This is a genomic window from Enterococcus italicus (assembly GCF_023743875.1).
Lineage (GTDB): Bacteria > Bacillota > Bacilli > Lactobacillales > Enterococcaceae > Enterococcus_G > Enterococcus_G italicus.
In genome coordinates this window covers 1215455-1272611 of the sequence record NZ_JAMRVB010000001.1, presented here as the reverse complement: position 1 = coordinate 1272611, position 57157 = coordinate 1215455, and the positions used below count along the sequence as shown (strand labels likewise).

General features: G+C 39.7%; 55 protein-coding genes, 1 pseudogene and 1 other annotated feature. Of the genes and pseudogenes, 48 read left to right on the top strand and 8 right to left on the bottom strand.

All coding sequences use genetic code 11. From position 1 onward, the window contains the following. The 11 genes from NE257_RS06135 to NE257_RS06085 all read left to right on the top strand — a co-directional run. A partial coding sequence (locus NE257_RS06135; protein WP_251886014.1) for a DUF3427 domain-containing protein occupies positions 1 to 2628 on the top strand: 2628 nt, incomplete at its 5' end. A gap of 146 nt (positions 2629 to 2774) precedes the next feature. Next, positions 2775 to 3695, top strand: a complete 921-nt coding sequence (locus NE257_RS06130) for an aldo/keto reductase (protein ID WP_251886013.1) — start codon at positions 2775 to 2777, stop codon at positions 3693 to 3695. A 24-nt stretch (positions 3696 to 3719) separates the two neighbouring features. Further along, entirely contained in the window at positions 3720 to 4451 is a 732-nt protein-coding gene (locus tag NE257_RS06125; protein ID WP_251869255.1) for a MurR/RpiR family transcriptional regulator, read from the top strand. A gap of 142 nt (positions 4452 to 4593) precedes the next feature. Continuing rightward, positions 4594 to 6033 (top strand): 6-phospho-beta-glucosidase, encoded by a 1440-nt coding sequence (locus NE257_RS06120; protein WP_251886012.1) that lies wholly within the window; start codon positions 4594 to 4596, stop codon positions 6031 to 6033. Continuing rightward, positions 6030 to 8156 carry a glycoside hydrolase family 3 N-terminal domain-containing protein gene (locus NE257_RS06115; protein WP_251886011.1) on the top strand — a complete coding sequence of 709 codons (2127 nt, stop codon included), beginning with the start codon at positions 6030 to 6032 and terminating at the stop codon, positions 8154 to 8156. Before NE257_RS06120 ends, NE257_RS06115 begins: the two co-directional genes overlap by 4 nt. Before the next feature lie 172 nt (positions 8157 to 8328). Next, a complete protein-coding gene (locus NE257_RS06110; protein ID WP_040366408.1) occupies positions 8329 to 9333 on the top strand; it encodes a LacI family DNA-binding transcriptional regulator in 1005 nt (334 codons plus the stop codon). A 48-nt stretch (positions 9334 to 9381) separates the two neighbouring features. Continuing rightward, positions 9382 to 10323 (top strand): ABC transporter permease, encoded by a 942-nt coding sequence (locus NE257_RS06105; protein WP_420871115.1) that lies wholly within the window; start codon positions 9382 to 9384, stop codon positions 10321 to 10323. Between the two features lie 20 nt (positions 10324 to 10343). Then, the gene (locus NE257_RS06100) at positions 10344 to 11243 is read left to right on the top strand and encodes a carbohydrate ABC transporter permease (RefSeq protein ID WP_251869251.1); all 900 of its coding nucleotides are present in this window, start codon (positions 10344 to 10346) and stop codon (positions 11241 to 11243) included. Positions 11244 to 11257: 14 nt separating this feature from the next. Beyond that, complete coding sequence (locus NE257_RS06095) at positions 11258 to 12904, top strand: sugar ABC transporter substrate-binding protein (RefSeq protein WP_071859036.1); 1647 nt, start codon at positions 11258 to 11260, stop codon at positions 12902 to 12904. A gap of 30 nt (positions 12905 to 12934) precedes the next feature. Continuing rightward, the gene (locus tag NE257_RS06090) at positions 12935 to 13543 is read left to right on the top strand and encodes a DUF624 domain-containing protein (RefSeq protein WP_007207947.1); all 609 of its coding nucleotides are present in this window, start codon (positions 12935 to 12937) and stop codon (positions 13541 to 13543) included. A 5-nt stretch (positions 13544 to 13548) separates the two neighbouring features. Continuing rightward, positions 13549 to 14472 carry an ROK family protein gene (locus tag NE257_RS06085; protein ID WP_007207948.1) on the top strand — a complete coding sequence of 308 codons (924 nt, stop codon included), beginning with the start codon at positions 13549 to 13551 and terminating at the stop codon, positions 14470 to 14472. A 55-nt stretch (positions 14473 to 14527) separates the two neighbouring features. On the opposite strand, the gene NE257_RS06080 is transcribed toward NE257_RS06085, so the two are convergent. Then, entirely contained in the window at positions 14528 to 15130 is a 603-nt protein-coding gene (locus tag NE257_RS06080; RefSeq protein ID WP_251886010.1) for a helix-turn-helix domain-containing protein, read from the bottom strand. Between the two features lie 206 nt (positions 15131 to 15336). On the opposite strand from NE257_RS06080, the gene NE257_RS11650 reads away from it, so the two are divergent. From NE257_RS11650 to NE257_RS06065, 3 genes are all read left to right on the top strand, one after another. Then, positions 15337 to 15849: a YehS family protein gene (locus tag NE257_RS11650; RefSeq protein ID WP_251886009.1), complete on the top strand. Its 513-nt coding sequence runs from the start codon at positions 15337 to 15339 to the stop codon at positions 15847 to 15849. Positions 15850 to 16046: 197 nt separating this feature from the next. Beyond that, a complete protein-coding gene (locus NE257_RS06070) occupies positions 16047 to 17183 on the top strand; it encodes a hypothetical protein (RefSeq protein ID WP_251886008.1) in 1137 nt (378 codons plus the stop codon). Between the two features lie 18 nt (positions 17184 to 17201). Further along, the gene (locus NE257_RS06065) at positions 17202 to 18395 is read left to right on the top strand and encodes a metal-dependent hydrolase family protein (RefSeq protein WP_251886007.1); all 1194 of its coding nucleotides are present in this window, start codon (positions 17202 to 17204) and stop codon (positions 18393 to 18395) included. Between the two features lie 160 nt (positions 18396 to 18555). On the opposite strand, the gene NE257_RS06060 is transcribed toward NE257_RS06065, so the two are convergent. Continuing rightward, complete coding sequence (locus tag NE257_RS06060) at positions 18556 to 19464, bottom strand: magnesium transporter CorA family protein (RefSeq protein ID WP_251886006.1); 909 nt, start codon at positions 19462 to 19464, stop codon at positions 18556 to 18558. A 100-nt stretch (positions 19465 to 19564) separates the two neighbouring features. Further along, on the bottom strand, positions 19565 to 20455 hold the full coding sequence (locus NE257_RS06055; protein WP_251886005.1) for an SDR family oxidoreductase: 891 nt from the start codon (positions 20453 to 20455) through the stop codon (positions 19565 to 19567). A 179-nt stretch (positions 20456 to 20634) separates the two neighbouring features. Between NE257_RS06055 and NE257_RS06050 the strand changes: the two genes are divergently transcribed. The 5 genes from NE257_RS06050 to NE257_RS06030 all read left to right on the top strand — a co-directional run bounded on the left by NE257_RS06050 (position 20635) and on the right by NE257_RS06030 (position 25257). Beyond that, positions 20635 to 21630 (top strand): tRNA dihydrouridine synthase, encoded by a 996-nt coding sequence (locus tag NE257_RS06050; protein WP_251886004.1) that lies wholly within the window; start codon positions 20635 to 20637, stop codon positions 21628 to 21630. 16 nt (positions 21631 to 21646) lie between these two features. Further along, on the top strand, positions 21647 to 22045 hold the full coding sequence (locus tag NE257_RS06045) for a VOC family protein (RefSeq protein WP_251886003.1): 399 nt from the start codon (positions 21647 to 21649) through the stop codon (positions 22043 to 22045). 315 nt (positions 22046 to 22360) lie between these two features. Continuing rightward, positions 22361 to 23977 carry an ABC transporter substrate-binding protein/permease gene (locus NE257_RS06040; protein ID WP_251886002.1) on the top strand — a complete coding sequence of 539 codons (1617 nt, stop codon included), beginning with the start codon at positions 22361 to 22363 and terminating at the stop codon, positions 23975 to 23977. 13 nt (positions 23978 to 23990) lie between these two features. After that, positions 23991 to 24725, top strand: a complete 735-nt coding sequence (locus tag NE257_RS06035; RefSeq protein WP_251886001.1) for an amino acid ABC transporter ATP-binding protein — start codon at positions 23991 to 23993, stop codon at positions 24723 to 24725. Between the two features lie 112 nt (positions 24726 to 24837). Next, positions 24838 to 25257 (top strand): helix-turn-helix domain-containing protein, encoded by a 420-nt coding sequence (locus NE257_RS06030; RefSeq protein ID WP_007207957.1) that lies wholly within the window; start codon positions 24838 to 24840, stop codon positions 25255 to 25257. Positions 25258 to 25329: 72 nt separating this feature from the next. On the opposite strand, the gene NE257_RS06025 is transcribed toward NE257_RS06030, so the two are convergent. Beyond that, positions 25330 to 26673 (bottom strand): amino acid permease, encoded by a 1344-nt coding sequence (locus tag NE257_RS06025; protein ID WP_251886000.1) that lies wholly within the window; start codon positions 26671 to 26673, stop codon positions 25330 to 25332. Between the two features lie 183 nt (positions 26674 to 26856). Between NE257_RS06025 and nfsA the strand changes: the two genes are divergently transcribed. From nfsA to NE257_RS05955, 14 genes and pseudogenes are all read left to right on the top strand, one after another. Further along, positions 26857 to 27594: an oxygen-insensitive NADPH nitroreductase gene (gene nfsA, locus NE257_RS06020; RefSeq protein ID WP_251885999.1), complete on the top strand. Its 738-nt coding sequence runs from the start codon at positions 26857 to 26859 to the stop codon at positions 27592 to 27594. Between the two features lie 76 nt (positions 27595 to 27670). Continuing rightward, positions 27671 to 28633: an L-lactate dehydrogenase gene (locus NE257_RS06015; protein ID WP_251885998.1), complete on the top strand. Its 963-nt coding sequence runs from the start codon at positions 27671 to 27673 to the stop codon at positions 28631 to 28633. Between the two features lie 128 nt (positions 28634 to 28761). After that, positions 28762 to 29202, top strand: coding sequence for a hypothetical protein (locus NE257_RS06010; RefSeq protein WP_251885997.1), 441 nt, complete (start codon positions 28762 to 28764; stop codon positions 29200 to 29202). Further along, positions 29199 to 29948 (top strand): DUF6681 family protein, encoded by a 750-nt coding sequence (locus tag NE257_RS06005; protein ID WP_251885996.1) that lies wholly within the window; start codon positions 29199 to 29201, stop codon positions 29946 to 29948. The genes NE257_RS06010 and NE257_RS06005 overlap by 4 nt, the downstream gene beginning before the upstream one ends. A gap of 215 nt (positions 29949 to 30163) precedes the next feature. Continuing rightward, positions 30164 to 30433: a 30S ribosomal protein S14 gene (gene rpsN, locus NE257_RS06000; RefSeq protein WP_251869290.1), complete on the top strand. Its 270-nt coding sequence runs from the start codon at positions 30164 to 30166 to the stop codon at positions 30431 to 30433. 18 nt (positions 30434 to 30451) lie between these two features. Continuing rightward, on the top strand, positions 30452 to 30625 hold the full coding sequence (rpmF, locus tag NE257_RS05995; protein WP_251869243.1) for a 50S ribosomal protein L32: 174 nt from the start codon (positions 30452 to 30454) through the stop codon (positions 30623 to 30625). A gap of 6 nt (positions 30626 to 30631) precedes the next feature. Beyond that, entirely contained in the window at positions 30632 to 31012 is a 381-nt protein-coding gene (locus NE257_RS05990; RefSeq protein WP_251869242.1) for a hypothetical protein, read from the top strand. Positions 31013 to 31027: 15 nt separating this feature from the next. Next, positions 31028 to 31177 (top strand): annotated as a pseudogene (rpmG, locus tag NE257_RS05985) (50S ribosomal protein L33). A gap of 10 nt (positions 31178 to 31187) precedes the next feature. Further along, positions 31188 to 31307 (top strand): putative metal homeostasis protein, encoded by a 120-nt coding sequence (locus NE257_RS05980; protein ID WP_007207967.1) that lies wholly within the window; start codon positions 31188 to 31190, stop codon positions 31305 to 31307. Between the two features lie 14 nt (positions 31308 to 31321). After that, on the top strand, positions 31322 to 32851 hold the full coding sequence (locus NE257_RS05975) for a metal ABC transporter solute-binding protein, Zn/Mn family (protein WP_251885995.1): 1530 nt from the start codon (positions 31322 to 31324) through the stop codon (positions 32849 to 32851). Between the two features lie 93 nt (positions 32852 to 32944). Continuing rightward, on the top strand, positions 32945 to 33769 hold the full coding sequence (locus NE257_RS05970) for a MurR/RpiR family transcriptional regulator (protein WP_251885994.1): 825 nt from the start codon (positions 32945 to 32947) through the stop codon (positions 33767 to 33769). Between the two features lie 129 nt (positions 33770 to 33898). Further along, on the top strand, positions 33899 to 34567 hold the full coding sequence (gene rpiA / locus NE257_RS05965) for a ribose 5-phosphate isomerase A (protein WP_251885993.1): 669 nt from the start codon (positions 33899 to 33901) through the stop codon (positions 34565 to 34567). Further along, the gene (locus tag NE257_RS05960; protein ID WP_251885992.1) at positions 34564 to 35532 is read left to right on the top strand and encodes a Gfo/Idh/MocA family protein; all 969 of its coding nucleotides are present in this window, start codon (positions 34564 to 34566) and stop codon (positions 35530 to 35532) included. The genes rpiA and NE257_RS05960 overlap by 4 nt, the downstream gene beginning before the upstream one ends. Before the next feature lie 79 nt (positions 35533 to 35611). Next, positions 35612 to 35841 (top strand) — a binding site (T-box leader). A 59-nt stretch (positions 35842 to 35900) separates the two neighbouring features. Next, on the top strand, positions 35901 to 37031 hold the full coding sequence (locus tag NE257_RS05955) for a 5-methyltetrahydropteroyltriglutamate--homocysteine S-methyltransferase (protein ID WP_251885991.1): 1131 nt from the start codon (positions 35901 to 35903) through the stop codon (positions 37029 to 37031). Positions 37032 to 37153: 122 nt separating this feature from the next. Here the strand turns inward: NE257_RS05955 and NE257_RS05950 are convergent, their stop codons facing one another. From NE257_RS05950 to NE257_RS05935, 4 genes are all read right to left on the bottom strand, one after another. Continuing rightward, entirely contained in the window at positions 37154 to 37792 is a 639-nt protein-coding gene (locus tag NE257_RS05950; RefSeq protein ID WP_251885990.1) for a helix-turn-helix domain-containing protein, read from the bottom strand. 198 nt (positions 37793 to 37990) lie between these two features. Beyond that, positions 37991 to 38572 carry a nitroreductase family protein gene (locus NE257_RS05945; protein WP_251854678.1) on the bottom strand — a complete coding sequence of 194 codons (582 nt, stop codon included), beginning with the start codon at positions 38570 to 38572 and terminating at the stop codon, positions 37991 to 37993. 87 nt (positions 38573 to 38659) lie between these two features. Continuing rightward, a complete protein-coding gene (locus NE257_RS05940; RefSeq protein ID WP_251885989.1) occupies positions 38660 to 38986 on the bottom strand; it encodes an AzlD domain-containing protein in 327 nt (108 codons plus the stop codon). Next, the gene (locus NE257_RS05935; protein ID WP_007207976.1) at positions 38973 to 39680 is read right to left on the bottom strand and encodes an AzlC family ABC transporter permease; all 708 of its coding nucleotides are present in this window, start codon (positions 39678 to 39680) and stop codon (positions 38973 to 38975) included. Before NE257_RS05935 ends, NE257_RS05940 begins: the two co-directional genes overlap by 14 nt. A 202-nt stretch (positions 39681 to 39882) precedes the next feature. Between NE257_RS05935 and NE257_RS05930 the strand changes: the two genes are divergently transcribed. The 15 genes from NE257_RS05930 (at position 39883) to cydC (ending at position 57152) form a co-directional block, all read left to right on the top strand. After that, the gene (locus NE257_RS05930; RefSeq protein ID WP_276532349.1) at positions 39883 to 41973 is read left to right on the top strand and encodes a heavy metal translocating P-type ATPase; all 2091 of its coding nucleotides are present in this window, start codon (positions 39883 to 39885) and stop codon (positions 41971 to 41973) included. A gap of 164 nt (positions 41974 to 42137) precedes the next feature. Continuing rightward, positions 42138 to 42404 carry a hypothetical protein gene (locus NE257_RS05925; RefSeq protein WP_007207978.1) on the top strand — a complete coding sequence of 89 codons (267 nt, stop codon included), beginning with the start codon at positions 42138 to 42140 and terminating at the stop codon, positions 42402 to 42404. A 102-nt stretch (positions 42405 to 42506) separates the two neighbouring features. Then, positions 42507 to 42974: an RpiB/LacA/LacB family sugar-phosphate isomerase gene (locus NE257_RS05920; protein ID WP_251885988.1), complete on the top strand. Its 468-nt coding sequence runs from the start codon at positions 42507 to 42509 to the stop codon at positions 42972 to 42974. A 10-nt stretch (positions 42975 to 42984) separates the two neighbouring features. Further along, entirely contained in the window at positions 42985 to 43920 is a 936-nt protein-coding gene (locus tag NE257_RS05915; RefSeq protein WP_251854680.1) for a cation diffusion facilitator family transporter, read from the top strand. Positions 43921 to 44511: 591 nt separating this feature from the next. Continuing rightward, positions 44512 to 45444, top strand: coding sequence for a phosphate/phosphite/phosphonate ABC transporter substrate-binding protein (locus NE257_RS05910; protein WP_251851784.1), 933 nt, complete (start codon positions 44512 to 44514; stop codon positions 45442 to 45444). 98 nt (positions 45445 to 45542) lie between these two features. Continuing rightward, positions 45543 to 46334, top strand: a complete 792-nt coding sequence (gene phnC, locus NE257_RS05905) for a phosphonate ABC transporter ATP-binding protein (protein ID WP_251851783.1) — start codon at positions 45543 to 45545, stop codon at positions 46332 to 46334. Continuing rightward, positions 46334 to 47116 (top strand): phosphonate ABC transporter, permease protein PhnE, encoded by a 783-nt coding sequence (phnE, locus tag NE257_RS05900; RefSeq protein WP_251885987.1) that lies wholly within the window; start codon positions 46334 to 46336, stop codon positions 47114 to 47116. The genes phnC and phnE (NE257_RS05900) overlap by 1 nt, the downstream gene beginning before the upstream one ends. Beyond that, entirely contained in the window at positions 47113 to 47901 is a 789-nt protein-coding gene (gene phnE / locus NE257_RS05895) for a phosphonate ABC transporter, permease protein PhnE (RefSeq protein ID WP_251885986.1), read from the top strand. Before phnE (NE257_RS05900) ends, phnE (NE257_RS05895) begins: the two co-directional genes overlap by 4 nt. A gap of 150 nt (positions 47902 to 48051) precedes the next feature. After that, entirely contained in the window at positions 48052 to 48810 is a 759-nt protein-coding gene (locus tag NE257_RS05890) for a (Fe-S)-binding protein (protein ID WP_251885985.1), read from the top strand. Positions 48811 to 48822: 12 nt separating this feature from the next. Further along, positions 48823 to 50301, top strand: a complete 1479-nt coding sequence (locus tag NE257_RS05885) for a LutB/LldF family L-lactate oxidation iron-sulfur protein (protein ID WP_251851780.1) — start codon at positions 48823 to 48825, stop codon at positions 50299 to 50301. A gap of 1 nt (position 50302) precedes the next feature. Further along, a complete protein-coding gene (locus tag NE257_RS05880) occupies positions 50303 to 51013 on the top strand; it encodes a LutC/YkgG family protein (protein ID WP_251885984.1) in 711 nt (236 codons plus the stop codon). A 246-nt stretch (positions 51014 to 51259) separates the two neighbouring features. Further along, positions 51260 to 52681, top strand: coding sequence for a cytochrome ubiquinol oxidase subunit I (locus NE257_RS05875; protein WP_251851778.1), 1422 nt, complete (start codon positions 51260 to 51262; stop codon positions 52679 to 52681). Next, positions 52681 to 53691 (top strand): cytochrome d ubiquinol oxidase subunit II, encoded by a 1011-nt coding sequence (cydB, locus tag NE257_RS05870; protein ID WP_251851777.1) that lies wholly within the window; start codon positions 52681 to 52683, stop codon positions 53689 to 53691. The genes NE257_RS05875 and cydB overlap by 1 nt, the downstream gene beginning before the upstream one ends. Position 53692: 1 nt before the next feature. Continuing rightward, entirely contained in the window at positions 53693 to 55417 is a 1725-nt protein-coding gene (gene cydD / locus NE257_RS05865; RefSeq protein ID WP_007207990.1) for a thiol reductant ABC exporter subunit CydD, read from the top strand. Further along, positions 55410 to 57152, top strand: coding sequence for a thiol reductant ABC exporter subunit CydC (gene cydC, locus NE257_RS05860; RefSeq protein ID WP_251885983.1), 1743 nt, complete (start codon positions 55410 to 55412; stop codon positions 57150 to 57152). Before cydD ends, cydC begins: the two co-directional genes overlap by 8 nt. The last annotated feature ends 5 nt before the right edge of the window (positions 57153 to 57157 follow it).

Here is a 57157-nt window from a genome sequence, read left to right as displayed (position 1 = left end):
TTAACTTCTACATATTTAGGATTTAATAATCCAGATGTTTTTCAATCGCTAATGCAAATTCCTAACGTAGAAGTTCGAATTTCCAAGAAACAAGGATTTCATTCCAAGGGATATTTATTTGATATGAAAGACTATCAAACCTTTATCATAGGAAGTTCAAATTTAACAATGAATGCATTAAAAATAAATTATGAGTGGAATATAAAACTAAATTCATATGATAATGGTGAATTATTATCAACTATTCAAAATCATTTGATCGAAGAATGGGAGCAAGCAGAGAAACTAACAGACACTTGGTTAGTGGGATTTAGAAGGTCTTTTCATCCTGAAATGAATATCCGTTATACGGCAAAATTAATCGTTGCTGACGAGAAAGATGAATCTGATTATATTCTCCCAAATAAAATGCAAAAACTAGCATTAGAAAATTTGCGTTTACTAAGAGAAGAAAAGAAAGCGACAAAAGGATTGGTTATTTCTGCTACAGGTACTGGTAAAACTTATCTAGCAGCTTTTGATGTAGCACAATTAAAGCCGAATAGAGTACTTTTTGTTGTTCATAGAGAACAAATATTGAAGAAATCTATGGAATCGTTTAAAAAAATTATTGGGGGAAATGACTCAGATTTTGGCATGTTATCAGGTACTGAAAAAAAGATTAATGCTAAATATCTATTTGCTACAATTCAAACTATTTCCAAAGAAAACTATTATAAGCTGTTCGAAAAAAATGCTTTTGATTATATATTGATTGATGAAGTTCATAAGGCAGGTGCAGCTTCGTATAATAAAATAATCGATTATTTTCATCCTCAATTTTTATTAGGCATGACTGCAACTCCAGAAAGAACAGATGGATTTAATATTTTTGAGTTATTTGACTACAATATTGCTTATGAAATTAGACTACAAGAAGCTTTAGAAGAAGATTTTTTATGCCCATTTCATTATTTTGCTGTAACAGACTATGAAAAAGATGGCAGTGTTATTCATGAAAACTCAACTATTTCACAGCTGACCAATGAGCAAAGAGTTCAGTTTTTGATAAATAGACTTAATTACTATGGTTGCTCTGGAAATACTCCAAAAGGTTTGGTTTTTTGTAGTCGAAAAGAGGAAGCAAAACAGCTAGCTATGCAGTTTAATATTCATGGAATTGCAAGCTCTTATTTATCAGGCGAGGATTCCATTATCGTTAGGGAAAATGAAATTAGACGTCTAGAAAATGGTGAAATAAGCTATATATTCACTGTTGATGTTTTTAATGAGGGAATTGATATTCCTAAAGTAAATCAAATTGTTATGTTAAGAAGTACAGAATCGAGTATCGTATTTATTCAACAACTAGGACGCGGTCTTAGAAAAGATAGTTCGAAAGAATTTGTCACGGTTATTGATTTTATTGGTAATTATAAAAATAATTATATGATTCCGATTGCGTTATCTGGAGATAATTCTAGAAATAAAAACAATGTCCGAAGAGATACAATCGACTCGACTTATATAAAAGGATTGTCTCTGGTGAATTTTGAAAGAGTAGCTAAAGAACGTATTTTTCGGTCGATTGACCGAGCAAAATTAGATTCGTTTGGAGAAATAAAAAATGAATATTTTCGTTTGAAAAATCGGTTGAATGATACCCCTTTTTTAGAAGATTTTCAGCGTATGGGGAGTGTCGAACCATCCGTTATAATTCGTAGAGAGAAGACCTATTACCATTTTTTAAAAAAGTTACGTGAAAATGATTCGCTTTTATCTTCGGCTGAAGAGAATGCTTTAAAATTTTTATCTAATGAATTCATTAGTGGAGTAAGACCGCATGAACTGGTCATTATGTTGGAGATTATTTCTAAAAGAAAATCAGCTATGGCTTTTGAAGAAATAACTGAATTACTAGATAGAAATAATTTAAAATACAATGAGCGTATGCTTGAAACAATTTATAAAGTTTTGGATTCATCTTTTTATGTATCTACGGTTAGAGCGAACTATGATAATATTCAGTTGTTTATAATTAACGGAACAAGATTAGAGATGACACATAGTTTTAGAGATATGATGAAACATGAATATTTCTTCAAATTAGTAGTAGACACTTTAATGGTTGGATTAAACAATGCATGGGAATTTGATAGTACAAAAGCTTTAACGCTCTATAAACGTTATCGTAGAAAAGATGCATTACGTGCTTTAAATATGGTATTTAACCAGAATGAGCAGAGCATCGGAGGATACACATACAGTAATAATCACTTTGTAATATTTGTTACGCTAGACAAAGGAGAAGATTTTAAAGCTGCTCAGATGGTATATGAAGATGAATTTTTAGATCCAACAAGATTTAAATGGTTTACAAAATCACCTCGTACTATTGATTCTCCAGAGGTTAAGTTACTAAAATCAAGTGAGGATTGGAATATTCATCTATTTGTTAAGCGTCGGTATAGTAAAAAAGATAATGAAATTGATTTTTATTATCTTGGTGAAATGACTCCAGATATTAAAACAATTAGACAATTACAGAAAATGACAACACAAGGGATAAAGAGAAATGTAGTTGAAATGGAATTCAATTTGAAGGACACTGTTGAACCAAATATGTACGAATTTTTAACAGGGGAGTAAAATGTTCAATTTTTTCATATAAAACTAGTTTTTCATCTTATGTCGAAAATAACAAAGATTGTATTCTTGTAGTGATTCAATGCTATACTTTTTCATATAACCAAACACATGGATCTCTCGTGTGTACATTCCAAGGAGGTTTTTACATGTTAAAACGGTCAATTGGCCAAACGAGCTGGCAGGCGTCAGCAGTGGCTTTAGGAATTATGCGGATGGCTAATTTAGAAGTGACAAAGGCAGAAAAAGCAGTGCAAACAGCCATGGAGGCAGGTATTAACTTTATCGATTCGGCAGACATGTATGGTAATGGTCAATCAGAAGTAGTTTTTGGTGAAGTATTGAAGCGAGGATCAGTGAAAAGAGAGGAACTCTTCATTCAATCCAAGGGGGGCATTGTTCCTGGTCAACGGTTTGACTTTTCTAAGGAACATCTTTTGGCTTCCGTTGATGGAATTTTGCAACGAATGGGCATTGAGTATTTAGACAGTTATCTACTTCATCGTCCGGATCCATTGATGGAACCGGATGAAATAGCAGAAACATTTGATATATTACAGACTTCTGGTAAGGTACGGCACTTTGGTGTGTCGAATTTTCATCCGGAACAATACAAGTTGGTACAGGAGGCCGTCCATCAAAAATTGGTCATCAATCAGTTGCAGTTTAGTATTATGCACACTGGAATGGTTGATGCGGGATTGCATGTTAACATGCTCGATTCACGGTCGATTGACCATGATGGTGGCATTTTAGAATTTTCTCGGCGTAAGGGTGTGACGATTCAAGCGTGGTCACCATTTCAATATGGTTTTTTTGAAGGTGTTTTTATCGATAATGAACAATTTCCTGAATTAAACACGTGCATGCAAACTCTTGCAGAAAAATACAATGTTACCAAAAATGCGATTGCGACTGCATGGATTTTACGGCATCCAGCACAAATGCAAGTGATTTTAGGAACAATGAATCCTAAACGAATAGCTGATAGTGTTGCCGGAAGTGAGATTGTGTTAACAAAACAAGAATGGTACGACATTTATTTTGCAGCCGGAAATGATTTGCCTTAAAAAGTAGTATAAGGAGGGGTGGTTGTGTCATTTTTTGGAAACATAGATTTTAATCAACTATCTGATACTGATCGATCAATCTATCACTTTATGTCGAGTTCGAGTGACCGAATTCCATATATGAGAGTGAGAGATATAGCAAACGAATCGCATACTTCTGCTTCGTCAGTCATGCGCTTTATTCGAAAACTGGGTTATCAGAGCTTTACTGAATTCCGTACGCAATTCAAGGCTCCTACTAGTCAAAAATCGTCATTGTTTGGCACATTAAATTTATTAAAAGAAGAAAATTTCCCCCGTGATTTAGATACAAAGCTAACGAAAGTTTCTGAAAAACTTATGTCTGCTGAGAACGTTATTTTTTTTGGAATAGGCGCATCAGGAACAATTTGTGAATATGCTGCAAGACGGTTTGCAATATTGGGATTGAACACCTATGCACTTGTCGATCCAACCTATCCAATTTTTGCAAAATTGGAAAACACGAGTGAAAGTGTCATTATTGTTTTATCTGTAACAGGAAGAACGACCGAAATGGTGGAGATGGTTAGTGGCTTTTGTAACAAAGATGATTTTTTTGTTGTTTCAATTACGGGTGACCAATCATCAACTTTAGCTCAAATGTCTGATATTGTTTTAGATTATAAAACAGTTGTCCACCGAATTCATCAGTATGAAGATTTGACGAGTCAATTGCCAAGTGTTTTTTTGGTAGAAGCACTCTCTGAAAATTATCGTTTGTCTATAGAAAAATGAAACCAGTATGGTACATGTTGTACCATACTGGTTTTTTTTTCGAATTGATGGAACAACGACCATAATGAGCGTTACACATTGAAGTAAGCCTTCTCATTGCCTATAGTGAAGAAAATGAGTATTAATTGAGAGGATGTAAAGTATGAAGATAAAATTTCCAGATTCATTTTTATGGGGTGGGGCAGTTGCTGCTCACCAAGTAGAGGGTGCGTGGGATGTCGATGGCAAGGGTGTGAGTATTGCTGATGTGATGACCGCGGGAGGAAATGGGATTGCTCGTAAGATTACCCAAGGTGTTCTTCCTAATGAATACTACCCAAATCATGAAGCTATTGACTTTTACCATCACTATCAAGAGGATATCCAATTATTTAAAGAGCTTGGCTTGAAAGCTTTTCGAACATCGATTGCCTGGTCAAGAATCTTTCCGAATGGTGATGAAGAACAACCTAATGAAGGCGGACTTGCTTATTATGATCAATTATTTGATACCCTGCTAGCGAACGGCATTGAACCTGTCATCACCTTGTCACATTTTGAAATTCCCTATCATTTATATGAAGTATATGGTGGATTTACCAATAAAAAATTAATTGACTTTTTTGTTCATTATGCTGAGACTGTCATGAAACGATACAAGAACAAGGTGAAATATTGGATGACGTTTAACGAAATTAATAATCAGGCAGATGGACAACATGATCTACATACATGGACAAATTCCGCAGTTTTGCTAGAGGAAACCGACAATAAGGAGGAAAAAATTTTTCAAGCCGGACTAAATGAATTGATAGCAAGTGCAAAGGTTGTCGCGCTTGGAAAGAAAATTAATCCAGATTTTCAAATTGGTTGCATGATGGCGTATGTTCCTGTATATCCGTATAGCTGTCATCCAGATGATATGATGGCCTCCGTAAAAGTCATGGATCGTCGTTTTTTTTACAGTGATGTTCATGTACGCGGTGAGATACCAGCTTATGCAGTAAATGATTGGAAGAAGAAAGGATACCAGATACAGTACTCGCAGGAAGAATTGGATGCTTTAAAAGCAGGAACAGTTGATTATATAGGATTTAGTTATTACATGTCAGGAGCTGTGACTACCTTATCAGAACCAAAAGGGGAAAAAATTTCTGACTATCCAAATGCCAAAATAGTCAATAATCCTTATGTGAAGGCAAGTGACTGGGGCTGGCAAATTGATCCTGTAGGGCTAAGATATACACTTAATATCGTTTATGAACGATATCAATTACCGTTATTTATCGTTGAAAACGGCTTTGGGGCATATGATAAATTGGAAAATCAACAAATTCATGATCCATATCGTATTGCTTACTTAGAAGAACATATCAAGCAGATGGCCCTTGCTATTTCGGAAGATGGTGTTGATTTAATGGGGTATACTCCATGGGGAATCATCGATATAGTAAGTTTTGGAAGTGGAGAAATGGAAAAACGCTATGGCTTTATTTATGTTGATAAAGATAATCAGGGAAATGGAAGTTTAAAACGATTAAAAAAAGACTCATTCGCTTGGTATCAAGGTATCATTGCAAAAAATGAGGTATCTGTTGAATGAATGAAAAAAACTTGTTAGAGCTTATGAACAATCTTTCTATTGAAGAAAAAGTTGGCCAATTAATTCAAATTACACCAGATTTTTTTGATAGTGAGGGAGAAGTGACAGGACCAGCTCAAGCTTGGAATTTAGACAAGCGAACATTGTATCAAGTTGGATCAGTGCTAGGTACCCATACTCGAGAACAGGTCGAAATGATTCAAAAAAATTATTTGCAACGTAGTAAACATAAAATACCGCTACTTTTTATGGCAGACGTCATCCATGGATATGAGCATATTTTTCCCATTCCTTTAGCATTAGCAGCTTCGTTTGATGAGAAAGTTGTAGAAAAAATGGCTCACTATTCGGCAAAAGAGGCAGCCGACGCTGGAATTCACGTGACATTTTCCCCTATGGCTGATCATGTAACCGATGCAAGATGGGGCAGAGTGCTGGAAAGTAGTGGAGAGGACCCCAGATTGGCAGCACGCTTGACCGCAGCCTATGTTCGTGGCTATCAAGGGGAAAGTCTGAATGATCCCAATAAGATTGCCTCTTGTGTGAAACATTTTGTTGGATATGGTGCTGCTAAAGGCGGTCGTGATTACAATGAGGCCAACTTATCGGATGTTGAGTTGTATCAAAATTATCTGCCTGCTTTTCAACAAGCAATCGAAGCGGGAGCAAAATTTGTCATGACGGCCTTTCAAAGCGTATCTGGTGTACCTATGACCGCAAATCGCCCACTTATTCAACATGTATTACGAGAGTTATTGAAATTTGAAGGGGTTGTCATTTCAGATTGGGGGGCTGTCCAAGAACTCTGTGCCCATCGTGTAGCTGAGAATAGTAACGAGGCAGCTAAACTTGCATTCCAAGCTGGAATAGAAATTGAAATGATGTCCAACTGTTATCATGAACACTTAGAACATTTAGTAAGTGAAAATGGTTGGGAAGAGTTATTGGACCAAGTGGTTTGGCGTATTTTAACGGTAAAAAAAGAATTGAATTTATTTGAAAATCCATATCGTTCAATGAATAGTCGTGTACAGTCGAATGAATATAGAAAAGTAAATAATGAAATAGCACTTCGGACACCTGTTTTATTAAAAAACGAACATCAAGTATTACCGCTCAAGAAAAATGAAAAAATTATTTTGTTAGGATCAAAGGCCGATTCGCAAGATGTTTTAGGAGCTTGGTCATGGATTGGAAAACAAGAGATGGCTATTTCTTTAAAACAAGGATTGGTCGATGGTGGAAATGATACATTGACATTCATTAAAGGAACACCATCTGAACGATTGCAAGATGCAGAAGTTGTGAGAGCGATTCAGGAAGCGGACAAAATAATCGTAGCAATAGGGGAAACGAGTGAAGAAACTGGGGAAGCTGCTAGCAAGGTTCATTTAAGAGTGCCTTTCGAAGATCAATTATGGTTAGATGAACTTCACAAAATGGGGAAAGTAACGATTGCGGTAATTTTTGCCGGCCGACCATTAGTTTTAACAGATATTGAACCAAAAGTTGATGGGTTAGTTATGGCTTGGTTTCCAGGCAGTGAGGCAGGACACATATTAGCACAATTACTAACAGGAGACTTTGATTTTTCAGGGAGACTACCGATGTCCTTTCCACAGAATGAAGGACAGCTTCCTTTGACATATCAACAAATGGAGACAGGTCGACCACTTACTCAAACAAATTATCAAGAAAAATATCTTTCGAAATATTTGGATTGTTCAAATGATCCTCTCTATGAATTTGGTTTTGGATTGCAATATGCCACAGTAAGTTGGAAGAATATTCAACTATCGACCAATCAGCTATCAGATGAATGCTCAACTAGATTAACAATGACGGTGAGTAATGATACAGATATTCAAACACACTCAATTGTGCAGCTTTATATGCGAGATGAAGTGACCACAGTGGTAAGGCCGATGATTGAATTACTAGATGTGAAAGTTGTAAAATTAGAACCCAACCAAAAGGTTATTGTTACCTTTACTATTGACAAAAAAGATTTGCAATATGTTCATGCTGATTTGACCAAACAAATTGAACTTGGCAAAGTGACCTTTTTCATTGGTGAAAGTAGTAAGCGTATCGTATGGAGTGCCCCGTGTTTTGTTGGATAGAATTCAAGGACATGCAAAGAAAATTCAGTCAATTTGGTACAACTTGTACCAACCTGACTGTCTCTTTCAAATTGACGGAACGACAACCAAATTGATCGAGATTCATTGAATTTGAAAACGTTTTTATCTATACTTGCATAGTAAAAACGTTTTCAGTTAAGAGGTGTTCATGATGGGGCAGAAAATAACTATTCGGGATGTAGCTCGTGAAGCCCAAGTTTCCATTGCAACGGTTTCAAAGGCATTAAATGGTGTAGATGTTGTACGTCCAGAGACAAAAAAAAGAATTGTCGAAGCAGCGCAAAGTTTGCATTATGTACCAAATTTGAGAGGAAAGCAGTTAAAAGCGCAACAAACGAAAATGTTGGGGTTTTACACGCACACGATTGTGGGTCCATTTTTTAGCGTTTTAGTACAAGCGATTTCTCAAGAGGCGGAGCGTTTTGGTTATGGAGTAAGCATCATTATATCCGCAGATAAAAATGTACTGCGAAATCATATGTTTGGACACACGGTGGATGGTTTGATTGGATTTGAAGATATGATTGATGAGTCGGATTTAATTGCTATTAAAAGAGAAGGTTTAAAAGCAGTCTTTATTGACCGTTTGATTTGCGATGAAGGGATCAGTAGTATTACCTTTGATTCATTTCAAGCTGGAAAACAAGTAACTGACTATTTGGTATCGCTAAATCACAACAAAGTTGCTTTCTTTAAGGGACCGCAAGGTGTCTATGATAGCGAAGAACGTTTTCGTGGATATGTAACATCACTGAAAGAACATGGTATACCACTTAAATCTAAGTACATAGTAGATGGTGATTTTAATGAACAAACGAGCTATAAACGAATTATTGATCTTTTAGAAAAATTACCCAAAAAAGAGTATCCCACAGCCATAATTGGTGGCAATGACTTAAGTGCATTAGGGATTATTCAGGGCATCGTAGCTAAGGGGTATCAAGTGCCAGCTGATTTTAGTGTTGTCGGATTTGATAATATTGATGCATTACGTTACTTTAAGCCTGCACTTACGACAATCGATAATCCTATTGAAGAACAAGGGAAGCAAGCTGTTAAAGTTCTCTTAGGTTTAATTAATGAACAAAGACGTGGGGAAAGTTATCAGTTACCAACTCAGTTTATTGAGAGAGAAAGCACAAGAATTCTTGGATAGTTAATAGACTAAAAAATAAAAACGTTTTTATTGAGAGGGGTAAGTTGAATGAAAGGAAAACAACAATCAGTAACAAATCGAGTACGACGATTTGGTCACGGTTTCCGAAAGCAATGGCAGCTACAAGGAATGGCACTTTCGGGTGTAATTTACATGATTATTTTTAATTTTATTCCGATATATGGATTAGTCATCGCTTTTAAGAATTATACAGTTATTGATACAATTCAGAACGCACAGTGGGTTGGTTTGGATAACTTCAAGGTAATAATGAATGATAAATATTTTTGGCAATCAGTAGTGAATACGTTAGGCATTAGTTTCTTGAAATTATTATTTGGTTTTGTTTTACCAATTATTATAGCGGTGATGATTTATGAGCTTCGCGATAGCATCTTTAAGCGTGTGGTGCAAACGATTTCTTATCTTCCACATTTTCTATCATGGATTATTCTAGGCGGGATGTTAATTACTTGGTTTTCTTCAAACGGAATGTTTAATCAATTATTAAGTTTTAGTGGTATCCATACGCAAAGCAACCATATGTTGGATGCAGGGAAGTATTGGTGGATTGCATCTATTTCAGATGTATGGAAAGAGGCTGGCTGGGGAACAATTCTTTATTTAGCTACAATGGCGAAAATTGATCCAACGTATTATGAAGCTGCCAAAATGGATGGTGCAAGTCGCTTACGACAAATTTGGAGTATCACGATTCCAATGATTCGAAATATCATCTCATTAAACTTAATTCTGACTGTGAGTGGTTTGCTTAACTCTAATTTAGATCAAACCCTCGTATTAATGAATTCTCAAAACCAACCCAAGTCTGAGGTAATTAATTCTTATGTTTATCGCATTGGGCTAATGCAAGGAGACTTCTCTTATGCAACTGCAGTAGGATTAGGCATTTCAGTAATTTCTCTTATTTTATTGATTGCAACCAATTTTGTGACAAAAAAATTGAACGACAATCAATCGGTATTATAGAAAAGGGGTGAGAAAATCAAATGAAAGCCAAAAAGAGTAGTTTTAAAAAACTAAAAAGCAAGGATGGTCAACTATTTAATATCCTAAATATCTGTTTACTCATCTTATTTACCATTATTATCATTGTACCTATTTGGAATATTGTCGCTTCTTCATTTGCCACAAGTGATTCATTGGCTAAAGGTAATTTTATTTTTTGGCCGAAAGAAACATCGTTGGATAATTATATTCGAGTGCTAAGTGATAGTAGTTTATGGTCAGCATTATTTATTTCAGTTTCGAAAACAGTGGTTGGTGTTTTGGCACACACGGCATTTTGTGCGGTTGTTGCTTATTCGTTAAGTAAAAGAGAACTAAAGGGAAGAAGTCTCTACTCCAGCCTTGGACTAATTACGATGCTTTTTTCAGGAGGAATGATTCCAACCTATTTGCTAATCAAATCATTAGGATTATTAAATACATTTTGGGTTTACATTATTCCATCTTTATTAAGTTATTATGATGTCATTATCTTGATGAATTTTTTCCGAGATGTGCCGACATCATTAGAAGAATCAGCAAAAATTGATGGAGCGAGTGATTGGGTAGTATTTAAAAAAATATTTCTACCGTTATCAAAACCAGCATTGGCTACAATTGCGTTATTCCATGGCGTATGGCAATGGAATGATTTTATGACAGCCAAATTGTATGTGACAGATAAAGCACTTTATCCGTTGCAAATGAAGCTGTACGAAATTATTACACAATCACAAGCTGCTTCCTCACAAGGATTGAATGCGGCAATCGAAATAGGCACGACTTCTAAAGGGATTCAATTGGCTACGATTGTTGTTACGACTGTACCAATTTTAATTATCTATCCATTATTACAAAAGCACTTTATTTCAGGAATGATGTTAGGTGCGGTTAAAGAATAGGAGGAAAAATAGTAATGAAAGCAAATTGGAAAAAAGGATTACTTACTTTGGGGCTGGCGAGTGGATTAATAGTGAGTTTAGCCGCTTGTGGCAGCAAAAAAGATACTAACGAAAGTGGTTCGGCGAAGTTACCATCGATATCCAAAAGATACAAAATAGACAAAGAAACACCTGCATGGAAAATCGATACAAAAAAAGAAACAACGACACTAACTTGGTATGTAAATGCTGACTGGTGGAATACTGAGTTTGGTAAAGATATGGTAACAAAAAAAATAAAAGAAGATTTGAATATTAACATCAAATTTATAACAGGTGATGATACAAAATTAAACACGTATTTTGCTGGTGGAGATATGCCGGATATTGTGTCAGTCTTTGATTCCAACTCTTCTGTGGCACGTAAAGCAAACACATGGGCATATTCATTACAAGATTTAGCTGATAAATATGACCCATATTTTTACAATGTAGCAAGTAAAGATACACTTAATTGGTATAAATTATCTGATGACAAAACATATGGCTATCCAGATTATTCTAATACACAAGCGGATTACGATAGTGGGAATATTTATACTCGCGATGCGTTTATTATTCGAAAAGATGTATACGAAGCCATTGGTAAACCAGATATGACAACACCAGAGAACTTTGTAAAGGCAATGAAATTAATTAAGGAAAAATTTCCTGATTTGATTCCTTTTGGCTTTAATGACTTTGCTTCGGACGGTTCATCAAATGGATCGATGGATGGAGTTGTCCAAGATATGTTGGGTGTTCCATATACAAAAGATGGAAAATACTATGACCGCAATCTGGATGAAGACTATATCAACTGGGTCAAAGCATTCCGACAAGTACATCAAGATGGAAATATAAGTGATGATTCTTTCACTGATGATGGAGATAAATTTAAAGAAAAAGTTCAAACAGGAAAATATGCAACAATGATGATGGGTTCTTTCGTCAATCAAGGGGTCGCTCTGCAAACGTTTGCTTCATCAAATCCAAACTCCTCTTATATTGCAGTGGATGGTATTCAAAGCACAAAAGGACGCAAAGCAACACTGTCACAAGCGGGAATTTCTGGGTGGATGATTAACTACATTAGTAAACAAAGCAAAGATCCAGCAAAAGCTATGCAAGTATTCACCTATTTACTTAGTGAAGAAGGTCAAATGTTAACGAACTTTGGTATTGAAGGACAAACTTATACTAAAGATGCTGATGGTACGGTTCACTGGACTGAATCTGCTAGCCAAGTACAAAGTAATGAACCCGAAAAATGGCAAAAAGAATACCGAATTGGCGAATTTATTCAATTTGGGCACGATCGATACAAAGCACTAAATCCAGATTCTTATGTATCTGCCGTGAAACAAATGCAAGAATGGGGTACAGGAAAGTTAAAATCTCAATTTACAACAGAAAATATTGGACCGGATTCTGGAACACAAGAAGCACGTGCCTTGAGTGCAGTTCAAACAAATTGGGGAACCACTCTTGTGGGAATGTTACGTTCAGATAACGATGAGCAATTAGAGTCAATTTTGAAAAAATACAAAACATTCCAAAAGGATAACGATATTGAAGCAATTAATAAAGTAAGAAATGAAAAAATAGCTGAAAATAAGAAAAAATTGGGTTTAGATGAATAAGATATAAGCAATGGAGGAGGAGAAGAAAGAATGAATGGCTGGTTTGATTCAAACGGGAAAATATATCAGATAATGCAACTGTGCAGTGACTTATTAGTACTAACAATCATTATGATTCTTTCTTCCATTCCTTTGATTACGATTGGTGCAGCTTTGACTGCTGGATATACAGTAGCATTTGGCATAATCGAACAAAAGGGACAATCAATATCAAAAGAATACTTTAAGTCATTTAAAAAGAATTTCTGGAACGCGACGAAAATATGGTGTAGCTATTTAGTTGTTATTTTTTTACTGATAGTTAGCATTCCTTTTGTTAGCAAATTTAGTTGGATTCAATATCCAATGCTACTTTTATTTACCATTTTCATGATGACCTGTATGATAGTATTTCCACTTCTTTCTCGATTTGAAAACAATGCTTTTATTACCTTAAAAAATTCTTTCTTTCTTGTTTTGCAATATGTTCCTTCTGCAATTTTAATTTTTGGAGTATGGTTCTTGTATTTTATAGGTGGTATTTTTGTCCATAAGCTCTTTCTAGTGTGGCTTTTTTGGGGTTTAGGTACGTGTATAGTGGCAAATTCATGGTTATTTCAACAAATAATTAAACGATACGAGTTAAATGAAAAGAGGTAAGTGTAGTGTTTATCGGGATAGATATAGGTGGAACAACCATTAAATACGGATTGGTGGATGATCAAGGGAGAGTGTCTACTAAAAATTCAGTTCAAACGAGTCACATAAAGGATGACTTGATTCACCAACTAGTGACCATTATAGATAATTATAAAGATGAAGAAATTGACGGAGTAGGAATTAGTGCCCCCGGAATCATTCAAAAAAATGGATTGATGACCACAGCTGGGTCTATTCACAGTTTATATGGAACAAATTTAAAAATGGTATTAGAGGAGAAGGTGAATCTTCCTATATCAATTATTAATGATGCGAATGCAGTAGCTATTGCAGAAAAGTGGATAGGGAACGCAAAAGATTTCGAAAATTATTTATGTGTCGTTCTGGGTACCGGAATTGGTGGTGGAATCGTTATCGATGGAAAATTATTCAGTGGTGCCCATGGTATGGCTGGAGAATTTGGTTGGATGTTAATTGATCGTTTACCTAAAGAAGATATAGAAAAGGTTTCATATAATCAACGAGCAGCAGTCGTTGGCGGTTTGTGTCATCAATACAATCTTAAAAAACATCTGGAGAATTTAGAAGCTGAGGATGTAGATGTATATGATGCTTTTGAAATAATGAACCGAGCAAAAAATGGGGAAAAAGTTGCTCAGTCGGTATTAGAACAGTTTTATACCGATTTAAGTGTAGGACTTATGAATCTGATGTGCAATTTTGATCCTGAGGCTATTTTAATTGGCGGTGGAATCAGTGAAAATGAAGAATTCAGTAATCAATTGAAACAGCGATTAGAGGAATTATTAAGCAAACATGAAAGTTTTCATCGGCTAAAAAATATTATTCAGATTCCTATTATTCCAACTAAATTGCAAAATGATGCTGGAATGATTGGGGCAGTATATACGTTAAAACAATTTTTGTAGTGTATGTTGATGCGGTGGAGACAGTCAATTGACGACTCTACCGCATCATTTATTCTTATTTGGATGGTATACCTATATCTTCATAAAAAGCTCTGTTGCGTATACGATTGCCAACGCTAAGATGGATGCAATTGCTGCGAATGCAAGTACAGATAGTAACTTTTTCGACAAAATATTTTCTATTATTTCTTTGTTTTTGCAATGGTTCTAAGTCTGGATTTCCTTCAATAAAGGCAATGATTTCTTTTAGTGTTTTTACATTAGCTTTCTTCTTTTCCTTTTCTATCTTTAGCGCAAATACCATGCTTATTGCCCACAGGATGCCGAATGGAAGATATCCTTTTGCACCAAAAATAGTGATACTGGGTACCCCTACTATCAATGCTAGTAGGATAAAGAAAAGCATGCCCTTTGTATTTTTGTCCGTGTGTTCACTGTTGACTATTTTTTTCATCGTTTCCACGTCTCCTTTAACCAATTCATCTAGGGTGATATCAAAAAGAACGCTTAAGGTAATTAAATTATGAATATCGGGATAGGTTTTATCATTTTCCCATTTAGAAATCGTTTGGCGAGTGACATAGATTTTTTCTGCTAATATTTCTTGAGAATAGCCATTCAGTTCACGATATTTTTTTAATTGTTTGCTAAAGTTCATTTTATATCCTCCTAGTAAGTGTAGTGTACATGGATTGTGAATAATGGTCTGCCTATCATGCGTCACATCGAGCTATGAGTAGTGTATACGATTGTTTACATGTCTGTAAACACAGGAAAAGAGTGTGCGGTTTTAATGAAAACTATTCCTTCACATGATATGATGGGGATGAGGACGATCGATTGTCTAAAAGATAGGAGAAATAAGTGAATAATAATGATATATTAATTCGTTTGCGTTATGCGTTGGATTTCAGTAATCAGCAGATGGTGGAGATTTTTCGTTTAGGAGGCAAGGAGATGGATTTGCCTACGTTGGGGCAGCTGCTTACAAAGCAAGATCCTGAGGCGGATTTGCCGCGCGATGCGGTCTGTGATTCACGGACGTTGGAGCAATTTTTTAATGGTCTGATTGTCTTTAAGCGTGGGCCGCAGCCGGCTAAGCCAGGCGTGAAGCCACCGAATCCTTTCCAAATAACGAGTCAAGCACATGTGAACAATGTGATGATCAAAAAGGTCAAAATCGCGTTGACTATGACTAGTGAAGACATTCAAGAGTGTTTGCACTTGGCGGGGCTTTATGTATCGCCTAGCGAGATTGGGGCGATTTTGCGGAAGGCGGGTCAGCGAAATTATATGCCATGCAAGGATAGTTTTGCTCGCAATTTCTTGAAAGGTTTGACGATTCGGGAAAGAAAAATAGATACAACAGAAGCGTAGTTGGTGAATGGAATGAAAAGCCGGGAGTTGATGCTCTCGGCTTTTTTGATTTGTCTTTTATATATTTCACAGAATTTCAATTTTTGTAGGAAATGTTGTTTAAATTTTCAGAAAATATTGACAATTAAAACACTAGATAGTATTCTCATCTGGAAGGGGTATTATATAATGCATTATTAGGTAGTTTTGTAGTAGTCATGGCTGCGTTATTTATTGGTGAGTGGGTGTCTACGAAGACAAGAGCGATGGTACCATCGATTTTTGTGACGGCACTTATTTTTATTGTTGGGTTTTGGACGATTTTTCCGAAAAATATCGTCGAGCAAGCGACGTTTGGCTTAAACTTTGCCAGTATCTGTGTACCGCTATTATTGGTGCATCTAGGTACTACCATGAATATTCGTGAGTTAATCGAACAGTGGAAAGCTGTGGCGATTGCTTTACTAGGTGTTTGTGGGACGATTTTACTTTGTCTGACGATTGAGACGTTACTTTTTGACTGGCATACGGTCTTGTCGGCAGTGCCATCATTGGTAGGTGGCTTGGTTGCGGCTTTGTTAATGTCTGAGAATTTAAAGGCGATTAACTTGGACTCATTGGCAGCTTTACCAATCTATATGTTGATGTTTCATGGTATTTTGGGTTATCCATTGACGACGATTTTGTTAAAAAAAGAGGGCAATCGTCTGAAAAAAGAATTTCATCAAAATCCGCAAGCGATGACTGGTGCTAAGGAAGTAGCAGAGCGAACAAAGGTCATTACTAAAATTCCGACGAACTATCGGACGTCTGCTTTTGCGTTAGCTCGGACGGGGTTTGTAGCTGTGTTAGCGGTATTGTTTGGTACTGTGACGAATAATGTCATTAATGCGAATGTTGTGTGTTTGATTTTTGGGATTGTCTTTTGCCAGTTAGGCTTTTTAGAAAAAGATATTTTGAAGTCAGCTGGTGTATTTAACTGGTTAATTTACGGGTTAACGGCGTATATATTTGCTCAGTTGAGTACGACGACGCCAAGTAGTTTACTTGGCTTTATTCCAGAGATTTTGGTCTTGATAGTATTATCGATTTTCGGGATGTTTCTTATTTCACGCTTGGTCTACAAGTGGTTCGGTTATTCAAAGGAAATGGCGATGACGATGACATTGACGGCGTTGTTTGGTTTTCCGGCTGACTATATATTGACCAATGATGTGATTAAAGAAGTCGCAGAGAACGAGAAAGAGGAAGCGTACTTGACGGCGCACATGATGCCTAAGATGTTAGTCGGTGGGTTTGCGACGGTTTCGATTGCATCGATTATTGTAGCAAGTGTCTTTATAAAATTATTTTAATAGAAAGAAGCGAATAGCATGGGAAAAACATATTTTAAAAACGCGCATGTCTTTACAGGAGTAAATGAATCGTTTGAAGCTCTTGATTTTTTGGTGGATGATCAAGCGGGGACGTTTGTGGAAGTTGGTTCAGATGTGACGGTCGCTGAGGATGTCGAGGTCGTTGATTTGGCTGGTAAGTATGTGATGCCGGGTATGATTAACGCACATACGCATATTATTTTGGATCCATTGTTTAAAATTGGTGGATTATCATCAGTCAATGGCAATCAATCTGAGCCTGTCGTAGATACATACATTGCAGTGGACAACTTGAAGAAGTTATTAAAAAATGGTGTCACCTATATTCGCGACGTCGGTTCTACGTATGATATTGATTTAAAGTTGGGCAAGCTTGAACGAGAAGGCAAGATTGTCGCTCCTGGTATTATCGGTTCTGGTGCGGCATTGATGATGACAGGTGGCCATGGAGCAGAGCTAGGTCGGGAAGTCGATGGCCCCGATGAAACGCGTAAGGCAGCGCGAGAGCTACTGAAAAAAGGTGCTCGTAATATTAAAATGATGGCGACAGGTGGTGTCAGTATCGACGGAGAACAACCGACCGATGTCCAACTAAGCGTGGAAGAAATGAAGGCTGCCGTTGATGAAGCACATCATAAAGGGCGTACGGCTTGTGCCCACGCGCAAGGAACGCAAGGAATTAAAAATGCGATCATCGCAGGGGTGGATTCAATCGAGCATGCGATCTATCTTGATGATGAAGCAATCGAGATGTTAAAAGAGCATGGGACATTTGTGGTACCTACCCTCGTTGCACCTTGGGCGATTAATCAACACACTGATTTATTGCCTGAGTTTATGGTGAAAAAATCACTTGAAGTCCAAGAAGCACACTTTAAGAGTATTGGTTGCGCGGCTAAGGCTGGTGTGAAAATTGTGATGGGAACGGATGCGGGTACGCCATTTAATGATTTTGAAGGGCTAAATGCGTTTGAGTTAGATTTGATGGTTCAAGCTGGCTTGACGCCACTGCAAGCATTGCAAGCAACGACGGTCAATGCAGCAGAGTTATTAAAAATTGCTAGTGAAGCGGGAACAATTGCCGCCGATAAATTAGCGGATTTTCTTATTTTAGAACGTAATCCACTAGAAGATATCAAAGCAGTGGGCGAAGAAAAAATTGTTTACAAAAAAGGAAAACAAGTATTGTAAGCTTTATAGACCAGTCAAGTAACGATTGAGTTGCTTGAAACATTGTTCGTACATGTTTCAGAAATTGTATCAAAATCGAGTAGCTAAAAGTAAAAGCCAGACCAGCCAAAAGTGTGTGAAATCACTTTTGGCTGGTCTTTTTGTATTCTTTCTCAGCCGCTTATTTTTTACGTATGATGTAGCGTAGGGCTGCGCCATAGACGAGCCACAAGAGGACGCTAAGGCCAAGGATGATCAGCCAGGCATGCTTGTTGTGGGTCATGGGTAGTGGGACATTCATCCCGAAGAAGCCAGTAATGACGGCCAGTGTTGCCAATAAAATCGAAATGATGGTTAAGGTGGTCATGTTGTCATTCAGATTATTGTTTAGAATGTTGTTGTACGTGCCGGACAATTGCTGCAAGACTTGTGCGTTAAGTTGGGTCATACTGGATAATTGTCGTGCTTCGATGATGGAGTCTTCGAGTTGTTCACGCTCGACGTCATCCATGGTTTTGTAGACGAATTGTCCTTTTAGTTGCTCGAGCAAAATGACGTTTTGGTTGGCTGCCGAGACCAAATAAACCATTCCCGTCTCGATATCAGATAGCGCCAATAAGTTACGCTTGGTCGTCTTTTCTCTGAGTTTGCGATTGAATTCATCTTTGGCACGGTCCATCTTTTCGACGTAAGGGAAATACGCTTCTGAAATCAAAAACAAACTGACAAATAAAAATTTATAGACAGATATTTCGGGATTGCGTGCTAAGTAGCGCTTCATCCGCTCGATAATATAGGCGTTCTCGTGGTTATAGATGGTCAATAAGCGGTCGCGTTTGGCCACAAAGGTCATCGGGATCGTCTCATAGTGATTGTCATCTTTGGTCTGGTTTAAGACATTGAAGATGACAGTCAGGGTATCCGTATCAAATTCGTACTCGGTATGGGCGCGTTCATTTTTATCCAGGGCGTAAGAAAGTGTCTCAGGGTCAATCTCGTATTCTTCGTAGACATTAGAGGAATCGGCTAGGCGATCGGAATCGATCGTAATCCATAGACAGTTTTCTCTGAAAGGGGTTCTTGTAATCATTGTCTTATCCTTTCGTTTTTTTTAACTATAGCATGTCCAATGACTGGTGACTAGAAAAAAATACCCCGGCTGGTCTGGCCAGTCGGGGTGTAGTCGGCGATTAGTTAATCGCTTCGCCACCTGTGACGCCGTAGATTTGGGCGGTGACATAGCTGGCTTTGTTTGATGCTAAAAAGACATAGACGGGTGCTAGTTCGACGGGTTGACCGGCGCGACCGAGTAACGTGTCTTGGCCAAACTCTGGCAGTTCTTCTAATGGTTGGCCACCGTCTAGTTGCAAGGGCGTCCAGACTGGACCGGGTGCGACGCCATTGACGCGGATGCCTTTTTTAGCAAATTGTTTCGCCAAGCTGATGGTCAAGCTGCGGATGGATGCTTTGGTCGCGGCATAGTCGAGTAAGTTCCCACTAGGGTTAAAACCTTGAGTGGAAGTCGATGTCACGATTGCACCTCCCGCTGGTAAATAGGGCTCGGCGGCTTTGATAAGGGCAAACATCGAGACAATATTGACCGTAAAGGTGTCACGGACTTGTTGGATCGGAAGTTCGGCGATGTCTTCTTGGCTAATTTGTTGGGCGGCATTTAATACTAAGGTATCTAAGCCACCTAGTCCTGCGACGGCTTGTTTGACTAGCTTTTCTGGAGCAGACTCCTCTCGTAAATCAGCTGGCAATAGCACGACTTTGCGGCCGGCTTGCTCGATATAGTTCGCGACTTCTTGGGCATCTTTCTCTTCACCGGGTAAAAAGTGCAAAGCAATATCCGCGCCCTCACGTGCATATGCGATAGCGACTGCGCGACCGATGCCAGAGTCTGCACCTGTAATCAAGACGCGGCGGTTTTCCAATTGATGTGTCCCTTGGTAGCTTTCTTCACCGCAGTCAGGGGCGATGGACATCTCATCCTGCACGGCAACGTCTTCTTGGTCCTCTTTATTGAAGGTCCCTGTATGGTACAGTTTGCGTGGATCGATTAGCACTGGTTCTGTCATAGCTGTCACTCCTTTTTCTTTGATACATTTAGTATACGCTAGGAACAAGCACGCCCCAAACAGAACGGTGCATATGGAATGCTAGGGACGCGCTTTTTGCTTCTTAAGGGTATTCCTTGTATAATGGTCATGATTTTTGACAAGTCGGCAACACTGATTGCCAGAACGGAGCAGAAGGAATGGAGACAAATTTTTGGGCCGAGTTACCAAAGCCCTTTTTTATATTGGCACCAATGGAAGATGTGACTGATGTGGTCTTTCGCCATGTCGTGCAGCAAGCCGGTGCGCCAGATGTGTTTTTTACGGAGTTTACGAACTCGGATAGTTATTGTCATCCGGATGGCATCGAGAGTGTTCGCGGACGCTTGGTCTTTACTGAAGATGAGCAGCCGATTGTTGCGCATATCTGGGGGGACAAGCCAGAGTTTTTCCGTCAGATGTGCCTTGGGATGGCGGAGATGGGCTTTAAGGGAATCGATATTAATATGGGGTGTCCGGTCCCTAATGTAGCTGAGCGTGGCAAGGGTAGTGGCTTGATTCTACGGCCGGAAGTGGCGGCAGAACTGATCGACGCGGCAAAAGCGGGTGGCTTACCAGTCAGTGTCAAGACGCGCTTAGGCTTTGAAGAGTTAGCCGAGCATCAAGACTGGATCGAGCATTTATTGCGTCAAGATATCGCCAATCTGTCGATTCATCTACGTACCCGTAAGGAAATGAGTAAGGTGGCAGCACATTGGGAGATGATTCCTTTGGTGACTGCTATCCGTGACCGGGTCGCTCCCCAGACAACAATTACGATTAATGGCGACATCCCCGATCGTGCGACAGGGCTGGCTTTAGCGGAGAAATATGGGGTCGATGGCATTATGATTGGGCGTGGGATTTTTAAAAATCCGTTTGCCTTTGAAAAAGAGCCTCGTCAGCATTCTGCGAGTGAGTTGCTTGATTTATTACGTTTGCAATTGGACTTACAAGATACGTACAAAGAGCGCGTGCCGCGGCCGATTGTCGGCTTGCATCGTTTTTTTAAAATTTATGTCAAAGGGTTTCCAGGTGCGAGTGAATTGCGTGTGCGCCTAATGGGAACAAAATCAACAGCGCAAGTGCGCGAGTTGCTCGATGCATTTGAGCAGGGTGCTTTTAAGCCAAACTCTAGTGAAACACCGATAGAGTAAAAACGGAGGTATTACGATGACAACAGTCTTTGCGAATTTTCCAGTAACAGATTTGCCACGTTCGATTGTGTTTTATGAAGCATTAGGATTTCAAAAAAATGAAGAATTTTCTAATGAACAAGCCAGTGCGTTGGTGTGGGATGATACCTTTTGGGTGATGTTATTGACGACGCCTTTTTACGAGGAGTTTTTAAGCGCGGGCAAAGTTGTCGCGGATACCAAAAAAGTGAGTGGCGCCCTCGTAGCATTTACAGTGGACAGTGTCGAAAAAGTCAAAGAACTAGGTCGACTAGCCGAGCAGCACGGAGGTAGTGTCAGAAGGTTGAATCGTGACATCCCTGAAGAGCTGATGTATGAGCTCGAGATTGAAGATCCAGATGGCAATCAATTGGAGCCTTGTTGGATGAAAAGCTAAAAAAGGTTGACGATAAGGGCGGCTATGTGTATAGTAGACCCATACAATTCAGAGGAGGACTTCAGATGCAAACGAAAAAAGCGATGAATCAAGTACGATTTTATTACTATGCTTTTTATAGATAATGTTTGCATCAAGTAGGTGCAAACACCAGTTGTTTGTATCTATGAAGAGCTTGTTTTTGATGCCTGCATAGATAAATGTCTAATGCGGGTTGTCAGCTTACGTTTTTATTTCTTTAAACGATTAGTCAACGGCATTAGACACGTCTAATGCCGTTTTTTTTGTATGAAAAAAAGGAAAGAAGGAATAGAAATGAAGGGAAAAGGGAAGCAGCACACATGCCTAAAATGGGGGATGGCGCTCCTTGCGTTCGTCATCAGCTGGCAGCTGTCAACAACGGTCAATGCACAGGAGAAACAAGTCGTCATCTTCGGGACATCTGGTCAGACAAAACCCATGGATTACTTCAATGACAAAAATGAACTGACAGGCTTTGAAATTGATGTCTTAAAAGAAATCGAAAGTCGGTCAGATACGATAACTTTTCAATTTGAAACGGCGGAGTTTGCATCATTATTTGCCGGCTTAGATTCGAAAAAATTTGACCTAGTAGTCAATAACTTAGGCGAGAGTGGCGACCGACGCAAAAAGTACTTATTTTCTTTATACCCATATATCGTCACGCACAATGTCTTAATTACCAAAACCGATCAGCCGGATAATCTGACTGTCGCTGACTTGAAAGGAAAATCCATCGCCGTCGTTCCGGCTTCACCACAATCACAGTTTCTCGAAGCGTGGAACAAAGAAAATCCTGACGACGCAGTCACGATTCAATACGTGGATTCTGATCCATCGCAAATTATCCGCGATGTCTACAGTGGGAAGTTCGATGCGACTATCTATGCAACGACGTACGTTCATGATGTAGAGCAGACTTTTGGCATTCAATTAAAGCAACACACCATCGAAAATGAAGACCAAATACGACAACCGGGTTCTTATTTTATTTTCCGCAAAGATGAGTTGACGCTAAGGAATGAAATGGACGAGATTTTAGCAGAAATGCGTGAAGACGGGACACTCACGAAAATTAGTATGAAATACCTTGGTCAAGATGATACCCAGCTAACAAAAGCATTAATCGAAAAAAATGACAAATTGAATGAAGAGAACGCGACGACCTCAGACAGTGATACCGCACAAGCAGAGACGAATGAGACAACAGACGGGAAACTATTTGTCCCCTCGTTGATTCCGTCAATTATCGCTCAACTGCTACCCAAATTACCGATTACGTTACTAATGACGGTCGTGTCCGCAATTATTGGTCTGGGATTAGGCTTTTTGATTGCCGTGGTGAAAATCCGCAATACCCCAGTCTTAACACAAATCTGTAGTGTGTTCGTCTCCTTTATGCGTGGGACACCACAGCTTGTGCAATTGTTCTTATCGTTTTATGGCTTTCCAATTTTAGTCGAATGGCTTTCCCAACAAATGGGCGTGACCGCAAATGTCAACGCCATCCCAGCGTTGGTGTATGTCTTTATTGCCTTTGGGTTAAATGAAGCAGCCTACACCTCAGAGACCTTCCGTGCAGCCTTACTATCGGTCAATAAAAATGAAATCGAAGCGGCACGCTCAATCGGCTTGACCAATGTACAAACGATGATGCGCATCATCTTGCCATCTGCCTTGATCGTCGCACTGCCGAACTTGGTGAATAGCTTTATTAGTCTCTTGAAAGCAACGTCACTGGCCTTTACGGTAACGATTATCGACATCATGGGCCAGACTAGAATTATCGCAGGGGCGAACTTGCGCTTTTTCGAAGCTTATATCGCCGTAGCACTTGTCTACTGGGCGATGTGTCTCTTGATTGAACAAGTAGCCAAACGCATCGAGCGCAAACTAAACGTCGACTTATAAAAAGGAGAAGGTCATGTTAACATTAAAAAATTGGAACAAATCATACAAAGAAAATCATGTGTTAAAAGATATTGACTTAACAGTTGGGACTGGAGACGTTTTGACGATCATTGGATCAAGTGGTTCTGGAAAATCGACCTTGCTACGCTCCATCAATTTTTTAGAACCAGCCGATAGTGGTACGATTCAGATTGGTGCTTTGACACGGGATGTTCAAACAACGACCAAAGCCGATATATTAGCGATTCGTCGGCAAACAGCGATGGTCTTTCAAAACTATGCATTGTTTTCCAAAAAAACAGTCAAAGAAAATGTCATGGAGGCGCTAGTTGCCGTAAAAAAAATGCCCGTAAAAAAGGCAAAGTTACTCGCTGAAGAACAGCTAGAGCGTGTGGGGATGGCTGATCGGATGGACTTTTATCCGAATAAACTATCCGGTGGTCAGCAGCAGCGTGTAGGCATTGCGCGTGCCCTTGCTATTCAGCCAGAGGTAATTCTATTTGATGAACCAACGTCCGCACTCGATCCTGAGCTGGTCGCAGGTATTTTAGAACTAATCAAAGGTATCGCACATCAACAGACGACCATGATTATGGTAACTCATGAGATGAAATTTGCAAAAGAAGTCTCAGATCAAATCATCTTCCTTGATCAAGGCCGCATTCTAGAGCAAGGGACACCAGAAGAGCTCTTCTTCCATACAAAAGAAGAACGCACGAAGCAATTTATCCAAGGATTTCAAGCATAGAGTTATTAGGACGGGCACTCAAGTAACGCTTTACCAGGTATCAATGACTCGTTGATTGCTTTTTCTGATAAATAGTTCATAGTCAGTAGTATCTGGAAAGCGAGGAAATCAAATGGACATTGGTGAAAAGATTCAATTGTTGAGAAAAGAAAAACAAATGACGCAAAATATGGTAGCGGAGGTACTGCATGTCTCCACTCAAGCAGTTTCAAACTGGGAACGTGGAAAAGGGTACCCTGATATTCAAAATATTCTCCAACTTTCTGACTTGTTTGATGTGTCATTAGATGAATTAATTAAGGAAGACGTGGATTTTAAAGATGCGTTGCTTACAAAGAAAGTCAATGGTTGGATGGATTTGCTTTTTTATGGCTTGACTTTTGTTATTGGCTTGCTTTGTATTGGTTGGCAGATAAGTAAATGGGTGACCGGTGGCTTTCAACAAGTGAGTGTCTTTGTATTTGCTGTTGGTATGATTATGTTTGGGGAATCCTGTTATTTTTGGTACAAAAGAAGGTTATCAAGAGGATAGTTAGGAATCAGTGAATGCATGAAATAGCAATAACCCAGCTGAACAGTCAGCTGGGTTATTTTATAAAAAAAGTTAACGAGACTTTTTATCCAGTGCTCTAGCAGTTGGCTTCCTATAACTAAAGAACATAATTGCGTACAATAGTGCAGTTAGGGCTGTGATGGTGAGGGCATTGTTGATCAAAATACCAATAAAAATCAATGACAACCCAACTAAGGCACAGCCACTAAAAATTAAATGGCGCGTGTTGTGCGTGCGTTTGGCTAGTACAAAGGCAGCGATGGTCAAAATCACCCAAGTCAGCAACACAGTATATGATAGACTGCCCACTAAGTAACCAAATAATTTCTCGCCGATAAAGTAAGAGACAATCACACCGACATAAAGTGTACCGGTACAAAAGATTACAGCATTTTGTGGGACTTGATGATGATTGAGTGTCGTCAGTTTCTTCGCAAAAAGACTTGATCGTTCTTGTAGACGGAAAAACAGCGTACGCGAGGATGCATAGACACCGGAATTAATCGAAGAAAAGAGCGCCAAAATAATGACAAAGTTGACAATGTCTGCAGCATAAGGAATGTGCATTTTTTCAAAAATAAGCACAAATGGACTGACCTCACTCGCAGCCAGCGTTGTCCAAGGATAGAGAATCAACAATAGCAACATAGGAATCAGATAAAATGACACGATTCGTCCCATTACACCACGGATGGCACGAGGAATTGCTGTCTTAGGATCCGCCGTTTCGCTGACCGTTACGGCAATCAATTCTGATCCACCGTATGAATAAATGACCACTAACAAGGAGCTAATCATCCCTGACACGCCAAATGGTGCAAAACCACCATGCTGATTCATCGCAGAGACAGTAGGAATCAAGCCATGTGCAAGTGAGGCCTTACCAATTAAAAATAGGCCAAACAAAATGAGTAATACGATGACGGTAATCTTTGCCAAAGCTAACCAATATTCTGTTTCAGCGAACAAGCGGACCGAGTATAAGTTAATCAGAGTAGTCAATACCGCTAGACCAAAAACAAATACCCATACCGGAATCGTCGGAAACCAGACTTGCATAAAGCTAGCTAGTGCGACCGCCTCGGCAATAATATTAATAATCCACATCGACCAGTAAAGCCAATCAATAAAGTCTGCGGCATGGTCGCCTAAGACCGGCTGAACCACACCTGACATGCCGCCTTTTAGCTTGTCATGCGATAAGACCAATTGTCCTAACCCAGTCATTACGACAAATAAAATCAAGCCACCCAATAAAAAAGCCACCAATACAGATGGCCCGGCTAAGCCAATGGCACCACCGCTTCCCTTAAATAGTCCAGCACCAATGGCACCACCAAGAGCCAACATCGTAATGTGACGGGTGGTCATTTGTTTTTGTAAATTTGTTTCCATATAAACCTCTTTCTCAAACTAGTTCCCATTTCTTTTCGAATCATTTTATACTATCAGACAATTCTAAAAATGGGTAAATAGTGTGAATTTTCTAATGTTACATTCGTTTTACGATGAGTGATAGTTTATCAGCAGTCCCATTCGTAGTAAGATAAAGTCAGATTTCATCAAGGAGGAATGGCAATGAATCAAACAATCAAACAATTAACCGACCACGTATCCGTGCGCGCATTTAAGGATACACCATTGACTGATAGCCAAAAAGAAACATTAGTGACAGCTGCTCGTAGTGGCTCGTCCTCGAATTTTGTTCAAGCGTTTTCGATTATTGACATTTCAGATGCTGCCTTACGTTCTGAACTGGCGGCTATTACCAATAGTGCTCCTTATGTGAATCAGACAGGTGTCTTTTATGTATTTGTAGCGGATTTGTATCGCCAAGCGACACTATTAGAGGCCAACGCTGAATCGTTAGCAGGCATCCAATCGATGGAATCATTGATAGTAAGCATTGTTGATGCGACAATTGCCGCGCAAAATATGGCTGTAGCGGCTGAGTCACTGGACTTAGGGATTTGTTACATTGGTGGTATCCGTAATGATATCGACAAAGTGGCAAAATTATTAGACTTACCGCCATTTACGGTTCCTGTTTTTGGTTTGACAATTGGGCATCCTGTATCCAAAAATGATCCAAAACCACGCATGCCTCAGAAAAATCAAGTCGCAGAAAACCACTATCCTCGTGAGCAATTCGCGAATCTGGGTGCGTATGAGGAGCAAACAGCAGCTTATTATGCCAAGCGCGGAGTGAATGCACAAGAAACGAGTTGGAGTGAAAAAAATATTCTCTTTCTCAAAGAGGTGAGACGTCCGGAAGTGGCTGAGTTTTTAAAGAAGCAAGGCTTTTTATTGGCTTAGCTATCTAATCTTGGAAAGCATACAAATGTGGTACTTTTTGCTATGATGGAAAAAAAGATAGAAAAGAGGATGAGCGATGAAAAGCAGCAAATCAAAAGTAGCCATCGTGGGTAGTGGGCTAGTAGGTTCTTCTACGGCATTTAGCCTAATTACGCAAGGGGTATGTGACGAAGTATTGATGATTGATATCAATGAAGAGAAGGCAGCTGGTGAAGTACGCGACTTGCGTAACTCGATTCAATATCTGGATCGTAATGTGCACGTCAAGACAGCCACGTATGCGGATTGCCATGATGTAGATATTCTCGTGATTACGGCAGGCGCACCGCCCAAACCAGGGCAATCCCGCTTAGATACATTGGATATGACTGCCAACATTGCCAAATCAATTGTGGAACCAGTCATGGCTAGTGGGTTTGATGGCATCTTTATCGTGGTATCCAATCCAGTCGATATTATGGCATACCTTGTCTACAAGCTGTCAGGATTACCCAAGAATCAAGTAATTGGCTCGGGCTCATCTGTGGATACGGCTCGATTAACGAATTTTATTGCAGATTTGGTAGATGTGGATCCGCGGAGTGTCTATGCCTATGCGATGGGTGAACATGGCGACTCGTTGATGGTTCCTTGGTCGACAGTGACGATTGCAGGGAAGAAGTTTTTAGACGTTATTTATGACAATCCCGAGATAGTAGGCGATGTCGATCTGGCTGAACTAGTGACAAAGACGACGCGAGAAGGCTGGGAAATTTATAATCGAAAAGGGACGACGTATTATGGAATCGCATCGGCTTGTGTCGGCATTATTAAGGCGATTCTCTTTGATGAGAATAAAATTATACCTGTATCGACCCTCCTAGAAGGAGAATACGGAGAGCAAGATATGTTTGCGGGTGTGCCGGTAATCTTAAATCGCCAAGGAGCAAGCGATATTTTAGAAATTCATATGACTGAAGACGAACAGACCAAGTGGCAGGCATCGACTGATGTGATCAAAGAATTTACAAATAAAATTCGTCATTACTATCAAGAGTAAAGACTCACTCGATCAAATATTTTCATTTGGTCGAGTGATTTTTTTTTGAAAAAAATGTGTATCCTAAGAAATTCCTAAGCTTTTTGTGCTACGATACAAGACAAAAGAAAGACAAGGAGTCAAAAAAAATGCGGAAAGTTCCTCCTATTTTGAAACCAATAGCACTATTAACCATTTCAATCTTGATCGCGACTGCCACGACAGTCGTCAATAGCTCAAGTTACCGTCAGCCGACTACTACCACCACGACACAAACAACCATTAGTCAGTCTGAAAGTCGATCAACGACAGAGACGACAGACTCGATGGAATCGACAGAAGAAACAGCCAGTGACTCAGCACCTATGACAACAGCAACTACTAGCCAAGATACGACGTCACAAACGGACGCAAGTATAAGTGATGATTCGAGTGCATCTAGTTCGTCCAGCTCGTCTAGCTCATCAAGTTCCACAAGTTCGTCGACGACAAGTACCTCGAGTGAAAGTGATGCTACAAATAATGCACGAACCAATCAAGGTGCAGCCGCAGACACAGAAACAACAGAGACGGTAGGTGATCAACAATGAGTGTCATACTAGATATTATTAATGGTATCAATAAATTTTTGGGTTATTTAGATATTAGTCCGAAATACTTAAATCGTGGGTACACCATTTTGAGTCTCTTCCCGACGTTGTATATTTTACGTATCGTGTATGGCATGTACCAAAATGGCAATTATGTGCAAGGAATTATCTATGCGCTGATTTTTGCTGTATTGATGTATTTTATCGTGTTAAATGTGTTTTATTATTTTTTAGACAAAAATACTAGATTAGATATCACACAATTGTTTGTCAAATATTTGCCAGATGATGCGTTTAATATTCAGCAAGAGAAAAAACAGGAACGGGCGATGAAATCCATCGATACCGAAGAAGTGATGATTGATTTTTATGAAGATTATCAGTTGCATTTGGCGAGTTACATGCAAGAATTAATTCAGCAAAACGTCATTCCAACGAATGATTTATCAAAAAAAGAAGGCTACTTAGTCGAATGGAATACCATTTATCCGTATTATTTTGTCAAAGCATACGGACAAGGGGAGTATGAACTGCGTATTGGTAAAACCTATCATGATCTAACACCCATCGGTAAGATTCATTACACCAAAGAAAAGCAATTACAGCCTGTCGGATTGTATATTGTTGGTGGCGATTTTGTGAAAGATGGCTTTCGCTACCATGAGCCGTATCGCCTAAAATTATTAGCTAAACAAACCAAAACCGAACAGATTACTAGAACACAACGACGCTCACAGAAACATTAGAGCGTGCGATAGAATTAGCTAGTAAGAAACGACCAAAAAGTCCAAAAGTTTGAGAAATAACTTCTGGATTTTTTGGTTTTTCGCGTTTAGCTGACCAATTTTGTCACAGTTTTTTATTGACAATGATTGAACCAACTGGTAAAGTCTTCCTGTTCAAATCGTAACCATTTCGTTTTAAAGTGAATAAAACGAAACAAATGAAGGGAGTGTCATTTATCGCAAAACGATCAAAACAAGTCAAAGTGACGAAGCAACAACAGATGATTGACAAATATGCTGATCTCAGAGCACAACTAAAAGAAACAAAAGATTACGAAGGGCTAAGGAGGCTACCAAGGACTGCTAATCCCAATCGCTACCGTAATCGTGATTCACTAGATGGCCGACCTCGAGGATATATGCGCAAATTTGGTCTGTCGCGTATTCATTTTCGTGAATTAGCTTTACAAGGGAAGATACCTGGAGTGAAGAAAGCCAGTTGGTGAGTTAATGGGGGATGCAAAATGGCAGTACCAGCACGTAAAACAAGTAAGGCAAAAAAAAGAGCACGTCGAACGCACCAAGTCATCAAAGCGCCGAATCTTTCATTTGATTTGGCTTCTGGTGAATACCGAAGAAGCCACCATGTTTCTTTAAAAGGCTATTATAAAGGGCAAAAAGTACAAGAAAAGGAGTAAAAACAAATGGAAATCATTTATCCCCCACTAGTCGAACAAGGAGTTGCTTTTTTCTCTCATGCACCTGAGCAAGTGGAATTGAAAGCAAAAGTGTATGAACAGTTTGTAAAACAAGGAATCCTAACAGAGACAAGCAACTCAACACAAATGGCAATCGATCAAGGATGGGTTATTGATTTTTATGAGGCGGAGCATTTAAGTTTTGCTGAATTTTTGTCATTGTATCCAATTTTTAAACAATATGATGAAAAAAGGTTTATGCAAATTGATGGATTTTGGGAAGTCTCAATTGATTTAAAAAAAGAATTAATAAGAGAAGCGGGGTCCGGATTGTTTTCTTACGATGAACAGATTCAGATTGAAGCATATCTATCAGAACGTACGTAGAGAGGAAGAAAATTAATGAGGCAATCAATTATCTTAGAATGTGTGGAGACAGGTGAGTGAATCTATTTAACGAGTAAAAATAAACGAAACAATCCTGAAAGATTGGCGTTAAAAAAATATTCCCCAAAATTGCGGCGAAGAGCCATTTTTCGTGAAGTGAAATAAGGAGGATTATATGGAAAAAACAGATTTAGCCAGCGCGTATCGTCGTTTGAAAAGTCCAAATATCAAAACAAAGAAACGCGCATTAAAAATCATTAAAACATACAAACGAACGAAAGCAGGGATTCGTTAGAAAGTGAGAGACTGATGAAAAAAAGTTGGAAATATTTGGGGCTAAGTATGCTAGCACTAGGGATACTAGGAGCATGTGGTACTGACAACGCTACAAAGAAAACAGAAAAAGCATCGGATAAATTATCCATTGTGACGACATTTTATCCGATGTATGAATTTACCAAACAAATCGTAGGTGACGAAGCGAATGTGACATTGCTCGTTCCTGCAGGGCAAGAACCGCATGATTATGAGCCATCAGCCAAAGACATCGCCAACATCCAGTCAGCAGATGTCTTTGTCTATCATAATCCCAACTTGGAGAGCTGGGTGACTAAAGCTTCCAAGAGTTGGCAAAAAAATGCACCGCACATCATTGAAGGTACCAAAAATATGGTCTTATTGCCAGGAACAGAAGAAGAGGAAGGACATTCTGAAAGTGAAGAAGGTCATTCACATGAATTAGATCCGCATACTTGGTTGGCACCTAGCTTAGCCATGAAAGAAATCGAATCCATTAAAAATCAATTGGCAAAACTCTATCCGAAAAAATCAGCTGTCTTTACAGCGAATGCACAGAACTATTTAACCCAATTAACAGCTTTGGATAAAGAGTACCAAACAACATTGAGTGCTGCGAAGCAAACAAGTTTTGTGACGCAACATGCAGCATTTGGTTACCTAGCACTAGAGTATGGCTTAACGCAAGTACCAATAGCCGGTTTGTCACCGGAACAAGAACCAAGCCCGACTAGATTAGCAGAGTTAAAAGCATATGTGCAAACCAATGGCCTAAAGTACATTTACTTTGAAGAAAATGCCAGTGATAAAGTTGCGCGGACGTTGGCAAATGAAGCAAACGTTAAATTGTTGGTTTTGAACCCTCTTGAAAGCTTAACCAAAGAACAAATGAAAAACGGTGAGGATTATCTTTCTGTCATGAAAGATAATCTAACTGCTTTGGAAAAAACCGTTTCCGTTGCCGGTAAATCCGCCCAGCCTGAAACAACGACGGAATCAAAACACACAGTGGCAAATGGTTATTTTGAAGACGGTGCAGTCAAAGATCGGACCTTGAGTGACTATAGTGGTGATTGGCAGTCAGTATACCCATTATTACAAGATGGCACCCTTGATCAAGTGTTTGACTACAAAGCGAAATTAAACAAAGATATGACAGCAGAAGAATACAAAGCCTATTATGAAACAGGCTATAAGACAGATGTCAATCAAATTATCATTAAAGATAACACGATGGACTTTGTTGTGAATCGGGAGCATCATCGCTATATGTATCAATACAAAGGCTACAAAATAGTGACTTATAAAAAAGGCAATCGTGGTGTTCGCTATTTATTTGAAGCGACAGATGCGAATGCGGGCAAGTACAAATACGTTCAATTTAGCGACCATGCTATTGCTCCTGTGAAAACAAGCCACTTCCATATTTTCTTTGGTGGCGAAAGCCAAGAACAATTACTCGATGAAATGGATAACTGGCCAACTTATTATCCAAATAGTCAGTCAAAACTAGAAATTGCTCAAGAAATGATGGCACATTAAGCTAGTTGAAGCGACACGAAGCGCTATCCTTTTTGACAAAAGCCGTGCTACAATACCTACAACACGAGTTTTTGCAAGAAAGAGGTCAAGGCAATGTCGATTATTGATAAATTATTTGTTGATTATGCGAACTTCTCGACAGTAGAGATGAAGATTGCAGATTATATTATAAAATCACCCCAAAAAATTCCCAATATGACGATTGCGGAGTTAGCAGAAGAAAGTCAAGTCAGTGAAGCCTCGATTAGTCGTTTCTGTCGCAAGTTAGAATTAGTTGGGTTTCACGCATTGAAGATTGAGCTGGCGCAAGCGACCTTGCCAGAGACGGATGAAAAAGGGACGCTAAGTGCGTATCAGCAACGTCTAGCACATATCCAAGCGAATAAATTAGCGGAGGTCGATCAGACTTTCCAACAGCTAGATGAAGCGACAGTTTCCTTGATTTTAGAAAAGTTTCGTACAGCGCCACGCATTATTTTTTTAGCTTATGGCAACACGATCCCCGTCGCGATGGATGCGGCCTATCGCTTTAACCAAATAGGGATTGCGGCGAGTGCATTTGATATTTGGGATACGGCTGCGGCCTACTTATTGACGATGACTGAAGATGATTTGGTGGTCATTATTTCTAATTCAGGCGAGACACGGCCGTTGATCCAGGCGGCTCATTACTGCAAGGAGCAGCACTTGTATCTTATTGCGTTGACGAATAATCGCCAGTCGCCAATTGCGACCTTGGCAGATTTGCATGTGACGACAGCGACTCGGGAGCGCTTGTTTCAAAAAGATTATTATTTTTCATGTATTTCAGCGATGTTGGTCATGGAGACGTTCTTTTTATTGCTTGCGTTTGAAGACCCTGAACGCCTCGAGCGGATTCGCCGGCATGAACAGATGATTTCTGATAGTAAAATATAAAAAAGACCGTTTGCCTTTTGTCAGTCGAAAAGCAGACGGTTTTCTTTTGACGAAATTTAATTTCATAGTTATAATTATTATGAAATTAAATTCAAAGGAACCGTTCGTTGGTGAATTGGAGGAATAGGGATGAAGAAACGGTGTGCCCAATACGCGCTTGATTACATCAAACCGCATAGCATCATTGGACTAGGCGGAGGGAGCACAATTGCTTATTTGGTGGAAATGATTCAAGCGAAACAACTAGACGTCACAATTGTCACGCCCTCTGTGACGACGGCCAAACTTTGTCAAGCAGCTGAGTTGACGGTCGTGCCGATGAATCAAGTCGATCATGTGACTGTAGCATTTGACGGGTGCGATGAGGTCGATGAACAACTCAATGCTCTGAAAAGTGGCGGTGGTATTCATACGAAGGAAAAAATAATTGCAACGATGGCGGACGACTATATTTTGCTAGTCGATGAGTCAAAAGTGTCAGACACTCTTTCATTCAAGGTCCCATTAGTGCTGGAGGTCTTGCCCCAAGCGTTGGCCAAAGTGAAAGCTGACGTGCTGCGTCTAGGCTATCAAGTCACCGCTCGTATGAGTGCCACGAGCGATGGCTACACCTATACAGAAAATGGCAATCTATTGCTTGAGGTCACAATTGATAGTGGCACGTGTGAAGCAATCGCGCAGCAATTTTCGGCTATCGTCGGGGTTGTGGAGACCTCTCTTTTTTATCAAATCGCAACGAAAGCAATTGTCGTAACGACAGAAGGAAAACGAGTCATCGAAAGGAGTCAAACAAAATGAGCTACCAATGGGGAATAGTAGGAACGGGCGTCATCGCTAATGAAATGGCTGCTGCATTGCATGCATCGGGACGAGAAATCTATGGTGTGACAAGTGGCAGGGAGGAACAAGCCCAAGCATTTGCTGAGAAATACAATGTGGAGCATGTATTTGCAACATTTGAGGAATTGGTTGCTGATGACACGGTCGACATCGTCTACATCGCCACACCGCACAACTTGCATGCACAAATGATTCGCCAAGCACTTTTGGCCGACAAGCATGTCTTTTGTGAAAAAGCAATTACAGTCAATGATCGTCAGCTAGAAGAATGTGTGGCATTGGCAAAAGAGCGGAATTTAGTATTGTCAGATGGTGTGACGTTGTTTCATATGCCATTGTACAAAGAACTCCGTCGCATCGTCGCAAGTGGCAAACTAGGTGCAGTGAAGATGGTTCAAGTGAACTTTGGTAGCTGCAAAGAATATGATGTGAACAATCGCTTCTTCTCTAAAGAATTAGCAGGTGGCGCCTTATTAGACATCGGCGTATATGCGGCATCGTTTGCACGTTTCTTTATGACAGCAAAACCAAATGTGGTTTTAACAACAGCAAATTACTTTGAAACGGGTGTGGATGAAACGTCAGGGATTTTACTAAAAAATGAGGTCGGTGAGATGGCCGTCATTGCCTTAACTATGCGAGCAAAACAACCCAAACGCGGCGTGATTGCTTGTGAAAAGGGCTTTATTGAAATTAGTAACTATCCTCGCGCTGAAAAAGCGACCATTACGTATACGGAATCTGGACAAGTCGAAACAATAACGAGTGGTGAGACAGACAAGGCCTTACAATATGAAATTCAAGATATGGAAGACTACATTACCAATCAGTCCGGCGAAGAAAATTTGACGATGATTCGCGATGTGATGGGAACATTGACGAGTATTCGCTCGCAATGGGGCCTAGTATATCCATTTGAATAGAAGTGCCCATTTTTCAGAACATTCTGTCAAAAACTTGACAAATTGAATCAACGTGATATGATGCTATCAATTAGCATAGTTTGATTCATTGAAAAGGAAAGTAATTCGCTTTTGGCGCATAGAGAGATGTTGGTTGGTGGAAAGCATCGAATAAAAGCAAATGAAGATGGCCTTTGAGAATCTCTTGGCGATAGGTAGTCAAGAGCGGGTGTATTCCGTTATCAAGTAACCTGATACCTGATGTATTCAGGAAGAGTGGGGAAAGTCTATTTCCCAAAAAAGGTGGTACCACGATTATTCGTCCTTTGATAGCCAAGTTTGGTTATCAGGGGGCTTTTTTATTTTTAGAAAAGGATAGGTGAACGAATATGACAACAGAAACAAAACCATTTCGAGTGGATCATGTCGGTAGCTTTTTGCGACCACAACGATTAAAAGATGCGCGTGAGGCGTTTGCTAACGGTACGATTGATAAAGAAGCGCTACGAGCAGTAGAAGACGAAGAGATTGTTTCATTAGTAGCGAAGCAAAAAAAAGTAGGACTTAAAGGAATCACAGATGGCGAATTTCGTAGAGGGTTTTGGCATATTGACTTTTTAGAGCAGCTGACCGGGGTCGAAGGCTATGTACCCGAACAAGGATACAATCAAATATTTCATGGCAAAGCCGCTCCTTCTTACAATATTCGGTTAGTCGGCAAGCTAGCCTTCCCAGCTGATCATTCCTTTTTACGGGACTTTGATTTCTTAAAAGAAGAAGTCGGACAAGATGGTGAAGCAGTCGCAAAAGCAACGATTCCAAGTCCAACGATGATTTTACGTCAAGAAATTTTGGCCAATGATGGCTCTTCAAAATTGGCAGAAATCTATCCAAATATCGCTGATTTTTATCATGACTTGGGCCAAACCTATCATGACGCTGTCCAAGCCTACTATGCACATGGCTGTCGTTATTTGCAATTTGACGATACCAACTGGGCCTTCTTGGCAGATGCAAGCAAGCGAGAATCCTTAAAAGAAAAAGGGATTGCCCCAGATGAAATTGCCCAAGTATGTACGCAAATCATCAATGCAGCATTGGCAGACAAACCAGCTGATTTGACGATTACGACACATATTTGTCGTGGCAATCACGCGTCTTCTTGGCTGTTCTCAGGTGGATATGAACCGATTGCCAAAGAATTATTTGCCACACAGTATGATGGCTTCTTTTTAGAATATGATTCCGATCGCGCAGGAGATTTTGCACCATTGCGTTACTGGGACAATCCTGATAGCCGCGTCGTTCTAGGCTTGATTACTTCAAAATTCCCAGAGTTAGAAGATCGAAATGCCGTTGAAGCCCGCATCCAAGAAGCCACCGAATATGTTCCACTTGAGAATCTGTGCATTAGTCCGCAATGCGGATTTGCTTCAACAGAAGAAGGAAATAAACTGACCGAAGAACAACAATGGGCCAAGATTACGTTGTTGCAAGAAATTGCTCATGATACTTGGTAATAAAGTGAGTGTTCGATAGAGGGCAATAAAAAAGAGTCTCCGATTCATCAGAAACTCGGCCGTTAGCAAAATGCTGGCAGGCTGATGATTGATGAATATCGGGAGACTCTTTTTGGTTCGGCTTAGCGATTGTTCTTTTGATTTTTCACCGTAACTGTCAAAATGACGTAGGCGAAGATACTAGCCGAAACAATCCCACAGATAACCCCAAAGAGGGTATAGGTAGGTAGCACATGGGAAATCGTTAGGCCACCAATAATAAATAAGGCGATCCCTTCAACCACCAGTATACGCTTGAATCGGTGCGATTGGACGATAAAACTAGAAGGTTTTCCTTTTAATAATTGACATTCATTTGTTAAAAGTGAAAGTAGTCCGACATTGAGCAATAAGATAGCTGTCACCATAATTTGGGCCCCTAAGCCGAGCTGGAAAGGAGACCATTTAAAAACAGAACCTAAAATAATGATGATAAGAAAACTTATATTCATTATATACGAAAGACTCCACATTTTTTTCAATTTACTTTCTTGTTCCTTGCGCTTCATTTCTTCTACCATACCGGCATCCTCCTTTAGTAAAACATCTAACGAAAGACCATAATAATCACTTAGATTAAGTAAACTGCTGATATCTGGATAACTGCGTTCGTTTTCCCAACTAGAGATGGTTTGGCGAGAAACGTGTAAATAAGCTGCCACTTCTTCTTGAGTTTTCCCAATTTTTGTACGTGCTTGTTTCAGTCGTTCTCCAAATCTCATGGGTCATCACGTCCTCTCTGTATTGATTATAAGCGGGTTTGCCTAGTGGATGCTAGCTAAGATTCTAAGCAAGTCAAAATAAGCTTCAGCTAAAGGGTGCTAAGTCTCTCAGCATCCCTTATGTGAAGCTGTAACTAGAGTATTCAAAGAAGAAGAAACGAAATGGCGGATATTGTTCCAGAAATGAATGACGGGTTCTTAAGGAAGTAAATCACTGACCCATTCACTTGTGGGTCTTCTTTTTCCACTGTTTACCTTGGCTTCTGGATCACGATAGCCAACACGATAATTACTAATCAGCGCATAGTTTTCTGGAAAGCCGATTTTTTTGGCGAAGGTGGGTTCTAAAGTAAAGGGAGAAGAGGCCCAAAAGCCGACCAAGTCGTGTTCTGCCAATAGAAGTGAAAAATTTTGAATAAGTGCGGCAGTTGCTAAAGCAGCATCGGAATTCAACCGGTTGTTTTCCGGAAAAACTTCGTGGGCAAATAATAGCGTGGCTGGTGCTTGACGAATCAATCGATTCATTTTGACAGTGAACTTCTCCTGCGATTTTTCATCGTTAATCAGCCCGATTTCTTGATAGAAGTCGATGATTGATTGGTAAAGAAATTCTTTTTCTTCGGTAGTCGTGATTAATTTGACCAGCCAAGGTTCCTTTTTATGATAAGGTGCATTGCTAGCTTGACCTAATAATTCGATCAATAAGTCTTTTTTGACGGGAGTATCCAAACTCTTTTTTGCTGTTCTTCGTGTCGTAATTCGTTTTTGAATTGATGTCATACGCAACCTCCATAATTTGAGAATAGTTCTCAGTTAGACTAATTTTATAAAAAAATGCGGAATATTGCGAATCTTTTGACTACGATTTCAAAAAAAGAAGCGAATCAATGCCAATGAGGCAATGCCAACTAGGACGATTACGAAGAGATTTTTACTAATTAGGGCGCTGATTACTGTGGGTAGAGAGGCGCCAACATATGTCCATTTGATAAGAGGAAATTGTCCGATTTGAGGTTCAAGAAGACTATCAAACCACAAAGCAGCCATGATAACGAGTGGGACAAATTGTAAATAATCAATGACAATTTTGGGTAAAGTCACCTTTTTTAAAAGAACGAATGGAAGGATACGTGAAACCCATGTAACAAGGCCGCAACCTAGGATAGTTAATAAAATATAGCTAGTTGAAGGCATGTTTGATGACCACTCCTATTCCGCAGACGATTAAGGTAATGACTAGTACAAGTAATGAATGGGGAATAATGATCATGCCAAAATAAATCCCCAAAAAGGTCAGACCGATTAAGCTTAGTTGTAAGGCAAGTGACAACTGCCGATTGGTGGCCACTTGCAAATAAAGCAGTCCAATAAACATCGCAACAATCGCAAAGTCTAGCCCGAGTGACTCAGGGTTAGGGATGAAGGCGCCAATCAAGGCACCCACTAATGTCGAACCCACCCAAGTGCCGTAAGACAATATATTCGCAGTATTGAACCAAGCGAAGGATAGCTGATGGTCAGTGGCGATTTGTTTGTTCATTCCTAATGCAAAGCTTTCATCTGTCAAAAAGGTACCGATGAGGATGTTTTTAAGCAATGATTCTTGCTTGAAAAAAGGAGCGACGGTCATGCTCATCAAAATCATCCGCGCGTTGACTAAAAAAGTGGCCAAAACAATGGACAGAATGGGTGTGCTTATGGCCAATAAACTAACGGTAATGAATTGTGCCGACCCAGCATAGATAATGAAAGACATCAAAAAAATAATAAGTGTCGAAAAACCAGCAGCCTTACCGACGACCCCAAAGGCGATGCCGATACCGATATACCCCAACATAGTGGGGAAGGTGTCTTTGACGGCGGCTTTGGCTGTTAACTGTGTATTCATTTGTAACCTCCCATGATGGTGTTGTTTCTATTATACCGAAATTTTTTAGTATGGAAAGAGAGGGTTTTGATTTGACAATCATCTTCTTGGTGGTATAGTAAATGTATAAACTGTTTACTGTTGTAAACGTATGATGAGAGAAGGGATTGCATTGAAAAAAGAGCAAGATGAATTGGCTAAGGTAAAACAAGCGCATGTATCAATGTCAAAAGAAGAACAAATGGCTCACTCAATGGATGAATCGATGAGTCACATGGATCATAAGAATATGGATCACGCGATGCATGAGGGTATGAACATGGATCATGACATGCACGGTGGCATGGATCACAGTATGCATATGGGAAATTTTAAGCAAAAATTTTGGTTGTCATTGATTGTGGCGATTCCTATTGTGTTGATGTCGCCTATGATGGGGGTCACGTTACCATTTCAATTTCAATTTCCAGGATCAGATTGGCTCGTGCTTATCTTGGCTACTTTTTTATTCTTTTATGGCGGGCAACCGTTTTTAAGTGGCGCCAAGTCGGAATTAAAACAAAAAAATCCCGCAATGATGACGTTAATCGCCATGGGGATTACTGTCTCGTATGTCTATAGTGTCTATTCCTTTATTGCTACGACCTTTTTAGGAAAAGATGTCATGAACTTTTTTTGGGAATTGGCAACATTAATCGTCATTATGTTATTGGGACATTTGATTGAAATGAATGCCGTAATGAATGCCAGTGATGCATTGCAAAAGCTGGCGGAGTTATTGCCAGATCAAGTGACTCGTGTCACCGATGGCAAGGAAGAAGTCATTTCTTTACAAGATGTTCGTAAAGGCGATACGTTAGTCGTCCGCTCTGGAGACAAAATGCCGACCGATGGCACGATTGTAGCTGGTCAATCGATAGTAGATGAGTCAGCAGTCACCGGTGAGTCAAGAGGAGTGAAAAAAGGAGTCGCTGATGCAGTCATCGGTGGGTCAGTCAATGGTGAAGGAACGCTCACCATTCAAGTCACTGGGACCGGTGAAGAAGGCTACTTAGCAAAAGTTATGACGATGGTGCGACGGGCACAAGCTGAGAAATCAAAACTAGAAGCTCTGTCAGACAAAGTCGCAAAATGGCTCTTTTATGTTGCATTGATCGCAGGTCTTTTGGCCTTTGTCGTTTGGCTTATTGCGGCCGACTTGCCGACTGCACTAGATCGGATGGTGACGGTCTTTGTGATTGCTTGTCCTCACGCACTTGGATTAGCCATTCCACTCGTTATTGCTCGTTCGACCTCTATTGCTGCTAAAAATGGCCTCTTATTGAAGAATCGCAACGCACTAGAAAATTCACATGATTTGTCGATGATTTTACTTGATAAAACAGGCACACTCACACAAGGAACCTTTGCTGTGACAGGTGTGGAACAATTTGATAATCAGCTTTCCAAAACAGAATTTTTGGAATACCTTGGTGCTCTTGAGAAGACAGCGAACCACCCAATCGCTATTGGAATCATGCGGTACATTCATGAACAAGGAATTAAACCTTTGGACGCTACAGACACAAAGGCCGTGACTGGTGTAGGGTTAAGCGGTACGGTTGCAAGCAAAGAATTGACTATTTTAAATGAGAAAGCTTTGACAGATGAAGAAAAACAAACGCTTGATGCCAAAACTTGGCGTCGGTATCAAGAACAAGGAGATACGATAAGTTTCTTAAGAGTAGCGGGCAAAATTGTCGGATTAATTGCACTAGGCGACGAAATCAAGCCAGAAGCCAAGAACTTTATTAAGGCCTTGCGTGAACGGCAAATCGAACCAGTGATGCTTACTGGGGATAATCAAGAAGCGGCAGCTAAAGTAGCAAATTACTTAGGCATCACACAATTTCACGCGGCATTGTTACCAGATGGCAAAGAAGAAATCGTGTCAAAATTTGTTCGTGAAGGCAAGCGTGTGGCAATGGTCGGCGACGGCATTAATGATGCGCCAAGTTTAGCAAGAGCGACTATTGGTATTGCGATTGGCGCAGGGACTGATGTCGCCATTGATTCGGCTGATGTCGTCTTAACCAATAGCAACCCTGAAGATATTTTGCACTTTTTAGACTTAGCGAAAGCTACCCGTAAGAAAATGATTCAAAATCTTTGGTGGGGCGCGGGATACAATATTTTCGCTATTCCGCTAGCAGCAGGAGTCTTGGCACCAATCGGGATTGTCTTGAATCCAGCTGTCGGTGCGATTTTGATGTCATTTAGTACCGTGATTGTAGCAATCAATGCGATGACTTTGAATCGTACGATGAAAAAATAAAATTGAGTCGTGTAATTCGTCAATTTAGGAGACGAATTACACGATTTTTTGAGTAACTCATTCATTCAAAAGCAAACAAGTGTGCGCTAGTGACCTTTCCATTGTTCTTTCTCTCACATATTGGTAAAATGGACAAATAGTGAAATTTTAAGGAGTCGTGTAGGATGGAAGAGGCAAAATGGCATCAAATTTTATCGAAAGTTGCTACAATAACGGCAATTTTAATGTATGTATCGTATGGACCACAAATTTATGGAAACTTAACCGGTAATCCCACTGGGTATTTACAACCGTTTGTAGCAGCGATTAATTGCTCATTATGGGTTGTATACGGATACGGGAAACGCAAAAAAGATTGGCCCGTTATTTTAGCGAATGCGCCGGGCGTTATTTTTGGATTATTAGCAGCAATCACTGCGTTATTGGCATAAACAGTAAAGTCGGACATAGAAGCAATGATTCTATGCGTTCGGCTTTTTTTTCTCTATCATCTTGGCGTATACTAACAAGGAATAGAAAGGGGCAATTATAAGATGAACATTGTATTTGCGAGTGATCACGCAGGAGTCGTATTAAAAAAAGAAATTATCAAACTTGTTGAAGAAATGGGGCATGAAGTGCAAGATTTAGGTCCATACACGGAAGAGGCCGTTGATCTTTCTGATTATGTCTATCCAGCAGCTTTAAAAGTCGCAACCAAAGAAGCAGAGCGGGGTATTTTTATTGATGGTGTAGGCTATGGGAGTGCTCTGATTGCTAATCGGATTTTGGGTATTGATGCAGTAGTCTGCCAAGATCCATTTTGTGCCAAATTAGCACGCGAGCATACCAATAGCAATGTGTTGTGTTTAGGTGGAAAAATTATCGGTTCGGCGATTGCCCTAGAGATTGTTAAAACATGGTTGACAACGGACTTCTCAGCAGAAGAAAAGTACATTCGTCGCGTCAAGAAAGTGCAAGCTATTTCTGAGAAACATCTAAAGCCACTATCAGAAATATAAGGAGGATTATATGGTTGAGCAAAAGTCAAAGGGAATGGGTTCGGTCATAGCGGCATTGATTGCCAATATATTAGTAGCAATTAGTAAGTTTGTCGGTTACTTTATTAGTGGTAGTGCAGCGATGTTAAATGAAAGCATTCATAGTGTTGTCGATTGTAGTAATCAAATATTGTTATTATTTGGTGATCGACGGTCCAAAAAAGGACAAAGCGACTTGCATCAATTTGGTGAAGCTCGTGCGAAGTATTTCTTTAGCACGATTGTTGCGACGATGCTGTTTTTCGGTGGTGGAATTTTAGGTATCATGGAAGCCATCGAAAAACTATTCCATCCCAGTCATGAAGTCAATAACCCGTGGATTGTTTTATTGATTTTGGTATTTGGAATCGTCGTCGAAGGATCATCTTTGCGTGTTGCGTTTAAAGAAATCAACGAATTGAATACAGAAAAGCAAGCGATTTTGACCTTTTTAAGAGAAAGTCGACATAGCGAAATTTTGATTATCTTTACCGAGGATTTTTGTGCGGTAATCGGGCTAGGTTTAGCAGCTATCGGAACGGTGGCAACCATGTTGACCAATAACCCAATGTTTGATGCTTTGAGTGGGTTATTGATTGGACTATTATTGACAGGTGCGGCAATCTTTTTGGCTCGTGAATTTTATAGTTTGATCGTTGGCGAGAGCGTTACGGCTAGTGATCTAAAGAAAATCATGCTGGCATTTAATCGTGCCGATGTCGAGCGTTTAATTGATATCAAGACCATTCACTTAGGTCCGGATGAAATTATGATTGCTGCCAAGATTGATTTATTGGATACGCAAGAGGCGAGAGGCTATGCAATTATTAATGAGATAGAAGCAGCGATTCGTCAAGAGTTAGCTGGAAAAAAAGCATATATTTACATTGAAACAGACAAATACGATCCTAATTACTATCGAGAATAAGTCGATATAAGTGACATAATTTTGTGTTGCTCAATCTGAAGAAAACAGCGAGACAGAATTAGCTACAAGCAACAGTCAGAAAATCCAAAAGTTTGAAAACCAACTTCTGGATTTTCTGGCTGTTTGCTTGTCACTAAACAATTAAATTGAGAACCAATTTCTGGAATTTGTGAGTTTACTGCTCGAATCTAGACGCTTTAGTCACGACCTTAATAAACGGTGTTCCAAAAGCAGATTCTTCGGCAATAAGTCAAAAATCCCAAAAATTGAGAACCAATTTCTAGAATTTGTGAGCTTATCGCTCGAATCTAATCGCTTTAGTCACGACCTTTTTCTTTACATAATTTTTACATAAATACAAACCAATCCTAATGAAAGATGTGTATAGTAACGAGTGGATAAGGAAATGAGAAGTAGGATAAATATTTCGTGTCGATTAGAAAAAAGGATTTAAGGAAATTCTTAGCAAAACAGGAGCTAATTCTCATGAAAATATAATACAAAATCATTGATACTATCCGATTATTCATTTATAATTTAGTAGCAATTGTTCGTATTTAATTGCAAAACATTTACTAAAGGGGAATAAGGATGAAAGTTTGGAAGAAATTGGCAGCAGTTGGCTTGAGTTTAGCTGCAGCAGTTACATTAGCGGCATGTGGGAGCTCTAGTTCATCAAGTTCTTCATCAAAAGATGGAAGCTATGAGCCAAAAAAATTAACGGTACAATTCGTTCCTTCACAATCTGCTGAAACATTGGAAGCAAAAGCGAAACCATTGGAAAAATTATTGAGTAAGCAATTAGGCATTCCAGTCACTGTAAGTGTTTCTACTGACTATAATACCATTGTAGAAGCAATGGGTTCTAAACAAGTGGATGTTGGTTTCTTACCACCAAACGCATATGTATTGGCTCATGAACAAAGTGGTGTGAAAGTACTTCTTCAAGCACAGCGCTATGGCATTTCTCAACCTGGTGGAAAGAGTACAGATAAATTAGTAGATAGTTACCGTTCAATGATTGTTGTGAAAAAAGGAAGCAATATTAAAGATGTTGATGATTTAAAAGGGAAAAAAATCGCAACGCAAGACGTAACATCTTCAGCAGGCTATGTATGGCCAGTTGCTGAATTGAAGAAAAAAGGAATTGATATTAATAAAGATGTTACAACAGTGCAAGTGAAAGGTCATGACCAAGCTGTTCTTTCCGTTCTAAATGGAGATGTGGACGCAGCCTTTGTCTTTGAAGATGCCCGTAATACAGTGAAGAAAGACTATCCACAAATTATGGATGAAGTAGAACCAATGTATTTCACTGAACCTATTCCAAACGATACAATCAGTGTTCGTTCGGATATGAGTGAAGAATGGGACAAAAAAATCCAAGACGCCTTTATTGCAATCGGGAACGACCCAGAAGGAAAAGAAATTATTTCTTCTGTCTATTCTCATGAAGGATATGTGAAATCAAAAGACAGCAATTTTGATATCGTTCGTGAATACGCAAAAGAAGTTGGACAATAAGCAGCTGTTTCTATAAAATAGACAAAGGGTATCGAGTGTTGCCGATACCCTTTTGCATTGTGTTTTTTTATTTTTATCAAAAGAAAGTAGGAAAAAAAGTGACAGAGGAAAATCAATCGATTATTTCGTTTAAAAAAGTCAACAAAGTTTATCCAAATGGGGTACACGGGTTGCGTGATTTAAACATTGATATCAAAAAGGGAGAATTCGTCATTGTTGTCGGATTGTCTGGTGCAGGTAAGTCGACTATGTTGCGGGCAATTAATCGTCTGCATGAAATTTCAAGTGGTGAAATATTAATCGACAATCAATCAATCACCAAAGCAAAAGGCAAAGAATTGCGATTAATTCGTCGGGATATAGGCATGATTTTCCAAAGCTTTAATTTAGTGAAGCGTTCAAGTGTTTTACGTAATGTATTGACTGGACGAGTGGCATACCATCCAACTTGGAAGATGTTATTGGGATTGTTTCCAAAAGAAGATAAAGAACGTGCGTATCAATCATTGCAACGTGTGAATCTAGCAGAAAAAGTCTATACAAGGGCGGATGAACTTTCTGGTGGCCAACAACAGCGAGTATCGATTGCACGCGCCTTAACACAAAAACCAAAAATTATTTTAGCCGATGAACCGGTCGCGTCATTGGACCCGGTAACGACGGAAAAAGTAATGGATGATTTGAAACGCATCAACCAAGACTTTGGCATTACGATTGTTGTCAATCTGCACTCAGTTGAATTGGCACGTCAATACGGTACGCGTATCATTGGATTACGCGATGGCAGTCTTGTATTTGATGGTCCGGTAGCAGAGGCGACAGATGAAACGCTAAGAGCCATTTACGGCGGAGAAATTCTAGAAGAAAAAGCACAAGGAGCGATCGTCTAATGAATTCACAGACTCTACCAAAACGTGGAGGACTCTGGAAAAATATCTTGTGGCTAGTCATTTTTATTCTTATTTTGATTGTAAGTGGCGATATCTCTGGTGTCGACATTCCTCGTTTTTTGATGAATGCTGGGCAGATGAATATTATCATTGAAAAAATGGCGCGTCCGGATTGGTCCTATGTTTCAATTATTATTGATCCGATTCTAGAAACGCTACAAATGGCGATTATTGGTACAACCATTGGGGCATTAGTTGCGTTTCCATTTTCTCTTTTTGCAGCTCGAAACGTCGTACATAGTAAATGGATTACGGGTGTCTTTCGTTTTGTGTTAAATATTATTCGAACCATTCCTGATTTGATGTTAGCGGCTCTGTTTGTGGCAATTGTTGGGATTGGACCGGTAGCTGGGGTTATATCTTTGGCCGTCTTTACCTTTGGGATGGTATCCAAATTGTTTTTTGAATCTATTGAAACAATTGATGATGGACCGATTGAAGCCATTACTGCTTCAGGTGGATCAAAATTAGATATTATTCGTTATGCCGTTTTACCACAAGTCTTGAGTCATTTTTTAAGCTACTTACTTTATGCATTCGAGATTAATATTCGGGCATCGACAGTACTAGGGTATATCGGTGCTGGGGGAATCGGGATTTACTTGCAACGTTCACTCAGTCAGTTCCGTTACGACCAAACATCAATTATTGTACTCGTGATTTTTGCGGTCGTATTAATTATTGATACAATTAGTAATAAGTTAAGGGAGCGATTAATATGATGCCGGCTGAACCAAAAAAACATCTGGTAAGAAATTGGCTGATTGCTCTATTGTTACTAATTATATATATATGGGCATTCTCTGGTATTCCATTTACAGGTGTCAAAGAAAATGTAAAAGAAATTGTAGGATCAATTTTTCAAGGATTAACCCATCCTGATTGGGCATATGTGTACACAGGTGATGGCGAAGATTTGGTGTCCTTGATGATTCAAACAGTAGCGATTGCCTTTTTAGGAACGTTTATTTCTTCTTTATTGAGTATTCCATTTGCCTTTTGGGCTGCGCGTACGAAACAGGGAAATCGTTTTGTCTCAGGAAGCGGAAAAATTATGCTAACAGCAATTCGTACGTTTCCAGAAATTGTTTTAGCCATTATGTTTATTAAAACAGTCGGACCAGGTTCATTTGCAGGGGTATTAGCAGTGAGTGTCCATTCGATTGGGATGTTGGCTAAGTTATATAGTGAAGCCATTGAAAATATGGATCAAGGTCCATCTGAATCAGTCGTCAGTGCTGGAGGGAATCGTTGGGATATATTAGCCTATGCGACATTGCCTCAGCTCGTACCTGAATTTATTTCCTTCACGCTGTATCGCTTTGAATTAGCGGTACGTTCTGCTTCAATCTTAGGGATGGTTGGCGCTGGTGGGATTGGTACACCAATGATTTTTGCCATCAATGCACGAAATTGGAGTCGGGTTGGAATTATCTTAATTGGAATAATTATAACTGTTACAATAATTGATTTTATTTCTGGTCAGCTAAGAAAACGATTAGTATAAATTAGAAGAAAACGCATGAGAACAAGCTTTCTCGTCCGTTTTCTTTTGTTTATACAGATTACTCTTTCCGTCAAAAAAAGGTAATTTTTTTTTGAAAGGTATTTTGAAAAGGAGTATACTAAAATTATTCTAATGTAGGAGATGACGATCATGAAAGTGAGTTTATTTACGAGTTGTGTCGTAGATGCCCTTTTTCCAAATGTATCGATAGCGATAGTAGAAGTTCTTGAACGCTTTGGCGTTGAAGTAGTATACCCTGAAAATCAAGTTTGTTGTGGCCAACCCACATTAAATAGTGGCTATCGAGAAGAATCACGAAAAGTATTAATTAATCAATTGGAAGCATTTAAAGATGCAGACTATGTCGTAGGTGCTGCAGGAAGTTGCACAGCCTCTATGAGAGAATATGCGGAGTTCTTTAAAGATGATCCCATCTACTATGAAGAAGCAGTAAAATTACACGATAAAACATATGAATTTACGCAATTTTTGTACCATGTCTTAGGATTAAAAGATGTTGGTGCTACTTTAAACAAAAAAGTAACTTACCACCGTTCTTGTCACATGACTCGAATTTTAGGTGAGCGCGAATCACCTTTTGAATTAATGAAATATGTAAAGGGACTAGAATATGTAGAAATTCCCCATATCGAAAATTGCTGTGGCTTTGGTGGTACATTTTCTGTGAAAGAACCAATCATTTCCAATGCGATGGTGACCGAAAAAATGAATGATATCATTGACACTGGTGCCGAAGTATTAATTAGTGCGGATATGGCTTGTTTGATGAATATCGGTGGGAAATTTAACCGTGAGGGTCAACCGATTACAATTATGCACATTGCAGAAGTCTTAAATCACGATATCGATCCGACACGAGTAACTATTCCAAAAAAGGCGTTAGCATAGGAGGACGGATACATGGGACTAAAAACGAGTACCTTATCTTTCGATGAACGATGTACAGAAAACATCGAAGACAAACAAATGCAAGCCGCTTTAAAAAAATCTCAAGATGCTCAATGGATTAAGCGTGAAGGTGCACGAGAGGAATTGGGAAATTGGGAACAATGGCGTGAGCTAGGCCAACAAATCCGCCAACATACGTTGAACCATTTACCTGATTATTTGGAACAATTTAGCGACAATGTCGAAAAACAAGGCGGCCATGTATTCTTCGCAAAAACAGAAGAAGATGCCCAAAATTTTGTGCGTAAAATTGTTTTAGAAAAAGAAATTAAAAAAATTGTGAAATCAAAATCCATGGTAACGACAGAAGTTGGGCTGGATCCGATGTTTGAAAAAATGCCGGGGGTCAGTGTGGTGGAAACTGATTTGGCAGAATTTATTTTGCAAATGGATGATTGGGATGAACCTTCGCATATCGTATTCCCCGCTGTTCACAAAAATCGCCACCAGGTGAAACAAATTTTCGAAAAATTAGGCTATGTGGGTTCGGATGAGCCTGTGGATTTGGCAAAGTTTGCTCGTAAAATATTGAGAGAACGATTCTTAGAAGCTGATTTAGGTATTTCTGGTTGTAACTTTGCAATTGCTGATAGTGGCATGATCAATTTAGTGACCAATGAAGGAAATGCTGATTTATGTATTAGTATTCCTAAAACACAAATCGTCTTAATGGGGATGGAACGGATCGTCCCAAGTATCAAAGAAGCAGAAGTATTGGACAATTTGCTTTGTCGCAGTGCGGTTGGTCAAAAATTAACGAGCTATGTGACGTTTGCTGGTCGCAAGCATGAAGATGAATCAGATGGACCAGAAGATTTCTATGTCGTTATTGTCGACAATGGTCGTTCCAATGCATTAGGTACACAATTTCAAGAAATGCTGCAATGTATTCGTTGCGGTGCTTGCCTAAATGTGTGTCCAGTCTACCGTCATATTGGCGGTCATGGCTATGGTTCAATTTATCCAGGTCCAATGGGGGCTGTTTTGTCACCAATCTTAGGTGGCTATGAAGAATTTGGGGATTTACCTTATGCATCTAGTCTCTGTGGCGCATGTACGGATACATGTCCGGTCAAAATTCCATTGCATAAACTGTTGATTGAACATCGTACCGTGATGACAAATGAATTAAAAATGAAGCATGGTATTGACGATGCTACAATGAAAATGATTGGTCGTGTAACGGCATCGCCAATTGTCTTCAAAATGGTCGAAAAAGTCGATCATGCAGGCTCAGCGCTAGTAACGAAGAAAAAAGATATGAGTGTCAATAACCTATACAACCATGATGGCTACTTAAACAAAGCACCTGCGATGGCTAAAAACTGGACAGATTACCGTGATTTACCACGTCCACCAAAAGCCAAAGACAACTTCCGTCATTGGTTTAAAGAACATCAAAAAGCTAAAGCGCAAACGGGAGGGAAGTAAGATGGTCACTACAACCAATGAAAACAAAGAAAACTTTCTGAACCATTTGGCTGATTGTTTAAGCTATGAACGCCATAGCTTAACAGATCCAGAAGTACCCTTTATGAATAATTTGCCGCATGAAACATTAAGTGATTTGACACAAATGGAATTACTTGAAGTGTTAGAAAAGCAATGCGCGGCCTTGCATTGTCATTTAGTGACGACAGTTCGTTCAGAGCTGCCAGCTACTTTGGCAGCACAAGTGAAAGAATATGGAGAAGGATCGATGATTTTGCCAGACGATGATCGATTTGAAGAGTATGGACTGTCAGAGTTGTATCAACGACCTGACACGTATGTTTGGCAAAAAGGGGCCGATAAGCGCGAGAAAAATATTTTTGAGGCCCAACGAGCAAACATTGGGATTGTATTTGCTGAATATGCTTTGGCAGAGTCAGGTACGGTTGCGCTAGAATCATCGGCAGGCCAAGGTCGCACATTGCACTTTTTGCCTACCAATTATATTGCTATTGTTCCGATTAGCAAGCTTGTTCCTCGGATTACACAGGCTACAGATCAATACGCAGCAAAAGTCAAAGCAGGTGAAACGACAGGATCTGCCTTGAATTTCATTTCTGGACCGTCTAACTCGGGAGACATTGAAATGGTGTTAGTCGAAGGGGTACACGGCCCATTAAGAGTGACGTATATTGTAGTCGAAGATTGCTAAGAAAGATCTCCTGCATGGTATAATGTAGGAGACCCTTTCTTTTTTTCTATTCGTGAGTAATCTTAGTGAAAAAAAGAGGCGCAAAGATTGCATTTATTTGAAAATCGCCTATTATAAATAGAGAGTAAGTTTCAAAAGAGGTTAGGTCATTTCACTGCTGTATTCGTGAAAAATGCCACTTAAAAGGATTGTTGGTTGCAAGTTTTTATCGTACATTGTGTACAAAGTTGATTGGAGGAATTAGAAATGGATATTGTTACATTAGCTCGAATCCAATTTGCTATGACAACCGTGTTTCACTATTTCTTCGTCCCATTTTCGATTGGGATGGCGTTTGTTGTTGCAATTATGGAAACTCTTTATGTAACGAAAAAAGACGAAGTGTATAAAAAGATGACCAAGTTTTGGGCTCAAATCTTATTATTAAGTTTCGCAGTTGGTGTCGTAACAGGTATTATTCAAGAGTTCCAATTCGGTATGAACTGGTCAGATTACTCTCGTTTTGTAGGTGACATCTTTGGTGCACCGCTAGCAGTAGAAGCGTTATTAGCATTCTTTTTAGAATCAACCTTTTTAGGGTTATGGATGTTTACTTGGGATCGGGTGAAACCAAGCGTCCATGCATTATTCATTTGGTTAGTTGGCTTTGGTTCAGTCATGTCAGCCTTTTGGATTTTGGTTGCCAATAGTTTTATGCAACATCCGACTGGGTATACGCTAAATAATGGCCGGGCAGAAATGACTGACTTCGGCGCAATTTTAAAAAATCCCCAAGTGTGGTATGAATTTTCTCACGTCATTGCGGGTGCTATTGTCACTGGTGGGATTGTAGTTGCGGGGTTATCTGCATTCAAGCTACTTAAAAAGCATCAATTAAGTGAAATGACACAAACCATCTACAAAAAAACGATGCGTGTCGGTTTATGGGTGACACTTGTTGCTTCGGCTTCGGTATTATTTGCAGGAGACCTACAAATGAAAGCATTGGTTGAAGACCAACCAATGAAATTCGCTGCAACGGAAGGCCTATATGAAAACTCAGGAGATCCAGCCGCTTGGACAGTGGTCGCTTGGGCAAATGAAGCGAAAAAAGAACGCGTATTTGGGGTTGAAATTCCATATATGCTAAGTATTTTATCTTATAACGCTCCAGAAGGCGCTGTTAAAGGGATGAACGAAATCAATGAAGAATTAACAGCTAAATATGGTGAAGGAAATTACTACCCACCTGTCAATACCTTGTTCTGGAGTTTCCGTATAATGGCTGGTTTTGGTACGTTGATGCTGATTACAGCGATTGTTGGCTTAATTATGACGCGTAAGAATAAGCAAGCACTATTTGAGAAAAAATGGCTACTATGGATTTTTGGATTTATGACTTTTTCACCATTCCTTGCAAACACATCAGGTTGGTTAATCACTGAGCTTGGTCGTTATCCATGGACTGTATATGGTCTTTTCAAGATTGAAGATAGTGTCTCACCAAATGTATCAGTCACTTCATTGTTAATCTCGAATATTATTTATTTCTTATTATTTACAGGATTAGGTGCGGTGATGGTGTATCTTGTTATTCGTGAATTGAAGAAAGGTCCTGAGTATGTGGATCATCAACACGAAGAAGATAGCAAGCCGTCAATCGACCCATTCGATGGAGGTGCATTCTAATGTCTGGTTTACAATTAATGTGGTTTGTCTTGATTGGTGTTTTATTTTCTGGCTTTTTCTTCTTAGAAGGATTCGACTTTGGTGTCGGCATGTCCGTACAGACACTTGCGCACAATGAAAAAGAAAAAGATCAAATCATCAATACCATCGGACCTGTCTGGGATGGAAATGAAGTATGGCTATTGACTGCTGGAGGTGCGATGTTCGCATCGTTCCCATATTGGTATGCCTCTTTATTCAGTGGTTACTACTTAATCTTGTTTATTATTTTGTTTGGCTTAATTATCCGTGGGGTTTCATTTGAATTCCGCCACAAAGTCCCAGAAAAGAATAAAAATTTCTGGAACTGGACATTGAGCATTGGAAGCTTTATCGTGCCATTTTTCTTTGGCTTATTGTTTATTAGTTTGGTACAAGGAATGCCAATTGATGCGGACGGCAATATGACAGCGACCTTTACTGATTATGTGAATGTCTTTTCTGTAGTTGGTGGGGTGGCGTTGACATTACTTTGCTACTTACATGGATTAAATTATATTTCCTTGAAGACAGAAGGACCGGTCAGAGAGCATGCCCGTAACTACGCAAAATTATTGTATTATGTTTTGTATGTGGGATTAGTTTTATTCGCGGTCTTGATGTATTTCCAAACAGACTTCTTTGCAAAAAATGCAGTGCTAACAACTGTCTTAGTCGTAGCAATTGTGCTGCTAACAATTTTTGCAAATGTTTCAGTCTTTAAAGAAAAAGAACTCGCTGCCTTTTTAGCGAGTGGGTTAACATTGGTTGTTTTGGTCGTCTTATTATTTACTGGACTATTCCCACGTGTGATGATTAGTTCATTAGGTAGTCAATTTGATATTTTAATTAAAGATGCTTCTTCTACACCGTATACTTTGAAACTTATGACGTATATTTCCTTTACGTTGTTGCCATTTGTTTTAGCTTATACAGCGTGGGCATATTATGTATTTAGACGACGTGTGACTTTAGATGTGAAAGGATACTAGAATGGTTGATAAAGCGATTATGCGCTTGCCGAACATTCAAAAAATAATGGGGGTGCTTGCAGGATATGCTATCTTGCAAGCCCTCTTTATAATCGGGCAAGCTTACACCTTAGCAACAGTCATTACGAATCTTTGGGAAGGTCAGGGTCTATCTTCTCAGCTAGCGATGGTAGGACTATTTTTTCTTAGTTATAGTGCGCGCCATGGTGTGACATTTTTAAGAGATAAGTTACTAGATACCTATGCACAAAAACAGGCCCAAGAGTTACGAAGTCAATTATTGGCGAAGCTCTTTCGTTTAGGGCCGGTGGTTGTCCAAGAGCAAGGAACGGGAAATATGATTACGATGGCCTTGGAAGGAATTTCGCAAGTAGAAAATTACATTCATCTCATTTTGGCTAAAATGATGAATATGATGATTGTTCCTTGGCTTATTTTAGCGGTCATCTTTTTACTTGATTGGGAATCTGGCGTGACGTTGCTTTTGATTTTTCCGTTGATTATTATCTTTATGATTATACTTGGCTACGCAGCACAGGCTAAAGCTGATCGCCAGTACAAGGCGTTTCAATTGTTGTCCAATCATTTTATCGATTCACTGCGAGGAATCGATACGTTAAAAGTTTTTGGCTTAAGCAAACGATATGGCCGCAGTATCTATAATACGAGCGAGGCGTTTCGTAAAGCGACCATGAGCACATTACGGATTGGGATTCTTTCGACGTTTGCGTTGGATTTCTTTACGACGCTTTCGGTAGCAATCGTTGCGGTATTATTAGGGTTGCGATTGATAAAGCAGGAAGTCTTTTTATTTCCAGCCTTAACGGTCTTGATTTTGTCGCCAGAATATTTTCTACCAGTACGTGACTTTTCGAGTGATTACCATGCGACACTTGACGGTAAAAATGCGATGACAGCGGTCCGTGAAGTATTGGAGCTACCTGAGCGAGAAGAGCAACAAAAAGCTTTGCCAAAATGGACCAGCACCACGTCATTAATGCTTGAGCAAATGAGCTTTTCTTATGACGGTCATACTGAGACGATTCAACCGTTTGATTTTGCAACGACGGGATTCAAAAAAATCGGTGTGATTGGGATGAGTGGCTCTGGTAAGTCGACATTCATCAGTGGGTTAAGTGGCTTTCTCACTCCGCATAGTGGCGCTATTCAGGTGGCGGACCAATCGTTGACTTCGTTTGCCCAAACAGATTGGCAAAAACAAATGAGCTACATTCCACAAAGCCCGTATCTCTTCCAACTAACTTTGCGTGAAAATATTGCGTTTTATACGCCTGAAGCGACAGAGGCTGAGATTTTAGAAGCAATCGAAGTAGTAGGGCTCAATGAATTAGTCGCTGAGCTTCCAGAAGGCATCGATACGCCGATTGGTCAAGGAGCGCGAGCGCTAAGTGGGGGACAAGCACAGCGGATTGCATTGGCTCGAGCATTTTTAGATAAAGAAAGAAAAATCTTGCTCTTTGATGAGCCGACTGCGCATTTAGATATCGAAACGGAAGTGGAAATCAAGGAGCGCATGCTGCCATTGATGGAAAATAGGCTGGTCTTTTTCGCGACGCACCGCTTGCACTGGATGCACCAAATGGATCTGATTTTGGTTATTGAGCAAGGCAAAATTGTCGAGCAAGGGACCTTTGCTGAGTTGACTGCTAAGCAAGGACATTTTTATGATTTAACGAAACAAATGAGGAGGGAAGCCGATGTTTAAAATCCCACTTTTTCAATCGCTAAAGCATGATCAATGGGTCAAACCATTTTTACATCACTACAAGCGAGTCTTGTATTTGGCTCTTTTTCTAGGGTTTATGACCTTTTTCTGTGCGGGTGCGTTGATGTTTACGTCTGGTTATTTGATTAGTCGCTCGGCATCTTTACCCGAGAATATTTTGATGATATACATTCCAATCGTGTTGACGCGAGCATTTGGGATTGGTAGACCGGTCTTTCGTTATGTGGAGCGCTTAACCAGTCATAATTGGGTCTTGAAAATGACATCTAAGTTGCGCTTACAACTTTATAATACTCTAGAAAAAGATGCGATTTTCTTTAAACGGACCTATCGGATGGGGGACATCTTGGGCTTGTTGGCTGAAGATATTAATCATATTCAAAATCTTTATTTACGGACCATTTTTCCGACGATTATCGCGTGGGTTTTGTATTGTTTCGTAGTGATTGGGCTAGGATTTGTTTCGCTGTGGTTTGCCTTGATGATGCTGGTCCTTTTTTTAGGGTTGGTGGTCGTCTTTCCATTAGTCTCAGTGTTACGCAATGGTGCAAGACAAGAACGAGAAAAGCAAGTGAAAAATGCACTATATGTAGACTTGACGGATAATGTGATGGGTGTCTCTGACTGGATCTTCAGTCAACGATCACAGGAATATGTCGATACTTATTTAGCCAACGAGCAAGAACTTTACGATGTGCAAAATGAGTTACGTCAATTTAACCGTCGACGAAATTTTCTTTTCCAGCTGTATATTGGGTTGATGGCGGTTAGTTTGATTCTTTGGACGAGTCAGCGCTTTGTTGGCAATCATGGGGGTGCGGCCAATTGGATTGCGGCCTTTGTCTTGAGCCTTTTTCCACTGATTGATGCCTTTGCCGTGTTGCCAGATGCAGCACAAGAAACCAATGTGTACAAAGATTCTCTCGATCGTTTAAATGCACTGAATGGCAAAGACCAGCCCGAACCAAAAAAAGTAATGGTTGATTCGACAGATATTCATCTTAGTGATGTCTCATTTCACTATGAAAATGAAACCAAAGTCGTGTTAAATCAACTAAACTTAACCATTCCACAAGGACAACACGTGGCGATTTTGGGTCGAAGCGGCTCCGGTAAAAGTACATTGGCGACGTTGATTCGTGGTGATTTGACCCCTACTGCTGGTTCTTTGACATTAGGTGGCGTTTTGACGAGTTCGTTTGGTGATCAGATGGCCCAATACATTGGGGTGATTCAGCAAACACCGTATCTTTTTCACACGACGATTTTAAATAATTTACGTATTGGAAATGAAGACGCATCTGTCGAAGAAGTCTGGCACGTGCTTGAACGAGTAGGCTTGAAAGAATTGGTTCAGCGCTTACCGGATGGGTTGCAGACAATGGTCGATGAAGCGGGCTTGCGTTTTTCTGGAGGCGAGCGTCATCGGATGGCATTGGCACGGATTTTGTTACAAGATACGCCGATTGTCCTATTAGATGAGCCGACTGTTGGTCTGGATCCGATTACCGAACAAGCGTTAATTGAAACCTTTTTTGATGAGTTGGCAGAAAAGACAGTCATTTGGGTGACGCATCATTTGCAAGGGATTGATCAGATGGAGCGGGTCATTTTTATCGAAGATGGTCAAATTGAGTTATCCGGTAGTCCAGCCGAATTAGCTGCGACAAATACACGTTACCAACGATTAAAAGCAATCGATGAAGGACGCTAATAGAG

Coding starts and splice junctions, on each gene's coding strand:
- NE257_RS06120 (WP_251886012.1), top strand. CDS start 4,594: ATGAAGATAAAATTTCCAGATTCATTTTTATGGGGTGGGGCAGTTGCT.
- NE257_RS06080 (WP_251886010.1), bottom strand. CDS start 15,130: ATGAACTTTAGCAAACAATTAAAAAAATATCGTGAACTGAATGGCTAT.
- NE257_RS06100 (WP_251869251.1), top strand. CDS start 10,344: ATGAAAGCCAAAAAGAGTAGTTTTAAAAAACTAAAAAGCAAGGATGGT.
- NE257_RS06050 (WP_251886004.1), top strand. CDS start 20,635: ATGGAGACAAATTTTTGGGCCGAGTTACCAAAGCCCTTTTTTATATTG.
- NE257_RS05890 (WP_251885985.1), top strand. CDS start 48,052: ATGAAAGTGAGTTTATTTACGAGTTGTGTCGTAGATGCCCTTTTTCCA.
- NE257_RS05935 (WP_007207976.1), bottom strand. CDS start 39,680: ATGAATACACAGTTAACAGCCAAAGCCGCCGTCAAAGACACCTTCCCC.
- NE257_RS06035 (WP_251886001.1), top strand. CDS start 23,991: ATGTTAACATTAAAAAATTGGAACAAATCATACAAAGAAAATCATGTG.
- NE257_RS06025 (WP_251886000.1), bottom strand. CDS start 26,673: ATGGAAACAAATTTACAAAAACAAATGACCACCCGTCACATTACGATG.
- NE257_RS05910 (WP_251851784.1), top strand. CDS start 44,512: ATGAAAGTTTGGAAGAAATTGGCAGCAGTTGGCTTGAGTTTAGCTGCA.
- NE257_RS05915 (WP_251854680.1), top strand. CDS start 42,985: ATGGTTGAGCAAAAGTCAAAGGGAATGGGTTCGGTCATAGCGGCATTG.
- NE257_RS06040 (WP_251886002.1), top strand. CDS start 22,361: ATGAAGGGAAAAGGGAAGCAGCACACATGCCTAAAATGGGGGATGGCG.
- NE257_RS05980 (WP_007207967.1), top strand. CDS start 31,188: ATGGAAAAAACAGATTTAGCCAGCGCGTATCGTCGTTTGAAAAGTCCA.
- nfsA (WP_251885999.1), top strand. CDS start 26,857: ATGAATCAAACAATCAAACAATTAACCGACCACGTATCCGTGCGCGCA.
- NE257_RS05990 (WP_251869242.1), top strand. CDS start 30,632: ATGGAAATCATTTATCCCCCACTAGTCGAACAAGGAGTTGCTTTTTTC.
- NE257_RS06110 (WP_040366408.1), top strand. CDS start 8,329: ATGGGGCAGAAAATAACTATTCGGGATGTAGCTCGTGAAGCCCAAGTT.
- phnE (WP_251885986.1), top strand. CDS start 47,113: ATGATGCCGGCTGAACCAAAAAAACATCTGGTAAGAAATTGGCTGATT.
- NE257_RS06115 (WP_251886011.1), top strand. CDS start 6,030: ATGAATGAAAAAAACTTGTTAGAGCTTATGAACAATCTTTCTATTGAA.
- NE257_RS06070 (WP_251886008.1), top strand. CDS start 16,047: ATGGCTGCGTTATTTATTGGTGAGTGGGTGTCTACGAAGACAAGAGCG.
- cydD (WP_007207990.1), top strand. CDS start 53,693: ATGGTTGATAAAGCGATTATGCGCTTGCCGAACATTCAAAAAATAATG.
- NE257_RS06045 (WP_251886003.1), top strand. CDS start 21,647: ATGACAACAGTCTTTGCGAATTTTCCAGTAACAGATTTGCCACGTTCG.
- NE257_RS06030 (WP_007207957.1), top strand. CDS start 24,838: ATGGACATTGGTGAAAAGATTCAATTGTTGAGAAAAGAAAAACAAATG.
- NE257_RS06010 (WP_251885997.1), top strand. CDS start 28,762: ATGCGGAAAGTTCCTCCTATTTTGAAACCAATAGCACTATTAACCATT.
- NE257_RS06065 (WP_251886007.1), top strand. CDS start 17,202: ATGGGAAAAACATATTTTAAAAACGCGCATGTCTTTACAGGAGTAAAT.
- NE257_RS05975 (WP_251885995.1), top strand. CDS start 31,322: ATGAAAAAAAGTTGGAAATATTTGGGGCTAAGTATGCTAGCACTAGGG.
- NE257_RS05875 (WP_251851778.1), top strand. CDS start 51,260: ATGGATATTGTTACATTAGCTCGAATCCAATTTGCTATGACAACCGTG.
- NE257_RS05945 (WP_251854678.1), bottom strand. CDS start 38,572: ATGACATCAATTCAAAAACGAATTACGACACGAAGAACAGCAAAAAAG.
- phnE (WP_251885987.1), top strand. CDS start 46,334: ATGAATTCACAGACTCTACCAAAACGTGGAGGACTCTGGAAAAATATC.
- NE257_RS05920 (WP_251885988.1), top strand. CDS start 42,507: ATGAACATTGTATTTGCGAGTGATCACGCAGGAGTCGTATTAAAAAAA.
- NE257_RS06005 (WP_251885996.1), top strand. CDS start 29,199: ATGAGTGTCATACTAGATATTATTAATGGTATCAATAAATTTTTGGGT.
- NE257_RS05955 (WP_251885991.1), top strand. CDS start 35,901: ATGACAACAGAAACAAAACCATTTCGAGTGGATCATGTCGGTAGCTTT.
- NE257_RS06090 (WP_007207947.1), top strand. CDS start 12,935: ATGAATGGCTGGTTTGATTCAAACGGGAAAATATATCAGATAATGCAA.
- cydB (WP_251851777.1), top strand. CDS start 52,681: ATGTCTGGTTTACAATTAATGTGGTTTGTCTTGATTGGTGTTTTATTT.
- NE257_RS05925 (WP_007207978.1), top strand. CDS start 42,138: ATGGAAGAGGCAAAATGGCATCAAATTTTATCGAAAGTTGCTACAATA.
- NE257_RS06095 (WP_071859036.1), top strand. CDS start 11,258: ATGAAAGCAAATTGGAAAAAAGGATTACTTACTTTGGGGCTGGCGAGT.
- NE257_RS06055 (WP_251886005.1), bottom strand. CDS start 20,455: ATGACAGAACCAGTGCTAATCGATCCACGCAAACTGTACCATACAGGG.
- NE257_RS06015 (WP_251885998.1), top strand. CDS start 27,671: ATGAAAAGCAGCAAATCAAAAGTAGCCATCGTGGGTAGTGGGCTAGTA.
- cydC (WP_251885983.1), top strand. CDS start 55,410: ATGTTTAAAATCCCACTTTTTCAATCGCTAAAGCATGATCAATGGGTC.
- NE257_RS06060 (WP_251886006.1), bottom strand. CDS start 19,464: ATGATTACAAGAACCCCTTTCAGAGAAAACTGTCTATGGATTACGATC.
- NE257_RS05970 (WP_251885994.1), top strand. CDS start 32,945: ATGTCGATTATTGATAAATTATTTGTTGATTATGCGAACTTCTCGACA.
- NE257_RS06105 (WP_420871115.1), top strand. CDS start 9,382: ATGAAAGGAAAACAACAATCAGTAACAAATCGAGTACGACGATTTGGT.
- rpmF (WP_251869243.1), top strand. CDS start 30,452: ATGGCAGTACCAGCACGTAAAACAAGTAAGGCAAAAAAAAGAGCACGT.
- NE257_RS05960 (WP_251885992.1), top strand. CDS start 34,564: ATGAGCTACCAATGGGGAATAGTAGGAACGGGCGTCATCGCTAATGAA.
- NE257_RS05880 (WP_251885984.1), top strand. CDS start 50,303: ATGGTCACTACAACCAATGAAAACAAAGAAAACTTTCTGAACCATTTG.
- NE257_RS05930 (WP_276532349.1), top strand. CDS start 39,883: ATGTCAAAAGAAGAACAAATGGCTCACTCAATGGATGAATCGATGAGT.
- NE257_RS06130 (WP_251886013.1), top strand. CDS start 2,775: ATGTTAAAACGGTCAATTGGCCAAACGAGCTGGCAGGCGTCAGCAGTG.
- NE257_RS05885 (WP_251851780.1), top strand. CDS start 48,823: ATGGGACTAAAAACGAGTACCTTATCTTTCGATGAACGATGTACAGAA.
- NE257_RS05940 (WP_251885989.1), bottom strand. CDS start 38,986: ATGCCTTCAACTAGCTATATTTTATTAACTATCCTAGGTTGCGGCCTT.
- NE257_RS05950 (WP_251885990.1), bottom strand. CDS start 37,792: ATGAGATTTGGAGAACGACTGAAACAAGCACGTACAAAAATTGGGAAA.
- rpiA (WP_251885993.1), top strand. CDS start 33,899: ATGAAGAAACGGTGTGCCCAATACGCGCTTGATTACATCAAACCGCAT.